Origin of the sequence: Cellulomonas composti (assembly GCF_007990245.1) — a bacterium.
Lineage (GTDB): Bacteria > Actinomycetota > Actinomycetes > Actinomycetales > Cellulomonadaceae > Cellulomonas > Cellulomonas composti.
Genome location: NZ_BJWG01000002.1, coordinates 57672 through 113380, shown reverse-complemented (window position 1 = coordinate 113380; position 55709 = coordinate 57672). Strand labels below are relative to the sequence as shown.

Below are 55709 nucleotides of genomic sequence, written 5' to 3'. Positions count from 1 at the left end.
CGGACGTGACGGACTTCGCGGGCACGACGAGGTTCGCGCTGCCCGTCGCCGGCCACGAGCTCGCCGACCCCGCGTAGGAGGCCGCCAGCGCGAACGTGCCGGGTGCGAGCGCGCGTGACGAGGTCCAGGTCGCGCGACCGGTCGCGTCCGGCGTCAGCGTCTGCGCCGTCCCGCCGTCGAGCGAGACCGTCAGCGCGCCGTACGCGCCGCCTGTCACGCTCGGGTCGTCGATCTGCACCGTCGCGCGGCCGCGCGCCCCCGCCAGAGCAGTGACGGGGGTGACCGTGAGCGCGGGCACGGCCTTGCCCGTGCGTGACCAGCGGCTGCGCGGGGCGTCGCCCGTGCCGCCCGTCGTGATGCGCACCGTCGCCGAGGTGGTGGTCGTCGAGACGACCTGCACCGCCACGCGGCCCTCGTCGTCGACGAACCACTCACCCGCGCGGTAGGTCGCCCAGACCTCGGTGCCGACCACAGGCGTCGCGTGCGTGACCAGTCCGCCGGAGGTCCAGGTCGAGACGTGCACGCCTGCCCCGTGGTACGTGCCGTCCCACTTGGCGTCCTTCGACGACGCGTAGTACGTGCCCGCGTCGTCGCCCGTGCCCGAGCGGAACTCGACGTACCACGGCGTCCCCGTGCCGGGGTCGACGACCTTGACGGCGTTGAGCGTCCCGGCGCCCTGGGCCGTGATCGTGACGGTCTGCGTCGAGCCCCAGGTCAGGTCTTGTCGGTGGGCAGCGGCGTCGGGTAGCGCGAGCTGGTCCCGGTAGCCGGCGTCGAGCTTGCCGGGCAGGTAGGAGTTGATCGACAGTGCCATCGGTCCGTACAGCGCCCAGTACTCGCGCGACGTCCTGCCGTCGTCGAGCCAGGCGTGGTTCAGGCCGAGGTTGTGCCCGACCTCGTGCGCCGTGGCGGAGAGCAGCGTCGTGCCGACCAGCACGTAACCGCCGCCCAACGTGCCGAGGCCGAACGTGCAGCCCGACCCCGCGGGCAGGTACACCAGCAGGTGGTTCGACCAGTTCCACGCGACCCCGGGGAACTTCGCCGCAGCGGCGTTCCACACGTCCCACGCGGAGGCCTCGCAGCTGCCGGGGTAGCTGAGCGTCGTCGCGCCCGCGGTGTCGAACGACTCGATCGCCCCACCGCCCTCGCGCTGCCAGTACGCGGTCATCGCGCTGGTGCTCGCCTGCGCAGCCGCGAGCGAGATGTCGTCGGTGCGGGTGCTGTCGTCGATCGCGACGACGTACGCGTGCATCGGCCCCGGCGTCCTGGTCTGCGCCTCCGCGACGACGCTCGCGCGCACCGCCTGCTCGCCCGCGAACGTCACCGACGCCTGCGCGCCCGGCGTCGCATCGTCCGGCACCGCCGCCGCGTCGAGCTCCTGCAGCGTGCCGTCGTCGCGCTGCAGCAGCCACTGCTCGGGGTGGTCCGCCTCCGCGGGCACCTGCAGCAGGTGCCCGTCGATGGTGCGCACCGGCGCGGCCTGCGCCCCTGCCGTCCCACCGGCGACCAGAACCGCGCTGACCAGCAACGTCACGGCGGTGCGCCGCGTGCGAGCACTCATGGACCCGAAGCGTACGGGCGCCCGCCCCTGACCCTCGTCACACGCGCCTCTCGACCAGGACGACGTCGGGCCAGCCGGCCGCGGCAACTTCATGCCGGTACCGGCAGGATATTGCTGATGACGGCAAGATGATGCCGGAACGGCCACCCTCGACGGGCGGCAGCTCCCGTCTGACTTCTGGTCATGCGTGATCCGCAGCTCCGGCCTTCTTCAGCACGGCGGTTCCGCTGCGGCATCGTGGCCTGGCCTCTCGGAGCGGTTGTTCAGCTCACTCCGAGTAGCCCTTGTACTCGAGGGCCTGAACTGCAACCACAGCTGCAACCACGGCTCGTCGGGCCGGTCGGGAGCGAGAACGACGAAGGGCCCCGAACCTGCGTTCGTGCAGGTCAGGGGCCCTTCGGTGCGCGGAGGATGGGGGATTCGAACCCCCGAGGGTGTTACCCCAACACGCTTTCCAAGCGTGCGCCATAGGCCACTAGGCGAATCCTCCTGGCCGAGAGAGGATACCGGACGCCCGCGACGGCTCCGAATCGGTCGCCGTCGGCCACGCGTGCGGTGGACGGCGGCGTCCGGGCGGGTCGATGCGCTGGGTTAGGCTTGGCGGCAGACCCCTCGTGCGGCGTCATCTCGCTGAACTCCCCCAGGGCCGGAAGGCAGCAAGGGCAGGTGAGCTCTGGCGGGTGTGCGGGGGGTCCTTACGTTCCTCGCAGCGCGAGCCGGGTGAAGGTCTGGGCGGCGCCGGCCGCGCGCTTGAGCCGGCGGACCAGGGCGTCGAGAGCGGCGGGGTCGCGCACCACGGCGTGCAGCAGGTAGTCGTACCCGCCGGTGACGTGCACGGCGTCGAGCACCTCGTCGAACCCCGACGACAGGGCCGCCGTGAACGCCTCGTTCGTCGTGCCGTCCGCGAGGCGGACCTCGACGAAGACCTCCAGACCCGCCGCCGACGAACCGGCCGACGAGCCGCGCACCACGGTGAACCCGCGGATCGTGCCGTCCGACTGCATGCGCCGCACGCGCGCCGCGGCGGCGTTCGCTGACAGCCCGACTCGCTCGCCCAGCTCGCGGAACGGCACACGCGCGTCCGCGGTCAGCTCACGGAGGATTGCGTCGTCGAGGGCGTCCACGACGACGATTCTGGCGGCTCTGATTCGTATCCGCACGTCTCACCGCGGGAATCGCGGCGGCCGGGTCGCTCGACGGCCGCAGCACACGAGCATGGGCGCCATGTCCGACGAGACCGCACGTGCGCTCGTCCTCGGGCTCACGGCCGGGCTCGCGGTCGCGATGCCGCTCGGGCCGGTCGGCGTGCTGCTGCTGCGCGAGGCACTGCTGCGCGGGCGGCTCGTCGCGCTCGCGGCCGGTGCCGGCGTCGCGACCGTCGATGCCGGTTACGCCGTGGTCGCGGTGGCGGCCGGCGTCCCGCTCACGCGGCTGGCGGCCGATCGGCTCGCGGTGCTGCGTGTCGCCGGGGCCGCGGTGCTCGTCGTCGTCGGGCTCGTGCTGCTGGCCGGGTGGTGGCGGACACGTCGCCCGGGTGCGGACGCGCTGTCCGACGAGGGTGCGCCGCAACCAGGCGGCGCGTGGCGGGCGTACGCGCGGTTCGTCGGGCTCACCGCGGTCAACCCGGCGACGGCTCTGGTGTTCGCCACGGTGGCCGTCGGCCTCGTCGCCGGGCTGGGCGACTCGGGTGCGCGGCTGCCGGCGGAGCTTGCAGTCGCGTTCGTCGGGGGCGTGCTGGTCGCCTCGGCGGCGTGGCAGAGCGTGCTCGCGCTGGTCGGGGCGTGGGCGGGCGACCGGCTCGACGCGCGCGTGCGGGCGTGGGTGACGCCGGTGGGCGGGCTGCTCGTCGTCGGGCTCGGGCTGGCGGTCCTTGCAGGCTGAGGACGGGGCTGCCCGCGTGTCGGTGCGGGCGTCTAGGGTTCGGGGGGTGACGACAGCCCTGTACCGGCGCTACCGGCCGGAGACGTTCGCCGAGGTGATCGGTCAGGACCACGTCACGGCCCCGCTGCGCCAGGCGCTGCGCTCCGGGCAGGTCAACCACGCGTACCTGTTCTCCGGTCCGCGCGGCTGCGGCAAGACGACCAGCGCGCGCATCCTCGCGCGCATCCTCAACTGCGCGCAGAACACCGAGGCCTCACCGAGCGACACCCCGTGCGGGGTGTGCGAGTCGTGCGTCGAGCTGGCGCGCGGCGGTCCGGGCAGCCTCGACGTGGTCGAGATCGACGCGGCGAGCCACGGCGGTGTCGACGACGCTCGGGAGCTGCGTGAGCGGGCCACGTTCGCCCCGGCGCGCGACCGGTTCAAGATCTTCATCCTCGACGAGGCACACATGGTCACGACGCAGGGCTTCAACGCCCTGCTCAAGATCGTCGAGGAGCCGCCGCCGCACATCAAGTTCGTGTTCGCGACCACCGAGCCGGACAAGGTGATCGGCACCATCCGGTCGCGCACGCACCACTACCCGTTCCGGCTGGTCCCGCCGGACGTGCTGCTGCCCTACCTGGATCAGCTCTGCGCGGCCGAGAACGTACCCGTCGGCGGCGGTGTGCTGCCGCTCGTCGTGCGCGCGGGTGGCGGTTCGGTGCGCGACACGCTCTCGGTGCTCGACCAGCTCATCGCCGGCTCCGGCGAGGCAGGGATCGAGTACGCGGGCGCCGCGGCGCTGCTCGGCTACACCCAGTCCTCGCTGCTGGACGACCTGGTGGACGCGATCGCCGCGCGCGACGGCGGTGCGGCGTTCCGCGTCGTCGAGCGCGTGATCGCGACCGGTCACGAGCCGCGCCGCTTCGTCGAGGACCTGCTCGAGCGGCTGCGCGACCTCATCGTGATCGACGCCGCGGGTGAGGCCGCCGGAGCCGCGCTGCGCGGACTGCCGGAGGACCAGCTCGCGAGCATGCGCGTGCAGGCGACGCGGTTGGGCCCGGCCGAGCTGTCCCGGTCGGCGGACCTGGCCAACACGGCACTGACCGAGATGATCGGCGCCACCTCGCCGCGGCTGCACCTCGAGCTGCTCATGGCCCGGCTCCTGCTGCCGGCGGCCGACGACTCGCGCACCGGCGTCGCGGCGCGGCTCGACCGGCTCGAGCGGGGGGCGCCCGCACCCGTCGCGGCCAGCGCCCCGCCCGCCCCGGCCGAGCCTGCGCCGACCTCGACTCCTCCCTCGCCGAGCGGAGGCGCCGCAGCGGTGCGCGCGGCGCTCGCCGCCCGGCGCGGGGACGGCGAGCCCGATGCGCCCGCGCAGGGCCGCACGGTTCGTCCCGCGCAGCCGCGGCCCGCCGCCGCGACTACGGTCGCCGCCCCGGTGACTCCCGCCGTCGCACCCGCGGCTCCCGTCGTCTCCGAGGACCTCGCGCCGGCCGAGGCGTCGGGGGTCGTCGCACCCGCGTCCGATGCTGCGGCGGAGCCCGCCGCTCGGACGGATGCATCGCCGGACGGGACCGGGCCGGACGAGTCGTCACCGAGCGCTGCCGCACCCGCCGCCGCTGCACCAGCCCCCGCCACACCCGCCGCCGCCACACCTGCCGTCGCCACACCTGCCCCCGCCGCGACTGGCGCGCCCGCGAGTGCCTCGGGCGAGACCGAGGTGCTGCGTCGACGCTGGCCCGAGGTGCTCGACACCGTTCGCCGCCTGCGCAAGGTGACCGGCGCTCTCGTCGATCCGAGCAACGTGCAGGTGGCGGAGCTCGACGCGACCACGCTCCGGCTGGCGTTCAGCACTCCCGAGCTCGCGAACACGTTCCGCAACGGGCAGCACGCGGACGTCGTCGCCCGCGCCGTGCACGAGACTCTCGGCTTCGACGTGCGGGTGGAGGCCGCCGGCGACGGTGCCTCCCCGTCGCCGCACAGCGGGCCCGCGCGTGGTCCGGCGCCGTCCCAACGGCCCACCGCGGCGCGCTCGGGCGCCGGCCCGGAGGGGCGTACCCCGTCCTCGCGTCCCGGGAGCGCGGCCGGTCGCGAGACCTCCCGGCCGGGCGAGCCCGACGACGAGGAGGGCCACCGGCGGCCGTCGACCGAGGAGCCCGTCGAGCCGGTGACGGCCGCACTCGCGACGTCGAGCGACGAGCCCGCCGAGGTGATCGCCGAGCCCGCGGCGGTGATCGCCGCGTCCGAGGCGCCCTCGGAAGCGGCGGAGTGGGAGCCGCCCGAGGAGCCCGAGGACCCGTGGTCCGTTCCCGGCGTCGTCTCGCCGGCGCAGGCCGCCGCGTCGTGGGGCGATCCGCCGCCGCGCCCGGCACCGGGCGCCTCGACGCCCGCGCGCGCTGCCGAGCCGGGGCGCTCCGGCTCCGCGACGCCCGCACCTGCGCGCTCGACCCCGGCGCCCGCCCGCGCGGCGGCGACGCCCCGCAGCGCAGGCTCGGGCGCAGCCGCAGGCTCTGGCGTGGGCGCAGGCTCGCGCGCTGCTGCCGCGTCGGCACCGAGTGCGACACCGGCGGGCGCTGCGGCGATCGAGCGCGCGCGACGGCTCGCGGGAAACGCGTCGAGACCGTCGACATCGACGGCCACGACCGCGCCGACGAGCGACCCCTACGACGAGCTCTCGCCGGACGACCCGGATGTCGCGTCCTCGGGCCTCGTGGGCGCGCCGCTCGTGGCGCAGCTCCTCGGCGGCACGGTGATCGACGAGCAGCTCGACGACCCGACCGCGAGCTGAGCGCGGCGCCAGCCCGAGCATCGGGTCCTGCGCGGCGCGGCGGGCGCCGTGGGTGCGGGCACGTACGCTGGGCGTCGTGTACGAGGGCGCGGTCCAGGATCTGATCGACGAGCTCGGGCGGTTGCCCGGCGTCGGTCCCAAGAGCGCCCAGCGCATCGCGTTCCACCTGCTGTCGGCGGACCCGGCCGACGTGCGGCGGCTGGCCGACGCGCTCATCGAGGTCAAGGAGCGCGTGCGGTTCTGCGACACCTGCGGCAACGTCGCGCAGGCCGAGCAGTGTCGGATCTGTCTCGACCCGCGTCGGACGCCCACGGCGATCTGCGTCGTCGAGGAGGCCAAGGACGTCGTCGCGATCGAGCGCACGCGCGAGTTCCGTGGGCGCTACCACGTGCTCGGCGGGGCCATCAACCCGATCGCGGGCGTCGGACCGGACGACCTGCGGATCGCGCAGCTCCTGCGCCGGCTCGCGGACGGCGTGGTCACCGAGGTCATCCTCGCGATGGACCCGAACGTCGAGGGTGAGGCCACCGCGACCTATCTCGCGCGGCTCCTGCTCCCGATGGGGCTGACGGTCAGCCGGCTCGCATCCGGCCTGCCGGTGGGCGGCGACCTCGAGTACGCCGACGAGGTCACGCTCGGCCGAGCCTTCGAGGGCCGCCGGCTGCTGTCGGCCTGAGCCGGTCGGCCTGAACCCGTCGGCCTGAACCGGTCGGTCGGCCTGAGTCTGTCGGTCGGCCTGAGCCGGTCAGTTGGCGGCGCGAGCCCGCCGCTGTCTCGTCCGAAACCGTCCGCGGTGCGAGCCCCGGATGACACGCGGCGGCTCGTCCCGGACGATGGGGACATGGCTTCGCACCCCGTCGTCCGACCGCCCGACTCCGACCTGACCGCGATCGCCGAGGCGATGGCCCTCGAGACGCGCGCATACCTCACCACGGTGACCGAGGTCGCCGCGGGGACCAACCCCGAGGCCGCGCTCCCGTTGTTGCTGCTCGCGGTCTCGGACGTGATCGCGGCCGGTGCGCGACTGGGTGCCACGCAGGACGTCGTGCCGCTCGAGCGGTTCGAGCCGGACGTCGGGCCGGACCCGGACGTCGAGCCGCTGCGCGCGGGCCTGGCGAACGCGTTCGAGGGCATCGACGAGTACGTCGAGGTCGTCGACCCGCTGCTCGGTGCCGAGGTCGGTCCTGCGACGGTCTCGGGTGACCTCGTCGCGATCGCGGGTGCGCTCGCGCAGGGGCTGCGGCACCACCAGACCGGTGGCGTGCTCGAGGCCCTGTGGTGGTGGCAGTTCTCCTACCTGTCCGACTGGGGCGAGCGGGCCTCCAGCCTGCTGCGCACCCTCCAGGTGATGCTCGGGCACCTGCGGCTGGACGTCGAGGACGACGTCGCAGCCGAGGCCGAGTACGACGCGCTGCAGCCCTGACGGACCCGCGGGCGGCCCGCCGGTGGGACCGGGCGGGTCGCCGGGCGGTCAGGCGACGCGCGTCCCGCGGGGGAGCGTGCGCCGGGGGACCGTCAGGCGACGGATCGCGACGACGAGGCCGGCGGCGCCGAGCAGCAGGTTGGCGGCCAGGCCCCACGGCCACACCGGCGCCGTCACGGCGTCCTGCGACGGGAAGCTGTCCGGGTCGTTCCAGCATTCGTTTAGCCCTGCGGTCGGCCCGGAACGCACCTGGCGGACCACGTCACGCAACCCGCCGAGCGCGTCGCCGTCCGAGGCGCCCTGCGAACTGCTCGCGGGCGTCCCGGCGCCGTCGGCGGTGATGACGAACGGGTTGATCGCGAGCAGCCACCAGGTGCGCTCGGTGTGGCCGACGCTGCGCTGCTGCGTGGTCCACTCGCAGGTCATGTCACCTTCGCCGGTCCACGAGGCGGGCATCGACCAGACCTGCACCTGTTCGTCGTGCGAGACCGCCGGGTAGGTGAGCCCGAACAGGAGCGGCGCGAGGAACGTCGTGGCGGCCACGACGACGAAGGTGAGCACGGTCGAGCCGGCACCGCGCGCGACGAGCGCGGACATCCCGAGCCCGATCGCGCACACCGACGCCAGCAGCAGCGAGACGATCAGCACGACCCGCAGCAGGGAGACCCACGGGGTGCTGCCGGTCGCGATGGCGAACGCGAGGAACGGCGTGCTCGCGACGAGGAAGGCGCACGCGGCGACCCACGACGCCAGGACCTTGCCGAACGCGATCTCGGCCGGCGTGAGCAGCGTGACCTGCAGCGTCGCGAGCGTGCCCGCGGCGCGGTCGCCGTTGACCGACGTGGAGGACAGCGTGGGCGTCACGAGCAGACCGAGCCCGAGCACCAGGAACACGACCGCCGAGTAGAGCAGCGCGCCGTGCTCGTCGCTCAGCGACGAGTCGGACGTGCCGAAGAGCTGGCCGATCGCGCCCGAGATCAGCACGGTGATCGCGCCGATCACCACGACCCAGACGATCAGCGCCACCACCCAGCGCGTCGAACGCACCCGCTGACGCAGCTCGAGCGCGGCGACGGTCCGCACGCCGTGGGCGGACAGGCCCCACACGTCGCGCGCGCGGGTCGTCTCGGTCGAAGGGCTCTCGTCGAGCGTCGTGGTCATCGCCGTTCCTCCTCGAGGGCCAGGTAGGCACGTTCCAGGGCGCCCGTCGCGGGTGCGATCGAGACGAGCGGCACCCCGGCCGCGACAGCGTCGCGCACGAGAGTGGCCGCACCCTCGTCGCCCGCGACCTCGAGGTGCACACCACCCGCCCCGGGCGGGTCGCCGACGGTCGCGGCGGCCTCGTCGTCGGGACGCCACGCGGCGCCCACCGAGGTGAGCCAGCCGGTGAGCGTCGCGAACGAGAGCGCGCGCACGTGGTAGGTGCGCCGGGAGTCGCCCGGGGCGGACCCGAACCCGCCGGCCGGCGCGTCGATCGTGCGACCGCGCGAGAGGAACACCGCGTCGTCGCACATCTCCTCGAGCTCGGTCAGGACGTGGCTCGAGACCAGTACCGTGCAGCCCTCGTCGGCGAGGCGGCGCAGCAGCAGCCGCAGGTCGACGCGCGAGCGGGGGTCGAGGCCGGACGCCGGCTCGTCGAGGAGCAGCACCTGCGGCTCGTGCACGAGCGCGCGGGCCAGGCCGAGCCGCTGCTTCTGGCCACGCGACAGCACGCTCGCGGGGCGCTGCGCGTACTCGGACAGGTGGACGGTCGCGAGCAGCTCGTCGACCCTCGCCCGGGAGCGTCCACCGGGCATCCGGTAGGCGGCGGCGAACGTCGTGAGCACCTCGCGTGCCGTCAGGGAGTCCCACGTGCCGAAGGCGTCGGGCATCCAGCCGGTGCGGGCGCGGGCCGACGGCCCCTGTGTCACGGGGTCGAGCCCGGCGACGCGCGCCTCGCCCGAGTCCGGCACGAGCAGGCCCGCGAGCACGAGCAGCAGCGTCGTCTTGCCGCAGCCGTTCGGTCCGACGAGGGCGGTGACGGCGCCGGGCCGGGCGTCGAACGTGACCCCGTCCAGCGCCTGCACGGTGCCGAACGCGCGTCGCACGCCCCGCACGCTGATCCCGTGCGCCGACGAGGGCGGTGCAGAGAGTGCCGGGGCAGGTGGCGGCGGCGAGACCGACGTGGCTGCGACGGAGGCGTCCCTGCCGGCCGCGTTGCCGGCCGGTTCGTCGGGTGTTGTCGTCATGCTCGGCACGCTACGAAGTCGCGCGAGCGGGGGCATCCGACCGCGGGATGACTCCGCGGGCCGCGGCGTGCGACCGGACGGGTACGCAGTTGTGGAGGAACGTCAGCGACAAATCGGGCGGGTTGATACGGTGCAGGCGCGACGGCGACGAAGGGGGACACGTGCAGGAGCCGACACGATCGGAGCTCGACCGGCTCGCCGAGGCGACCGCCCGAGCGGCGGCGCCATTCGGGCGGTCCGCGACAGGGCCGTCGAGGGGGCAGGACGGTGCGGGCGTGGTCGAGGTGGGGCTGGACGCCGCCGGCCGGGTGACCACGGTCCGGATCGCGACCGGCTGGGACCAGGAGGTCGAGCCGGCTCTGCTCGGCGCGGCGGTCCTGGAGGCCGTGCAGGCGGCCGGTGTGGCCCGGTTGCAGGCCTGGGGCGAGTCGGTCGTCGAGACGGACGGGCCGCCGCCCACCCCCGCGGCACCGGTGCCTCCCGACACCGCGCCGGTCGACCGCCTCAAGGCCGCTCTGACAGCGGGCGGCGACTCCGTCCCGCCCGACGTCCTGCAGGCACTGGTGGCGACGTTCCGCGAGGTCAACGACTCGGTGCGCGGTCTGCGCGCGCAGCTCGACGCGACGGTCGCCGCGCAGTTCGTCGGACGTAGCCCGGACGGGCACGTCGAGGCGGCGGTCAGCGGCCTCGGCGCGCCGCTCGCGATCCGGTACGACGAGTCGTGGCTTGCGCGGGCGCACGCCGCGAACGTCGCGCACCAGACGCTCGAGGCGCTCCGCGAGGCGGGCCGGGCCGCGGCGGGGCACGACCCCGCCGCGATCGTCGCCGACAGCCCCGTCGGGCGGCTGTCGCGGGCGATGGACGACCCCGAGGCGTTCGTCGCGAGCCTGCGCCGCAACGCGGCGGACACCACGACGGCCGAGCCGGCCGGCACCAGTCGCGCAGGAACCGAGGAGGAGCAGTGGACCTGACGATCGCGCTCGAGGCGCTGACGGAGGACGCCGGCCGCTGGCACGAGCTGTCCGAGGTGCTGGACGCGGCGAGCAAGACCGCCGCGACGCTCACGGCCACGGACGTCCAGCTGTCCTGGGCCGCGGTCGACAGCGGTCTCCTCGACGTGTACTCGCGGGCGGTGTCGACGATCTCGAGCCGTCTCGGTGAGGGCCGCGTCGAGACGGACCTCATCGGGACCACGCTCATCGAGGTCCGCGACGCCTACGCCGCGAGCGACGAGCGCGCGCGGGCGACGTACGCGGGCATGTGGACCCCGCGCGAATGACCACCGGAACGGGATCGACGAGGGGGACGACATGGACGCGAACGCACTCCTGAAGGAGCTCGAGCAGCTCGTGCAGCAGCTCCAGGAGGCGGTGCAGGACCTCTACGAGCAGGTCAGCGAGACGATCGGGCGGATCCCGGACTGGCTCGGCTACCTGCGCGACCGGCTGCTCGACGCCTGGGACTGGCTGTGCGAGAAGCTCACCCCGCTGTGGGACTGGATCGCGCGGTACTTCAGCAGACCCGGCGACCCGGGTGCCCTCCAGGCGCTCGCGGGCCGGTGGACGAACGAGGTCGGCCAGCCTGTGGGCGGTGAGGCCACCGTGGCGGACGCCGGCACGCTGCTCGCCGACGACGTGTGGGTCGGCATCGCGGCGGACCGGTACAAGCAGGCGCTCGGTCCGCAGCGCGCGGCGATCGCCGCGGCGAAGACCAGCCTGGCCGACACGATGAGCAAGGCCCTGGGGGCCGTCGCGACCGCGTTGTGGGTGGAGTTCGTGGCGGTCGGCGTCGCGTTGGTCACGCTGCTCGGGTTGGCGGCGACGGCGATCGCGGCGGCGTGCGGCGTGTTCACGGCGCCGGCGGCCCCGTTCGCGCTCGGGGTCGGCGTCGCGGCGTTCCTCGCGGCGACGACGGCCGCCGGCATCAAGCTGAGTGTCGACTCCGGCAACGCGAAGTCCGACATCGAGCGAGGCCTGGCCGACGCCGCGTTCGGTGGGGGGTCGTGGCCGAAGGCGGTCGTGTCGTGACCGACGAGCGGCGCCTGACGCCCGGTCGCCGTCGCGCGTTCGTCGTCGTGGTGTGGCTGGTCGCCGTGCTGCTGGGCGGGATCGCGCTCGGTGTCCTCGCACTGGCTGCGACGGACTCCATGGGCCCGGGTGCGGGGGCGCTGGCCGTCGTGCTCGTCGTCGCGGCCGCGGTCGCGGTGCTGTGCGCGGTCTCCGTGACGGCACCCCGCGCGGGCGGCAGGTGGCTCGACGACCTGGTCCCGACGGCGTTCGTCGTGGCCGTCGGCGGCATCCTCGCGATCGTCGTCGCGGCCCTCGTCGGGGAGGGTGGGGCGCTCGCGCTGCTCGTCGCCGCGCTGCCCGCGGGCCTGACGGTCGTGGTGCTCGCACTCACGTGCCGGCCGTTCCGACGAGCGCTGCGCGAGGTCGCGACCACATCCTGATATCGCTGGCGTCCGCCACGCGGTCGTGGCTACCATCGCCGCGACCTACAAAGACCCGGCGGGCCGTTGAGACAGACGGCGACCGGCGACAGATGGAGCAGCACGTGGCACTTGTCGTGCAGAAGTACGGCGGTTCGTCCGTAGCGGACGCCGAGAGCATCAAGCGGGTCGCGAAGCGCATCGCAGCGGCCAAGCGCGCCGGGGACGACGTCGTCGTCGTGGTCTCGGCCATGGGAGACACCACCGACGAGCTCATCGATCTCGCCCGGCAGATCAGCCCGGTGCCCCCGCAGCGGGAGATGGACATCCTCCTGACCGCGGGTGAGCGGATCTCGATGTCGCTCCTCGCGATGGCGATCAACAACCTCGGCGTCCGGGCGAAGTCCTTCACCGGACAGCAGGCGGGCGTCATCACCGACGCGGTGCACGGTCGCGCGCGCATCGTCGACGTCGTGCCGACGCGTGTGCGCGAGACGGTCGACAAGGGCCAGGTCGCGATCGTCGCGGGCTTCCAGGGCGTCACGGAGTCGACGAACGACGTCACGACGCTGGGCCGCGGCGGCTCCGACACCACGGCGGTCGCGCTCGCGGCGGGCCTGGGTGCCGACGTCTGCGAGATCTACACCGACGTCGACGGCGTGTTCACCGCCGACCCCCGCATCGTCCCCTCCGCCCGCAAGCTCGACCGCGTCTCCTACGACGAGATGCTCGAGCTCGCGGCCTCCGGCGCCAAGGTGCTCGTGCTCCGCTGCGTCGAGTACGCCCGCCGCTACGGCGTCCCCATCCACGTGCGCTCGTCGTTCTCCAACCACCCCGGCACGCTGGTCACCAACGAGAAGAGCGAGGACCCCACCGTGGAGCAGCCGATCATCGCGGGCGTCGCGCACGACCGCTCGGAGGCCAAGATCACCGTCGTCGGCGTGCCGGACGTCCCGGGCAAGGCGGCCCGGATCTTCCAGGTCGTCGCCGGCGCCGACGTGAACATCGACATGATCGTGCAGAACGTCTCGGTCGCCGCGACGGGGCTCACGGACATCTCGTTCACGCTGCCCGCGGACGACGGGGTGGCCGCGATGTCGGCGCTCACCGAGCGTCAGCCCGACATCGGCTACCACTCGCTGCAGTACGACGACACGATCGGCAAGCTGTCGCTCATCGGCGCCGGCATGAAGAGCCACCCCGGGGTCTCGGCGCGGCTGTTCGCCGCGCTGAGCGATGCGGGCATCAACATCGAGATGATCTCGACCTCGGAGATCCGCATCTCCGTGGTGACCCGGGCGGACGACCTCGACGACGCGGTGCGCGCGGTGCACACGGCGTTCGAGCTCGACTCCGACCAGCAGCAGGCCGTGGTGTACGGAGGGACCGGACGATGAGCGGGCAGGGTGTGCGGGTCGCCGTCGTCGGCGCGACCGGCCAGGTCGGCGCCGTGATGCGCCGCCTCCTCGACGAGCGCGACTTCCCGGTCGCCTCGATCCGGTACTTCGCGTCGGCGCGCTCGGCGGGCACGACGCTGCCGTGGCGCGGTGCGGACGTCGTGGTCGAGGACGTCGCCACCGCCGACCTGTCGGGCATCGACATCGCGTTGTTCTCGGCCGGCGGCGGCACGTCGAAGGAGCACGCCCCGCGGTTCGCTGCCGCGGGCGCGATCGTCGTCGACAACTCGTCGGCCTGGCGGCGCGACCCGCAGGTGCCGCTCGTCGTGTCCGAGGTGAACCCGGACGCGCTCGACGAGATCCCGCTGGGGATCGTCGCGAACCCCAACTGCACGACGATGGCGGCGATGCCCGTGCTGCGCCCGCTGCACGCCGAGGCCGGCCTGCGGCGGCTCGTCGTGTCCACCTATCAGGCGGTCTCCGGCTCGGGCCTGGCCGGCGCCCGGGAGCTCGACGGCCAGATCCGCGCCGCGGTCGAGCAGGACACGCTCGGGCTCGTGCACGACGGCTCGTCGGTCGCGTTCCCCGACCCGGTGAAGTACGTCGCGCCGATCGCCTTCGACGTCATCCCGCTCGCCGGGTCGATCGTCGACGACGGGCTGGGCGAGACCGACGAGGAGCAGAAGCTGCGGCACGAGTCGCGCAAGATCCTCGACGTGCCCGGCCTCCTCGTCTCGGGCACCTGCGTGCGCGTCCCGGTGTTCACCGGGCACTCGCTGTCGATCAACGCCGAGTTCGACCGGCCGATCTCGCCCGAGCGCGCACGCGAGCTGCTCGCGGACGCGCCCGGCGTCCAGCTCGAGGACGTGCCGACGCCGCTCAAGGCCGCGGGCAGCGACCCGTCGCTCGTCGGCCGGCTCCGGGCCGACGAGGGCGCGCCCGAAGGCCACGGCCTGGCGTTGTTCATCTCCAACGACAACCTGCGCAAGGGTGCCGCCCTCAACGCGGTCCAGATCGCCGAGCTCCTGGCTGCCCGCCTGAACCGCTGACGCCGCCGCTCGACCTCGAGTGCGCCAGGCGCGCGCGAGGGCGCCACGTCCTGCCGGCGCCCACGCGTGCGGCCGGCGTCCTCGGGGAGCGGTCCGGCGCGTCGGTAGGGGAGTCCCTACCGGGGACCGGTGGGACGGCGGGATGTCCCCGGGCGAGCCGGGCGCCCTAGGTTCGTCGCATGACCTTGCACCTGGCCCCGGCACCGACGCAGACCGGTCCCGTCGTCGGTCCCTGCCCGTCGACCGCGTACGACCTCGGGACCGTCGCGCCCGCGCTGCGCGGCGGTCGCGAGCTCGCGCTGGCGCCGGTGTCGGGGTCGACCTGGCGGGCCGTCGCGCAGACGATCGTCGGCTGGCCGTGGCTGCTGGCAGTCGGGGTGCTCCTCCTGGCCTGGATCCCGACGAGCGTCTCGCTGGTCCTGGTCCTGGGGCTGGGCCTGCCGATGCTCGTCCTGTCCCAGCTCGTGATGCGGTGGTTCGCACGCGTCGAGATCGCTCGCCTCGCAGCCCAGACCGGCGCGATCGTGCAGCCGCCCGTGCACCCGCGCGGCGGACCGGGCTTCTGGTCGAAGCTCCTCACGCCCCTGCGTGACGGCCGCGCCTGGGCGGCGAGCGGGTACGCGGTGCTCTCGGTCCTCACGAGCTCGTTCGCGTTCGCGCTGGTCGCCGGGTTCGGTGGCGCCGCGGTCGCCGGCATCCTGGCGCCGGCCTACGGCCCGGGTCCGGTGCTCCAGGACTGGTCCGGGCTGTCGCGTGGGGCGTTGTCGCTCGTGCTCGTCGGGGCCGGTGTCGTGGCCCTGTGGCTCGCGGCCCTCGCCGCGCAGGGCGCGTCGCTGCTGCAGGTCCGGATGGCACGCGGCCTGCTCGGCAGCCCAGTCGCCGCGCAGCAGGTGGCGCTGGCCGATGCGGCACGCGAGCGCGCCGAGGAGCGTGCCGCGCACGTCGAGGTCACCCGCGACCTCGTCGTGGGCGCCGCCGACGACGAACGCCGCCGCATCGAGCGCGACCTGCACGACGGCGCGCAGCAGCGGCTCGTCGCGCTCGGGCTCGAGCTCGGCGCGGCCAGGCGGCGCAGCTCGTCGGACCCGGAGGCGGCCGCCGCCCTCGAGTACGCGCACCGCGAGGTGCAGGAGACGCTCGCCGAGCTGCGCGACCTCGTCCGCGGCATCCACCCGGCGGTCCTGACCGACCGTGGACTCGACGCCGCGCTGAGCGCGCTCGCCTCCCGGTGCCCGGTCCCCGTCACGGTCCGCACGCCCGACGACGACACGCTCGCCCGCTGCGGGTCCGCGGCGCAGGCCGCCGCGTACTTCGTCGTCGCCGAGGCCCTGACGAACGTCGCGAAGCACGCCGCCGCCACGCGCGCGGACGTCACCGTGACGTGCGCGGACGGCCGGCTGCGCCTCGTGGTGCACGACGACGGACGAGGCGGTGCCGTCGCAGCACCCGGCTCCGGGCTCGACGGGCTGCGCGCCCGCGTCGCGGCGCTGGACGGCACGTTCGACCTGGCCAGCCCCGCCGGGGCCGGCACGACCCTCACCGTGGAGCTCGGATGCGCATCGTGATCGCGGAGGACTCGGTCCTCCTGCTGGACGGCCTGACCAGACTGCTGACCGCCGAGGGGCACGAGGTGACGGGCTACCGCACGGCCGACGAGCTGGTCGCGGCGCTCGGCCCGGCCGCCGCGACGCCCGACGTGCTGGTCACCGACGTGCGGATGCCGCCGTCGCACACCGACGAGGGGCTGCGGGCGGCGATCCACCTGCGCAGCCTGCACCCCGGGCTGCCGGTGCTCGTGCTCTCGCAGTACGTCGAGCAGCGCTATGCCCGCGAGCTGTTCGCGCGCGACGTGCGCGGCCTGGGCTACGTGCTCAAGGACCGGGTGACCGACGTGGACGAGCTGCTCGACGCGATCGCGCGGGTCGCAGCCGGTGGCACCGTCATCGACCCGGAGGTCGTCGCGCAGATCATGGCCCGCGCGACCCGCACCGGGCTCGAGGACCTCACGCCGCGCGAGCGCGAGGTCATGGCTCTGATGGCCGAGGGTCGCTCCAACTCGGCGATCGCCGACCGGCTCGTCGTCGGGCTGCCGGCTGTCGAGAAGCACGTCACCTCGATCCTCACCAAGCTCGGGCTCCCCCCGGACTCCGACGACCACCGTCGCGTGCTGGCCGTGCTGCGCTGGCTCGAGCACCGACCGAACGGAGAGTCATGACCACCGCCGTGCAGGCCCCCCTGCCCACGACCCCGCCCACGACCCCGCCGCCCGCGGACCCGCGGCGCTCTTCGCTCGGGCGCACGCTCGCCTGGGTCGGCGGCGCGATCGGCGTCGTCGTGATCCTGGACGCCTCGATCAGCTTTGCGAGCCTCGTCGCCCGCCAGGAGGTGTCCGCCCAGGAGACGCTCGCGGCCGCCGCGACCGTCGAGCTCGTCGCCGACGGCGACGTGACCGTCACCGCTGCAGCCCCCGGCTCCGACGAGGTCGTGGTGGACCGCAGCGCGCGCTTCGCGTTCTCCGACCCGACCTGGGTCGTCCAGGAGTCCGCCGACCGTCTCGTCGTCTCCTACCGCTGCACGTGGCGCAACGTGTCCAACTGCGACACCGCGCTGGACGTGACGCTCCCCGCGGACACCGCGGTGGTGGTGCGGACCTCGAACGGCGCCGTGCGCGCCGAGGGCATCGTCGGCGACGTCGACGTGCGCACCAGCAACGGCGCCGTCGAGGCCACGGGACTGGGCGGCGACGCGACGCTCCGCACGAGCAACGGGCGTGTCACGGTCGAGGACGTCGCGGGCGACGTGGTGGCCGAGTCGAGCAACGGCGCGGTCGAGGTCGCGGACGCGCGGGCGAACATCCGGGCCACGACGAGCAACGGCCCCGTGGTGGTGCACGGCACGGGCCTGCCCGTGGCGCTCGACATCGACACCTCGAACGGTCGTGAGGTCGTGGAGGGTCCCACCGACCCCGCCGCCGACATCCACGTCTACATCCGGACGTCCAACGGCCCGGTCAGCTACCTGGGCCCGCGCCGCTGACACCCGAGAACGAGTGAAGGCCCTGGTCCGATGACCAGGGCCTTCACTCTTGTGCGTCGGGGTGGCGGGATTCGAACCCACGACCTCTTCGTCCCGAACGAAGCGCGCTACCAAGCTGCGCCACACCCCGTGGAGCCTCGCAAGGATAGCCGACGAACCCGCGACTCACGAAACCCGGTGCGGGTCAGCCCGGCACGGCCGTGAGCGTCAGGAGCGTGGCCTCCGGCCGGCACGCGAACCGCACCGGGGCGTACGGCGAGGTGCCTAGTCCGGCGCTCACGTGCAGCCAGGTGGAACCCGCTCCGCCGGGGGCGTCGGGCCGCGGACCGGGCCAGCCGTGCAGGCCCTTGGCACGTGCCGGGTCGAGGTCGCAGTTGGTCACGAGCGCGCCCCAGAGCGGTACTGCGAGCTGGCCGCCGTGCGTGTGGCCGGCGATCACGAGGTCGGCGTCGTCGTCGTGCATCGCCTCGAGGATGCGGCGATACGGCGCGTGCGTGACGCCCAGGTGCAAGTCCACGGGCTCGTCGGCGCGCGTGCGGGCGTCGTCGGGGCCGCCGGCGGGCGGCATGCGGTCGCGGTCGAGGTGCGCGTCGTCGGTCCCGACGAACGAGATCCGACGACCGTCGACGTCCAGGACGCCGCGGCGGTTGTCGAGGTCGAGCCAGCCGGCCGAGGTCAGCCGGCGGACCAGCTCGCGCCAGGGCAGCTGGTGCGGCGGGCGCGCGGGCGCACGGCGGGCGTCCGGGAGCAGGTAGCGCGCCGGGTTCTTCGGCTGCGGCGCGACGTAGTCGTTCGAACCGAGCACGAAGACGCCGGGCCGGGCCAGCAACGGCTCGAGCGCGGTCATGAGCGGACCCATCGCGTCGTCGTGCGCCCAGTTGTCACCGGTGTCGACCACGAGGTGCGGGTCGAGCGACGCGAGGTCGCGCACCCAGGCCACCTTGTCGGGCTGCGACGGCGTCAGGTGCAGGTCCGCGACGTGCAGCACACGCAGCGGCGCCTGCCCGGGCGGCAGCACCGGCACGCTCACCTCGCGCAGCGCGTACCACCGAGCCTCGACGAACGACCAGGCCAGTGCGCCGGCGGCCAGGGCCGTCGCCGCGCCCACCAGCCGCGCGGCGCTGGCGGCTGGGCTCACCCGTTGCCCCACCCGCCGTCGCCGGGACCGCCGCGGTGATCGTCGTCGCCACCGTTGTCCGGCGGGCCGCACGAGTCGGGGTTCTCCTGGCACGGGTCCGGCGGCTGGAACTTCGAGCCGTCGGACAGGTACAGGGTGATGACCGAACCCTTGACGGCCCAGCTCGCCGGGTTCTGCTTCGCGACGAGGCCCTCCTGCAGGTCGGACGAGACCTTCGAGCTGGAGACGTACACGCGGAACCCGCGCTCCTCGAGGACGGACCGTGCGTCGGACTCGCTCAGGCCGATGACGCTCGGCACGGAGATCCGGTGCCCGTAGACCTGGTCGTCGTCGGGTGCGGGGAACGAGCCGACGTCCTGGCCCGCGGTCGCGGCGTCCATGAACGCGCGCCAGCTCGGGGCGGCGATCGACGAACCGTACGGACCGGAGTAGTACGTGTGGCCGTTGATCGTCGCGCCGTTCATCGAGTGGAAGCCCTCGGGGTAGCCGACCCAGACGGCCGCGGCGAGCTTCGGGGTGTACCCGACGAACCAGGTGTCCTCGTTGGCCGACGTCGTGCCGGTCTTGCCGGCGGCGGTGTAGTCCGGGTAGCCGAGCGAGCTCGCCGTGCCCTGCCAGACGTGCTCGAGCGCGTAGTTGACCGCGCGGGCGTACTTCGACTCGATCGCCTGGTGGCAGTTCGCGTCCGGGACCGCGAGCGAGTTCCCCTCCGGGTCCGTCACGGACAGGATCGCGACCGGCGTGCAGTACACGCCGTCGGCCGCGAAGGCCGCGAACGCGGCGGACATGGCCAGGGGCGTCACCGAGTCCGAGCCGATGACGTTGGCCGGGAGCGCGGGGATCGGGGTCGTCGCGTTCTCCGTGTCGGCCGAGCGGTACACGCCCAGGTCGGCCGCGTCGGACATGATGTTGCACAGGTCGAGCTGCGCGGCCATCGCGATGTAGCCGGAGTTGACCGAGTTCTCGGTCGCCTCGAGGACCGTCATCGGGCGCCGCGTGCCACCCTCGGAGTTGTTGAACTTGTAGGTCCCGGGCGCGAAGTTCCCGCACGAGGAGTTGAACTCCGTCATCTCGTACGACATCTTGCTGGCGTCGATGGTCTCCTCGAGCGCGTGCCCGGCCTTGAGCCACTCGAGCAGCGTGAACGGCTTGAACGTCGAACCGGGCGCGAAGCCCGTCGAGCTGCCGTAGGTGTACGACGTCGAGTAGTTGACGGAGGTGTCGCGGGGCCCGACCGTCTGCGTGTTGTTGTAGTTGCGGTTCTGGGACATCGCGACGATCTGGCCCGTGCCGGGTTCGACGACGACGATCGCCGTGCCGACACCGGACGGGTCGTTGACGGAGACGCCGGCCTTGACCGCGGTGTCTGCCTGCAGCTGGTTCTCGGGGCGCAGCGTGGTCGTGATCGTCAGACCGCCGCGGTAGAGCCGCTGGAGCCGCTCGTCCCGGGTCTTGCCGAACGCGGGGTCGTCGCGGATGACCTTGGTGACGTAGTCGCAGAAGTAGCCGGACCCGGGCACCGACGTGTAGGTCGACATGCAGCCGCGCTTCGGCTCCTGCGGCACGAGCGTGTCGGCGATCGGGGTCGCCTTGCCCGCCGTGTACTGGGACTTGGTGATGTAGTCCTGCTCGTACATCGTCAGCAGCACGACATTGCGCCGCTCCTGCGCGTTCGCCGGGTTGAGCAGCGGGTCCCAGTGCGACGGGGACTGCGTGATGCCGGCGATCGTCGCCGCCTGCAGGTAGGTCAGATCGGCGGCCGGGACCGAGAAGTAGCGCTCGGCTGCGGCCTCGACGCCCCAGACGGAGGCACCGAACTGCGCGATGTTGAGGTAGCGCTCGAGGATCGCGTCCTTCGTCATGGTCTTCTCGAGCGTGATCGCCAGCTTCGCCTCGCGGAGTTTGCGCGCGATGCCCTCGGTGCCCTCCGCCTCCCGCGCCGCCTCGATCGCGCGCGCCTTGGCCGCGTCGTCCTTCTCGTCATCGGCGGCTTCGATCAGCACGTTCTTCACGTACTGCTGCGTGAGCGTCGAGGCGCCTTCCTGCGAGGTGTTCGCGGCATTCCGCACGGCGGCGCGCAGCATTCCCTGCACGTCGACGCCCGCGTGCTCGTAGAAGCGCTTGTCCTCGACCGCGATCACGGCCTTCTGCATGATCGGCGCGATCTCGGTCAGCGGCACGACGACGCGGTTCTGGTAGAAGACCGTGGCCAGCAGCGTGCCGTCAGCCGCCAGGATGCGCGACTTCTCGGGCAGCTCACCCTGGTCGAGCTCGGTCGGCAGGTCGTCGAACGCCTCGGTCGTCATGTTGGTCACGCCGTTGGCGATCGCGACGCCGGGCAGCACGAGACCGGCGGTGAGGACGCCGCCGACGGCAGCGACGAGGACGAAGGAGAGCAACAGCGCCAACGCCTGGAACACGTTGACCTGTCGCCCCCGCGAACGAGCAGGCTTCGGCATGCCGTCAGGGTAGTCGGCCGACCTCGGCGACCGCTCCGTCGTCGTGCCGAACGAGCGATCCTGCACCGGACCTGCACATCGCTTCCGGGCGGCCGTCGCAGACCGCCAGGACGGGGTTGGTCCGCTCGGTGGAATGACCCGAACGGAGTCTCGTCAAGAGTGCAGGTCAGACGCTACGTTGCCCCAGGGAGTCGTGCGCAGGGGCGGACCGGCCGCGCGCGAGCGCCCACAGGGGAGGGACTGCTGTGGTTTCGGCACGCGACGGCCACTGGACGGCCATGGCGTCCTGCGGCGCGGGCAAGATGCCCCCCGACGACCTGTTCGTCGAGGGCCCTGCGCAGCGGGAGGCACGCGCGGTGTGCATCGGCTGCCCGGTACGGCTGGAGTGCCTGGCGGACGCGCTCGACAACCGGATGGACTTCGGGGTGTGGGGCGGGATGACCGAGCGGGAGCGGCGTGCGCTGCTGCGTCAGCGCCCCGAGGTGCGGTCGTGGCACTCGGAGCTCGTGCTCGACGACGAGCTCGTCTCACCCTGAGGCCCCGCGCCGCCGCGGCCGAGCCGCCCCAGCCGCGCAGCCCCGGCCGCGCCGCCGCTAGGGTGTGCCCATGACCAGGTGGGAGTACGTCACGGTTCCGCTCCTCATCCATGCCACCAAGGCGATCCTCGACCAGTGGGGTGCCGACGGCTGGGAGCTCGTCCAGGTGGTGCCCGGGCCGGGTGACGGCCTCGTCGCCTACCTCAAGCGGCCCAAGGAGTCCTGATGGGGGCCGCGCAGCGGCTCGCCGAGCTGGGGTTGACCCTGCCGACGGTGGCCGCGCCGCTCGCGGCCTACGTCCCTGCCGTGCGCACGGGTTCGTACGTCTACACGTCGGGCCAGCTCCCGTTCGTCGCGGGCGCGCTGCCCGCGACGGGCAAGGTGGGCGCCGAGGTCACGTCCGACGATGCGGCGGGGCTCGCGCGCATCGCGGGGCTCAACGCGCTCGCCGCGGTCGCCGCACTCGTCGAGCGGGAGGGCGGGCCGGCTGGTGCCGACGCGCTCGACACCATCGCGCGCGTGGTCAAGGTCGTCGGGTTCGTCGCGAGCGACCCGGCGTTCACCGGGCAGCCGGCCGTCGTGAACGGCGCGAGCCTGCTGCTGCACGACGTCCTGGGGGACGCGGGCGTGCACGCGCGCTCGGCCGTGGGCGTCGCGGTGCTGCCGATGGACGCGCCCGTCGAGGTCGAGATCGTCGTCGAGCTGCGCTGAGCGGTCGGACGTCCGGGTGCGCTCAGCGCGCGCGGCGCTCCAGCCGGTCGACGTCGAGCAGGACGACCGCGCGGCCCTCGCGACGCACCCAGCCGCGCGCCGCGAAGTCCGCGAGTGCCTTGTTGACGGTCTCGCGCGACGCCCCGACGAGCTGCGCGAGCTCCTCCTGCGTGAGGTCGTGCGCCACGCGGATCCCCTCGTCGACGGGCTCGCCGAAGCGGGTCGACAGGTCGAGCAGCGCCTTGGCGACACGGCCGGGGACGTCGGAGAACACCAGGTCGGCCAGCGCCTCGTTGGTCCGGCGCAGCCGGCGTGCGAGCGCCTGCAGGAGCTGCTGGGCGACCTCGGGGCGGTCCTGCAGCCAGGCGATCAGCTCGCTGTGACCGAGCTCGACGACCACGGCGTCGGCGACGACGGTCGCGGTCGCCGTGCGCGGGCCCGGGTCGAACAGCGACAGCTCACCGAACATCTCGCCCGGGCCGAGCACCGCGAGCAGGTTCTCACGGCCGTCGTTGGAGCGCCGACCGAGCTTGATCTTGCCCTCGCGCACGACGAAGAGGCGGTCGCCGGGGTCACCCTCGTGGAACAGCACGTCGCCGCGCTGGACGGCGATCGCCGTCATGCTCGCGACGAGCGCGAGGGACGGCTCCTCGTCGAGGCCGGCGAACAGGGGAGCCGACAGGACGACGTCGTCAGCCACGATGGGCACCTCTTCCTTCGAACGGGAGCGTCGCTGGTCAGCGGCGTGCTCGACGTCAAGTGTGCCCCATCTCACCCGCCGCGTCGGTGCGATGGCCCGTGTCCGGGCACGCCGGAATACCCGGGGTGCGGGCGGCGGCTCGTCCGTCAGCCTCCGCCGAGCGGTTCGCCTATCCAGTCGGACGTGAGGGCGGGGTCGACCGCGAGCCGTGCGATCAGCCGGTCGGTCGCGCGGCACAGGGCGTCGCTGACGCCCTGCTCGTAGTGCTCGAGACGTGCGTCGAGCTTGCGGAGCGCGTCGAGGTGCTCGAGGTCGTTCGACGACGACGGCAGCACGTCGCACAGCTCGCGGGGCCCGGGCACCGCGAGGCTCACGTCGAGCGGCAGCTGGAACGCGACGTCCTCCCCGAGGTTGCGGGGTCGGGCGGCGCTGGCGACCGCGAGGTCGAGCCGGGCCCGGACCAGCCGCCGCCACCAACCGACCCTGGCCTGCTCCTCGCGCAGCGCGGTGCGGTCCAGCCGCAGGTCGCGCACCCGGGGCTCCACAGGTGTCGTCACGCGTGTCCTCCTCAGGGCGGTGGTGCTCTGCCGGAAGATTCGGACAGAACGACCGCGTACTTGACCCCGAACGCCGAGTGACCTCGGGAATCACCCCACGGGAGCAACGGCGATCCACGTATGGGGTGTGCCCCAGGGCGTCGCGCGGACCTGGACGTACGCTGCCCGGGTGACGCCCCCGCGAACCACGACAGAGCCGGACGCGCACCCCGAGACGCCTCTGGCCCGCACCCGCCGCGCCCGACGGGTCGACCGGCTGCTCGCGCAGCGTTACCCGGATGCCCGGTGCGAGCTCGACTTCCGCAACCCGTTCGAGCTGCTCGTCGCGACCGTGCTGAGCGCGCAGACCACCGACGTGCGGGTCAACGCGACGACGCCGACGCTGTTCGAGCGGTGGCCGGGACCGGCGCAGCTCGCGGCGGCCGACCCCGACGAGCTCGAGGACGTGCTGCGGCCCACGGGCTTCTTCCGCGCCAAGGCGCGCGCGGTCATGGGTCTGTCGCAGGCGATCGTCGAGCGGTACGACGGGCGCGTGCCGAACCGTCTGGCGGATCTGGTGACGCTGCCGGGGGTGGGGCGCAAGACCGCGAACGTCGTGCTCGGCAACGCGTTCGGCGTGCCGGGGATCACGGCGGACACGCACGTCCTGCGCCTGTCCCGTCGGCTCGGCTACACCACCAGCGACGACCCGCTGGTGGTCGAGCGCGAGCTCGGCGCACTGCTCGAGCGGCGCGACTGGACCATGGCGTGCCACCGGCTGATCTTCCACGGCCGGCGCACGTGCCACGCGCGGCGTGCGGCGTGCGGTGCGTGCCCCGTGGCGCGGCTGTGCCCGTCGTTCGGCGTGGGGGAGACCGACCCCGTCAGGGCGGCCGCGCTCGTCAAGCCGTGACGCGCTCGAGCCACTCGAGCAGCACGGCGGTGACGCGTTCGGGCGCCTCCTCGGGCAGGAAGTGGCCCGCGTCGGCGACCAGCTCGAACCGGTGGTCCGGGCCGAGCAGCTCGGCCACCTCGCGCGAGAGCGGGGCGTGCGCGGCGGGTCGCAGCCCGTCGTGCGCGCCGTGCAGCTGCAGCGTGGGCAGGGGCCGGGCGTCCTGCAGCCCGACGACGTAGCGGCGACCGTCGAGCCGCGGCAGCGACCGGCCCAGCCAGCGCAGCTGCTCGAGCTGGCTGTGCGCGGCGAACGGCACGCGCAGCGCGGAGCGGTAGGTCTGCTCGGTCCCGCGGTCGCACCAGGGCCCGGGTCCGCCCCACTCGGAGAACCACCGGCGCGCGAGGTCCCCGTGCGCGAGGGCGCGCTCGGGGAGCGACGGCAGCTGGACGTACGTGAGTCGTCGCAGCGCGGCCGGGCGCACCGTGGACCACGGGTGCGCGCGGGCGTCGAGCGGGTGCGGAGCGGACAGCGCCGCGACCGCACGGGTCACGTCGGGCTGGAGCGAGGCCATGGCCCAGGCGATCTCGCCGCCCGTGCCGGTGCCCACGACGACCGCCTCGGGTGCGCCGAGCGAGCGGATGACGCCGGCGACGTCCGCGGCGAGCGTCGGCACGTCGTAGCCCTGCGGCGGCTTGTCGGACCCGCCCGTGCCGCGCACGTCCATCGCGGCGACGCGGTAGCCCGCAGCGGCCAGCGCGGGCATCTGGTGCCGCCAGGCCCACCAGAACTGCGGCACGCCGTGCAGGAGCACGACGAGCGGCGCGTCGCGTTCGTCGGGACCGCTGACGGCCACGTGGAACCGCGCGCCGTTGGCCGCGACGAACCGGTGCTGCCACGGGCCGTCGAGCAGCAGGGAGGCGGAGTCGACGGCGGTCACGACGACTCGGAGAGGCTGAGATGGTGACGACCGCGCACGCGTAGCAGGATGCCACCGATGACGGCGGCGGTGAGCGACGCCACGAGGATCGCCAGGACGGCGTGCTCCTCGTGCGGCGAGTCGGGCCCGAACGCGAGCTCCGCGACCAGCAGCGACACCGTGAACCCGATGCCGCCGACGGCGCCGACCGCGAGCACGTCGCCCCAGCGGATCCCGGGCGCGAGCGTCGCGCGGGTGAACCGGGCGACGAGCCAGGTCGCGCCGAGGATGCCCAAGGGCTTGCCCACGACGAGCCCGACGGCGACACCCTGGGCGACCGGGTCACCCGCCGCCTCCGCGAGGGCCTTGCCGGAGATCGTCACACCCGCCGCGAACAGCGCGAACAGCGGCACGGCCAGGCCCGCCGACCACGGCCGCCACGCGTGCTCCCAGCGTTCGGCCAGCGAGTCCTCGGGTTCCTCGGTCAGGCGCAAGGCGCGGCGCGTCGCCGCGGGACTGGCCGGGACCGCGAGCCCGAGCGCCACCGCGGCGATCGTGGCGTGCACGCCCGACGCGTGCAGCAGCGCCCAGGCCGCGAACCCGAGCGGGACGAGCAGCCACCCCGTGACGATCCCCCGGCGCAGGAGCACGGCGAACAGCGCGACCGCACCGACCGAGCCGATCAGCGGCCACGGCAGCACGTGCTCGGTGTAGACGGTGCCGATCACGATGATCGCGAGCAGGTCGTCGACCACCGCGAGCGTGAGCAGGAAGGCGCGCAGCGCGGCCGGCAGCCCGCGCCCCACCAGCGCGAACACCGAGACCGCGAACGCGATGTCGGTCGCGGTCGGCACGGCCCAGCCGTGCGGCGTGCCACGCCCGGCGGGCAGGTTGACCGCGAGGTAGAGCGCGGCGGGGACGAGCATGCCGCCGACGGCCGCGACGATCGGCGTGACCGCCGTGGCGGGGCGGCGCAGCTCCCCGACGGTCAGCTCCCGCACGAGCTCGAGCCCGACGACGAAGAAGAAGATCGCGAGCAGCCCGTCGGAGGCCCACTGCGCGAGCGTCAGGTCCAGGTGCAGGGCGGCGGGCCCGACGACGGTCTCGCTGACCGTCTCGTAGGCGGCGGGCCACAGGTTGGCCCACAGCAGGGCCGCGACGGTGCCCGCGAGCAGGAGCACGCCGCCGACGCGCTCCTCGCGCAGCGTGTCGGCGAGGTTGCGCGCGGAACCGGGCGTCAGCCCGGCGAACAGGGACCGCGGCGGGTCGGTTCGGCCGGCCCGCACGTCAGGCTGCTGGCTCGGGAACTGTGTCGCGATCGCTGGCTGCGCGGCGGTCCTTCGGCGGGTCGAACCGGTACCCGACGTTGCGCACGGTGCCGATGAGCTGCTCGTGCTCGGGCCCGAGCTTGGCCCGCAGGCGCCGGACGTGCACGTCGACGGTCCGGGTGCCCCCGTAGTAGTCGTAGCCCCAGACCTCCTGCAGGAGCTGGGCGCGCGTGAACACCCGGCCCGGGTGCTGCACGAGGTACTTGAGCAGCTCGAACTCCTTGTACGTCAGGTCGAGCGGGCGGCCCCGCAGGCGGGCGGTGTAGCCGCCCGCGTCGATCGTCAGCTCGCCCGAGCTGATCTCCTGCGGCGCGTCGTCGTAGCCCGCGACCGCGGCGCGCTCCATCACGAGGCGGAACCGTGTCTCGACCTCGGCCGGACCGGCCGACTCGAGCACGATGTCGTCGACACCCCACTCGGCGGTGACCACGGTCAGGCCGCCCTCGGTGAGCACGAGCACGAGGGGTACCGACAGGCCGGTCGCCCGAAGCAGCCGGCAGGTGGTGCGTGCCGTCACCAGGTCGCGGCGCGCGTCGAGCACGACGATGTCCGCGTCGGGGGCGTCCACCAGCGCGGACGGCTCCACGGGGAGCACCCGCACGCGATGCGACAGCAGTCCGAGCGCCGGCAGCACCTGGGCCGATCCGCCGGACGCCGGAGTCAGGAGCAGAAGGTCTGCCACCGGTCACCTCCCTGCGGCGAGTGAGGCACACGGTACCGCGTGCGGCGACCAGGTCCGGGGCCGTTCCAGGAGCGGCGTGGATTTCTGCGAGACTGCGCGCCATGCCTCTCGCCACACGCGCGACCGTCACTGCGGCGCTCGCCGCCGTCGTCGCGGTCGCGGGCTACCTCGGCGGGCTGCCGGTCACGATCGTCGGGATCCTGCTCGTCGTGGCCTTCGCGCTCGGCTGGCCCGCGTTGGCCGGCCTGCCGTTCCGGCCGGGTTCGTCGGCGGTCGTGGGCCTGGGCGGGGTGGGCGCGGTGCTCGCGGTGCACTTCGTGCCGGACCAGCCCTACCTGCGCAACCTGCCGATCGTGTTCGCCACGTCGATCCTGCTCGCGTTCGTCAACGAGCTGCTGCGCAGGGACGGGCGCGAGCGCATGGTCGAGTCGGTGTCCGGGACGGTCGCGGGCACGCTCGTCGCGGTCGCGACGGCCGGGTGGGTGGCCATCGGCCGCACGCCGGGAGGCGAGCCGATCGTCGTCGTGGGTGCGCTCGCGCTCGCCGTGGGGTCCGCGGTCGTCGCGCTCCCGCTGCACGGCTGGATCGGGGCGCTGGTCACGACGACCGTCGCGGTGCTCGCCGGGGTCGCGACCGGGGCGCTGCTGCCCGACATCGACGTGCGTGCGGGCGTCGCGCTCGGCTTCGCGGTCGGCGTGCTGGTCGCGTCGCTGCACACGCTGTTCGACCGGCTGCCGTCGCTCGAGCGCCGCACGCCCGCGCTCGCGGCGGTCACGCTGCCCGTCGCGGTGACGGGGATCCTCGTGTACGTCGTCGGCCGCGTGCTGGTGGGCTGAGCGTGCCGCCGCGTGCACTCCTGGTCGTCGCCCTGCTCGCCGTCGCGACCCTCGTCGGGTTGTGGTGGCGTTCGCGCAACGGCCGCTACAGCGCGGTCCCGCCGGACGTCGTGCGGGCGGCGGAGGCGTACGACGAGGGTGCCGCGGACGCGCACGACGAGGGTCGCGACGACCGGCTGCGACCCGCCGAGCTCGGGATCGCGCTCGGCTCGGTCGCGACCTTCGTGCAGCTCTCGAGCGAGGTCTGCGCACCGTGCCGCCGCACGCATGCGGTGCTCGCGGAGCTGGCGGCGCACGAGCCCGGCGTCTCGCACGTCGAGCTGGACGTGGCGCAGCACCTGGACCTGGTGCGACGCTTCCATGTCATGCGCACCCCGACGGTGCTCGTGCTCGACCCGTCCGGCGTCGTCGTCGGGCGGATGTCGGGTGCGACCGACCGCCGGCACGCGCACCACGCGCTCGAGCGGCTGGCCCAGGAGACCACGCGATGACCGATCCCCGCCCCGACGCCGACCCGACGACCTCCACCGCGGACCGCCCCGGCCCCGCGGGGATCGACCCGCGCGGGCCGCGGTTCGGTGCGGCGCTGACCGCCGTGCTGCTCGTCGTGGTCCTGCTGCTGGGCATGACGCCGGCCGCGACGGCCGTGCTCGCGCTCGTCGTGGCGAGCTTCGCGCTCGGCGTCGCGCGCGGCGTCGGCGGCACGTGGCAGGGCTGGGTGTTCCGCCGGTTCGTGCGGCCGCGGCTCGCGGCGCCCACGGAGCTCGAGGACCCGCGTCCGCCGCGGTTCGCGCAGCTCGTCGGGCTGGTCGTGACAGGCGTGGGTCTGCTGCTCGGGCTGCTGGGTGTCGAGGCCGCCGTGCCGATCAGCGCCGCGATCGCACTCGTTGCCGCCTTCCTGAACGCCGCGTTCGGGCTGTGCCTCGGCTGCGAGATGTACCTGCTCGGTCTGCGGCTGCGCGCGGCGCGCTGAGGCAGTTCGAGGGGCCGGAACACCGCGGGTGCCGGTGGTCGTTAGGATCGACGGCATGACAGCGCTCGAGGGGCTCTTCATCGGCCTGCTGGTGGCCGCGACGCTCGCCATCGCCTGGACCGCCGGGCTGGTCGTCCTGCGGCTCTTCAAGAGCCAGCGCTGAGGACGCCCGGCGGCCCGCCGACCGCCGGAACGAGGAGGCACCGCCCATGACGTTCGCCCTGCCCGAGGGGCTCGCGCCCGAGGTCTACCCGCTCGCCTGGTTGGTGGGGCGGTGGCACGGCGAGGGTGTCGTCGGCTACCCGGGGGTCGAGGAGTCGACCTTCACGCAGGACGTCGTCTTCGACCACGACGGCGGTCCGTACCTCTCGTACTCGTCGACGATCCGGCTCGTCGTCGCCCCGGACGACGCGTCGGCGCTCGCCGGGACGGGCGACGAGGCCGACGCCGCGGGCGGTGACCTCCCGGAGGGCGAGGGTCCCGTGTGGTCGACCGAGTCCGGCTTCTGGCGCATCCCGCCCGAGCGGCCCGCCGACCTGGAGGACGCCAAGTTCCCGGTCGAGGTGCTGCTCGCGGACCCGTCCGGTCATGTCACCGTGTACGTCGGGGCGGTCGGCAACGGGCGTGTGGACCTGATCAGCGACCTCGTCGCGCGGACCGCGACCGGTGCGGACGTGACCGCGGGCACGCGGCTGTACGGACTGGTCAACGGCGAGCTGATGTGGGCGCACGACCTGGCCGCGTTCGGCCAGCCGCTGCAGACCTACGCCTCCGCGCGCCTCGTGCGCGTCGACGCAGCCTCCGACGAGACAGCCTCCGACGGGACGGCGTCCGACGAGACGGCGTCCGACAGGACAGCGTCCGACGACGCCGCGCCCGAAGGCGAGGGCTGAGCGGTGAGTGACACGCTCGAGCACGACGCCCGGCCGACGCACGGCGAGGCCCCCCGGCACACCAGCCCGCTGCTGGGCCGACGCGGCGCGGTCGCGGGCAGCGGCCCGGACGCGGGCGTCGCCTGGCACTACGGCGACCCGACCGCGGAGCAGCGGGCCCTGGCCCGCGGCCGCGCGGTGGCCGACCAGTCGAACCTGGGCGTGGTCCGCGTCGCCGGCCCGGACCGCCTGACGTGGCTGCACTCGATCACCTCGGCCGAGCTCACGGGACTGACGCCCCGCCGGTCCACCGAGCTGCTGGTCCTGAGCCCGCAGGGACACGTCGAGCACGCCGCGGGCGTCGTCGACGACGGCGAGGCGACCTGGTTGCTCACCGAGACCCCCGCGGCCCTGGCCGCCTGGCTCGACCGGATGCGCTTCACGCTGCGTGTCGAGGTCGTGGACGTCACCGACGACTGGGCAGCGATCGGCGAGCCGGTGCGCGCCGAGGGCACCGCCGACGAGCCCGTCACGTGGAGCGACCCGTGGCCGTTCGTCGCACCCGGCGGCACCCGCTACGGACCGCCCGACGACGAGCACCCGGGTGCGGACCGCGACTGGCGGCTCGTGCTGGTCCCGCGGGCCGAACTGGTGGTGCAGGTGGCGGCGCGCGAGGCGGCCGGCGGCATGCTGGTCGGCACGTGGGCCACCGAGGCTGCGCGCGTCGAGGCCTGGCGCCCGCGCGCGTCCCGTGAGGTCGACCACCGCACGATCCCGCACGAGCTGGACTGGCTGCGCACCGCGGTGCACCTGCACAAGGGCTGCTACCGCGGCCAGGAGACCGTCGCGCGCGTGCACAACCTGGGCCGGCCGCCGCGTCGGCTCGTGCTGCTGCACCTCGACGGTTCGGGCCACGTGCTGCCGGAGCCGGGTGCCGCGGTGCACGACGCCGTGCCGCGCGGTGCGGACGCGCAGGACGGTGCGGGCGACGTCTACGCGGTCGGCCGCGAGGTCGGGCACGTCACGAGCGTCGCGCGGCACCACGAGCTCGGCCCGGTCGCGCTCGCGGTGGTCAAGCGGTCGCTGCCGGCGGACGCGCCGCTCGTCGTGCTCGCGGACGGGACGCACGTGAGCGCGGGGCAGGAGACGGTCGTGCCCGGAGAGGGTGTCTCGACGGACCGGCCCGCGCAGCGAGGTCCACTGACGCGCGGTCTCGGCGTCCACCCCGCGCTCTGAGGGCGGGCTGACGTTGGCCGCGGCCGAGTCCAGACCGACGCTGCACGACACGCGCGTGCTGCTGCGCGCCCGCGCCCGGCAGGGCGTCGCGCGGGTGCGCTCCGCGTGGTTCCCGATCCTGCAGGCGGCGGTCGCCGGTGGGCTCGCGTTCGCGTTCTCGCGGCACGTGCTCGGGCACCCGTACCCGTTCTTCGCGCCCGTCAGCACGTGGATCGCGCTCGGCTTCTCGATGGACCGCTCGGTGCGGCGCGTCGCCGAGCTCGCGGTCGGGGTGGCGCTCGGCGTGGGACTCGGCGACGCGGTCGTGCACGTCATCGGTTCGGGCGTGTGGCAGGTCGCGGTCGTGCTGTTCGTCGCCGCGCTCGTCGCGCGGTTCCTCGACCGCGGCGCGATGCTCACGACCCAGGCCGGCGTGCAGGCCATCGTGATCGTCGGGCTGCCCGCGGTCGGCACGGCGGGCAGCCCGTTCGGGCGCTGGACCGATGCGCTCGTCGGCGGTGCGCTCGCGCTCGGCGTCGCGCTGCTCACCCCGTCCGACCCGCGCCGGCACCCGCGCGCGCTCGGCGGCCGCGCGCTCGACGAGGTCGCGACCGTGCTGCTGGGCCTGAAGGACGGGCTCGCGCAGCGCTCCGCGACGCTCGTCGAGGACGCACTGGTGCGCGGCCGGGCGTCCCAGCCGGTGTTCGACGACTGGACGGACGCCGCGACGAACGCGCGCGACCTGGCGCGGATCTCGCCGGCCGTGCGCCGGCACCGCGACGAGCTCGCGGCCCTCGTCGTCGCCTCCGTGCACGCCGAACGCGCGATGCGCAACACCCGCGTGCTCGTGCGGCGTGCGCTGCCGGTCGTCGACGCGCCGGCGACGCACGACCTCGACGGGCTCGCCGCGACGGTGCTCGACCTCGCGATCGCCGCACAGGACCTGTCGGCCGCGACGAGCGGCGGGGTGCGTCCCGACCGGGCCTGCAGCGAGCTGCTCGCCGCCGCGGCGTCGCTCGACCCGTTCGTGCTCGCGCCCGACGACTGGCACGTGCAGAGCCTCGTGCTGCTCGCCCGCTCGCTCGTCGTCGACCTGCTCGAGGCGGCCGACGTCGACCCGGCGGCCGCGCGCGCCGCGCTTCCGGAGATCTGAGCCGTCCGCCGACCGGGACGTCGCGGCACCCGGCGGACGCCGCGGCGCCGGCCGCGGTACGGTCGGCGCGTGGAGGTCGCGGTCAGCGCGTTGCGCGCAGAGCTCAGGCAGTGGATCGAGACGGCGCGCGCGGGGCAGGACGTCGTCATCACCGAACGCGGCATCCCCGTCGCCCGGCTGACGGGCATCGAGGCGTCCGACCTGCTGATGCGGCTCGAGCGCGACGGCCTGCTGGCGCCCGCGAGCGCGGAGCGCGAACCCGCCGCCCCGGTCACGACCGCCCGGCCCGCGAACGCCGTGTCCGGCCTGGTCCGCCGGCTGCGTCGCTGAGGCCTGGCCGACGTGGCGATCTGCTACCTGGACACCAGCGCGCTGGTGAAGCTGTGCGTGCAGGAGCCGGGCTCCGAGCTCGCGGCCGCGCTGTGGGAAGGCGCCGACCTCGTCGCGACCTCGCGGCTGGCCGACACCGAGGTGCGTGCGGTCCTGGCGGCCGGGCACCGCGCGGGCCTGCTGACCGACGACGACGCGCAGGCGGCGCTCGATGCGTGGGAACCGCTGTGGGCGGCGCTGCATGTCGTCGAGCTGCAGGACGTGGTGACGGCGGGGGCCGCGACGCTCGTCGGGTACCACCCGCTGCGGGCCGCCGACGCGCTGCACCTGGCCTCCGCGCTCGCGCTGCGCTCGCCGGACCTCGTCGTCGTCGCGTGGGACGAGCACCTGGCCGCCGCGGCACGCGCGGAGGGCCTTCGCGTCGTGCCGTGACGCGCCGCGGGGTGCATGCACCGTAGGCTCACCGCGTGGGTCTCGTCGGAACTCTCCAGTGGTTCGTGTTCCTCGCCTTCATGCTGGTGATCTTCGCGCTGTGCGTGTGGGCACTGGTCGACTGCGCGCGCCGTCCCGCGGCCGCGTTCGTCTCGGCGGGCAAGCGCACCAAGAACCTGTGGCTCACGGTCACGGGCATCGCGACGGTCGTCTCGTTCCTCACGCTGCCGCCGCTGAGCCTGTCGTTCTTCCTCGGCATCGTCTCGGCGGTCGCCGCGATCGTGTACCTCGTGGACGTCAAGCCCGCCGTCGAGCCGTACTCGCGCCGCGGCGGCGGCGGCGGCCCGCGGGGGCCGTCGGGCGGCTGGTGAGGCACCCGTCGTGAGCTCCGTGGAGCCGGTCGGTCCGGCAGGTCCGGCCGTTCCGATCGAGGGTCCGGACGTCGGCGCGACGGCCGTCCCGCTCGCGCGCGTGCTGCGCGGCGACCTCGTCGAGTCCGTGCACGCGGGGCACCTCGTCGTGCTCGCGCCCGACGGCTCGCTGCGGCTCGCGCTCGGCGACCCGTTCGCCACGTTCTGGGCGCGGTCCTCGCTCAAGCCGCTGCAGGCGGTCGGGATGCTCCGGCAGGGCCTCGACGTCGACGACGAGGCGCTCGCGCTGGTGTGCGCGAGCCACAACGGCGAGCCCCGGCACCTCGCGGTCGTCCGGCGCATCCTCGCCGACGCGGGGCTGACCGAGGCCGATCTGGACAACACGCCGGACCGCCCGCTCGACGCCGACGCGGCCTGGCAGTGGCGCGCCGACGGGCACGGACCCGCGTCGCTCACGCAGAACTGCTCCGGCAAGCACGCGGGCATGCTCGCGACCTGCGTCGCCGCGGGCTGGCCGACCGGGGGCTATCGCGACGCGCAGCACCCGTTGCAGGTCGCGCTGCGCGGCGTCGTCGGGGAGCTCACCGGCGAGCACGTGACGCACGTGACGGTCGACGGGTGCGGTGCCCCGTTGTTCTCGACGAGCCTCGTCGGGCTCGCGCGGGCGTTCGGACGGATCGCGCAGGACGACGGGTCCGACGAGGGTGCGGGCACGGGCCTGGGCGACGGCCGCCCGTCGGCCGCTGCGGGCCCGCCTGCGACGCCCGAACGGCGTGTGGCGCGGGCCATGAGCACGCACCCATGGCTCGTCGCGGGGACGGGTCGCGACGCGACCGCGTTCATGACCGCGCTGCCCGGGCTGGTGGCCAAGGACGGCGCCGAGAGCGTGTACGCCGCGGGTCTGCCGGACGGGGGTGCGGTGGCGCTCAAGATCGCCGACGGTTCGGCGCGGCCGCGCGCGGTCGTGCTCGCGGCGGCGCTCGCGGTCGCCGGGGTGGATCCGGCGGTCGTCGGGCCGGTCGGCGCGACGCCGGTGCTGGGCCACGGCGAGCCGGTCGGCGCGGTCGTCGCGACGTTCGGGGGCTGAGCGGTGCGGGCGGTGGTGCAGCGCGTGACGCGCGCGGCGGTGACGGTGGACGGCGCGGTGGTCGGCCGGATCGACCGGCCGGGCCTGCTCGCGCTCGTCGGCGTCACGCCCGGTGACGGGCCGGCTCAGGTCGAGCTGATCGCGCGCAAGATCGCGGAGCTGCGGATCCTGCGCGACGAGCAGTGCGCCGTCGACGTCGGGGCGCCCGTGCTCGTCGTCAGCCAGTTCACGCTGTACGCGGACACGCGCAAGGGCCGCCGGCCGACGTGGAACGCCGCCGCACCGGGTGCCGTCGCGGAGCCGCTCGTCGCGGACGTCGTCGCGGCGCTGCGCGAGCGAGGGCTCGAGGTGGCGACCGGGGCGTTCGGCGCCGACATGGCCGTCGAGCTCGTCAACGACGGGCCCGTGACGATCCTGCTGGAGTCGGTCCCCGAGTGATCCGTCGGGACGCCGCGGCCGGCTGATGCCGCCCGAGCACACTGCCCGTTGCACTGCCGGAGCGCACTGTCCGGAGACACAGGAAGGCCCCTCGGAGTAAGCGTCCGAGGGGCCTTCCCGGTTGACCACAGGCAGAGAAACCGCCGGCGAACCGACCATTCCTCGCCACCCGGCGAACCGGATGGCCAGCGCCGCTCTGACGGTGCGGCTCCCGCTCGCCTTCTCGGCACCCCGGCGAACCGGTGCCCCTCGAAGGAGAGCTGGACTGCGATCGACCGTCCGGTCCGTAGCAACCTCCGCGGCGTCATCCGCGGCCCCCTAGGTCGCCCCAGGAGAGTGGTCGCCCGTTTTCCGGCCGGCCCGACCCCGCCCGATCGATGTCCGCCGGTGCCCAGGTCCCCGAGGGGCCCCTTCGTCCTGCGGTCTCGAACCGTTGAGGTCGATGTGAGATTTCTAGTCCTCCCCACGGGACCGCTGCAAGGGGTTCCTGAAGGTTTCTTTATCCACATTTTGCTGCACAGGGATGTCCACAGGCCGACCTGCACGAACGCGAGATGAGCACAGGCCTGTGGACGGAATTTGTGGACGGTTCGCGTGTCGTTCACTCGTCCGGACCAGCACGCGACCTACCGTGTGAACCGGCGAGGGCCCCTCGGAGTAAGCGTCCGAGGGGCCCTGTCGCGTCCCCGGCCGGGTCGCCCCCGGACAGGCGATGATGACGGCATGCGCATCGAGGCCGTGCTCGGCGACATCACCACGCAGGACGTCGACGTCGTCGTGAACGCGGCGAACAGCTCGCTGCTCGGGGGTGGGGGCGTCGACGGCGCTATCCACGCCGCCGCGGGGCCGGGGCTGCTGGACGCGTGCCGCGCGCTGCGACGCACGGAGCTGCCCGCGGGTCTGCCCGTCGGCCACGCGGTCGCGACGCCGGGGTTCGACCTGCCCGCGCGCTGGGTGGTGCACACCGTCGGACCCAACTGGCACGCGGGCGAGCGCGACCGAGGCATGCTCGTCTCCTGCTTTACGGCCTCGCTCGAGGTCGCGGTGGGCCTCGACGCCGCGACGATCGCGTTCCCCGCGATCAGCGCGGGCGTCTACGGCTGGGACGTCGACGAGGTCGCGCGGCTCGCGGTCGGCGCGGTGCGGGCCTGGTCGTCGGGCACCGCGCAGGACGTTCCCGACGAGTCCGCGCCGCTCGCGCACGGCATCGAGCTCGTGCGGTTCGTGCTCTTCGGCCCGGCCACGCTCGCCGCGTTCACCGCTGCGCTGGCCTGATTTCTGCACAGGTCGAGCCAGGTGGCCGGGCCTGAGAGCGGGGGAGCTACTTGCTCCCTGTCGAGGAGCCGGCGGTGCCGGGCGGAGGCGTCGTGGGGGCGCTCGACACGGGCACCCGCGACGCGACCGGCGCAGCACCGCGTTGGCCCTCCTGCACCAGCACACGCGCTGTCGGCCGCGGCGCGAGGCCGGCGGTCTCCCGCCGCCCGCTTCCGTCGTTCGCCATCGTCAGCTCCTCTGTGCTCCCGCGTCACGGTCTGCGGCTTCTGGGTCGATCCAGTCGATGATGTCACCCGGCTGACGCTGGGAATGATCAGTGCGAGCCGAGCCAGGTGCGTACGGCGGCGATCACCGGCGCGTCGGCCGGGTCGTGCGGGCCGGTCACCAGCTCGAGGTGCCACGGGCCGCCGAGCGCCGCGAGCTCGCGCGCCAGCTCGTCGGGTGTACCGAAGGGGTCCGTGCGACCCGAGACGGCCAGCACCGGGACGTCGATGTCCGGTAGGTGCGCGATGCGCAGGTTCTCGGGCTTGCCGGGTGGGTGCAGCGGGTAGGACAGCAGCACGAGACCCGCGACGGGCAGGCCGTCGGCGACGGCCATCGAGCACATCCGCCCGCCGTAGGACCGCCCGCCGACGACGATGCGGTCGGTGCCGACCCCGAGCTCGGCGGCGAACGCCTCGACCTGCTCGCGCAGGAACGGCACCGCGACGGTCGGGCGGTCGGGCATGCGCGAGCCGCGCTGCCGGTACGGGAAGTCGACGCGACGCACCGGCAGCGGCGCGAGGGCGTCCTCGAGCGCGACGAGCGTGCGGTGGTCCCGCCCGGCACCCGCGCCCGGCGTGAGCAGCAGCCCGGCGACGTCGCGCGGTCCGGTCCTCGTCGGGATGGCGGTCACGCTCCGAGGCTAGTCACCGGACCGACGGGCCGATCCGACGAGGGCGCCCGCGTCCGCCAGCGCGTCGGCCGCGAGCTCGACGTCGTCGGCGTCGTTCCACACGTGGAACGCGAGCCGCACGCCGCCGCCGCGTCCCGCGACCCGGCAGCCGGCGGCCTCGAGCCGCGCCCGGAGCGTGCCGTGCTCGTCGTCGGGAAGAGTGACGACCGCACGCCCCGCGGGCGGCAGGTCGAGACGGGCGCGCAGCGCATCGGCCAGACCCACGTCGTGCGCGCGCACCTCGTGCGGGTCGGCGGCCGCGAACAGCTCGAGCGCGGGGGCGGCCCCCGCCCAGCACAGCCAGGCGGGGGACACGTCGAAGCGGCGGGCGTCGTCGGCGAGCCTCATCGTCGGGCCGTACACCGACCGCCAGACGTCGGCGCCCGCGTACCAGCCGGCCGCCACCGGCCGCAGGCGCTCGCGGGCGGCCGGGCCCACGGTGAGGAACGCGACTCCCCGAGGTGCGGCGAGCCACTTGTAGGCCGCGCACACGGTGACGTCCGCGAGCGTCGCGTCCACGGGCATCCACCCGGTCGCCTGGGTCACGTCGCAGACCGTGAGCGCACCCACGGACCGGGCGGCCGCCGCGACCTCGGCCAGGTCCGTGACGCGGCCGTCGCGCGACTGGGCGAGCGAGAACGCCACGACGTCGGTGCCGGGCACGATCTCGTCGACCAGGCGTTCGGCCGGGACGTGCCGGACCTGCACACCGCGGTCGGCCTGCACGAGGAACGGGTAGACGACCGACGTGAAGTCGCCGTCCACCGTGAGCACGCGCGCGCCGTCGGGAAGCGACGCCGCGACGGTCCCGACGAGTGCGGAGGCCTGTGACCCGATCGCCACGTCCGTGACCGGCGTCCCGACGATCGTCGCGTAGGCCGCCCGCGCACGGGCGACGGCCACGTCGTAGCCGGCGGTCGTCGCGGTGCCGGCGGACCACTCGTCGAGCGCGTCGCGCAGCGCGGCGACCGTCGCGCGCGCGGGAAGGCCGTTGGTCGCGGCGTCGAGGTAGCCGGGCACGCGGTCGAACGCGGCGCGCAGGGCGGGGAGCGTCGTCATGCCACCAGTCTCGGCACCGTGGGAGCATCACACAACGACCAGATCATGCTCAATGGCATCACTCGCGGTGATGCATGGATGGGGAACCGATGTCCGACGAGGGTGTGCTCGACAGGGCCCCGCTCGGCGTCGTCGACGTCGGCGGGCTGCGGACCCTGCGGGCGATCGCCGACGCGGGCTCGATCACGGGTGCGGCGGCGCTGCTCGGCGTCGGGCAGCCGGCGGTCAGCCAGCACGTGCGGCGGCTCGAGCGTCGGCTCGGCACCGCGCTGCTGGACCGCAGCGGCCGGTCCGTGCGCCTCACCGAGGCCGGCGCGGTGCTCGCCCGGCACGGTGCGGCGGTCGGTGCCGCGCTGCGCGCCGCGGACGCCGACGTCGCCGCGCTCACGGGCCTGCAGCGGGGGCGGGTCCGGCTGGCCGCGTTCCCGTCGTCGTCGGCGACGATCGTGCCGCGCGCGCTCGCGGCGCTGCGCGAACGGCACCCCGGGCTGTCCGTGACGCTCGACGAGGTCGAGCCGCCCGACTCGCTGCGCCTCCTGCGCGAGGGCGCGTGCGACGTGGTGCTGGCGTTCGCCTACCCCGGCGTCGAGCTCGGCCGGGGGCAGGACGACCTCGTCGGGCTGGTCACGCGTCACCTGCTCGACGACGCGACGACCGTCGCGCTGCCCGCCGGCCACCGTCTCGCCGCGCACGAGCAGGTGGACCTCGGCGCACTCGCGGACGAGGAGTGGATCGCGGGCTGCCCGCGCTGCCGGGGCCACCTGCTGGCCGCGGCCGCCGAGCGCGGCTTCACGCCCACGATCGGCTACGCCACGGACGACTACGTCGCCGTGCTCGCGCTGGTCGCCGCCGGGCTCGGCGTCGCGTTGCTGCCCGACCTCGTCAGGCCCGTCGCCCGTCGCCACCCCGGCGTCGTCGTGCGCCCCGCCGCCGGGACGGCCGCCCGTCAGGTGCACGCCGTCACGACGCCCGACCTGCTGCGCGTGCCCGCGGTCGCCGCGACGCTCGCCGCTCTCACGGCCGCCGCCCGCACGCCTGCGGGCTGACGACCCGCTCGCGGCCCGGCCTCAGGCGATGTCGAGGACGGCCCTGATGGTCCGCACCACTCCGTCGTCGTTGTTGGACGGCGCGACATGGGCCGCCGCGGCGAGGACGTCCGGGTGCGCGTTCGCCATCGCGTAGGACCACGCCGCTACCGCGAGCATGCCTAGGTCGTTGAGGTAGTCGCCGAACGCCATCGTCTGCTCGGGCGTGATCCCCAGGGTCCGCTGCACGACCTGCAGCGCAACACCCTTGTCGACGCCGCGCGCCATCACGTCGACCCAGTGCAGCCCGGACACGACGACCCGGTCGGCGGGGTCGAACGGCGCGAGCAGCGGCCCGGCGCCGCGCTCGGCGGAGCCGAAGTCGTACACGGCGACCTTGAGCACGTCGTCGTCGACCGCGAGCACGTCGGGGACGGTCTCGAGCAGCGCGTAGTACGGCCGGGCGTGCGCGAGGAACGCCTCGTCGGCGCGCTCGACGTACGCGGACCGTTTGCCGCACAGCACGACGCCCAGGTCCAGGTACGTCGCGGCGCGCACGGTCTCGACGACGGCGCGGGCGGTGTCCGACGAGAGCGTCGTCGACGTCAGCTCGACCCCGTCGCGCACCACGTACGCGCCGTTCTCCGCGACGTAGACGAGGTCGTCGCGGCCGAACTGGGCTCGCAGGGTCGCGTACTGCCGGCCCGACGCGGGCGCGACGGTGATGCCGCGCGCCAGCAGCTCGTCGAGCAGCGGCCAGAAGCCCGGCGGGACGTTCTTGTCGTCGTCGAGCAACGACCCGTCCATGTCGAGGGCCACCAGCCGGACGTCCGCGCGCTCGCTCACCCGGACCATCCTGCCCTGCCGCCAGGCCGCGACCGTCCGGGCGGTCAGGAGCCGGTGGTCGCCAGCGCCTCGTCGATCGTGGGGGACGGCTCGTCGTCGACCGCGGGCCGGCGCGACGTCAAGGCGTCCCAGAACGCCTTGTAGGACGCGGGGATCTCCCGCAGCCGCCACATCAGCGCCTGCTTGGGCTGCACGCTCGCGGCGGAGACCCCGACGCCCGTCACGTCGATCCCCGCGGCCTGGCACGAGAACAGCGCCCGCCGCAGGTGGTAGCTCTGCGTGAGCACCACCGCCTGGTCGACACCGAAGACGTCGTGCGCCCGCACGCACGAGTCGTGCGTGTCCAGACCGGCACCGTCGAGCACCACGTGGTCGACCGGGACCCCGCGCTCGACGAGGTAGTCGCGCATCGCCGCGGGCTCGTCGTGGTACGGCGTGCTGTTGTCGCCCGAGACGAGCACGACGTCGATCCGGCCCTGCTCGTACAGGCTCTGCGCGGCGTTGAGGCGGCGGCGCAGGTAGGTGGACGGCGATCCGTCGGGGCGCAGCCCCGCGCCGAGCACGAGCGCGACGGGTGCAGGTCCGGCTGACTCGAGGCTGCGGACCCGGGTCTGACCGACGCCCTGCACCCACGCCAGCGGGAGCACGAGCACCACGACGACGACGAGCACGACGAACAAGGCGCGGCGTCGCCTGCGCCGGCGTCGCGGCGCCGCGTGCCGGTCCGCGGCGGGGACGGTCGCCGGGTCGGTCGCGGGGTCGGTCGTCGGGTCGGTCGTCGGGTCGGTCGGCCCCGGGACGTCGGGCGCGGGTGGCGTCGCGGCGGTCGGGGCGGTCATCCCGCGAGCGTAGGCGTTCGGGCTGTCGGGCGGGCGCGGACACGGGAACGGTCGGTGAAGGTCGCGTGCGGGTCTGCGGGGGCCGACCTCCCGCGTGATGAGAGAGCTCTCATCCGCGTCTCCCGTCGACCTCATGCGCGGCCGCGAACCTCGTGGCATCGGCCCGGGCAGTCCGCGCCGGAGAACCTCAGGAGGAACCATGTTCCAGCTGTCGCGTCCCGTCTGGGTCGTCGCCGGTGCGCTCGGCGCGCTCACGCTCGTCGGAGGTGCCGCCGTCGCGGCGTCCGACTCGCCCTCGTCGACCCCCAGCAGCCCTGCCACGTCCGTGAGCGCGTCTCCCTCGCACCGGGCGTCCGACGACCCGACGCCGTCGAGCTCGCCCGAGCCGACCGACCCGGCCAGCCCGAGCCCCTCCGCCTCGCCGACGAGCGAGCCGGACGACTCGGGCCATCACCGCGGCTCCGACGACTCCGGTCACCACGGCGACGACGACGCCCCCGACGACTCCGGTCACCACGACGGGACCGACGACTCGGGTCACCCCGACGGGACCGACGACTCGGGTCACCACGGTGACGATGACGGCTCCGACGACTCGGGTCACCAAGGTGACGACGACGGCTCCGATGACTCGGGTCACCACGGCGGCGACGACGGCTCCGACGACTCGGGTCACCACGGTGACGATGACGGGACCGACGACTCGGGTCACCACGGTGACGACGACTCTGGCCACCACGGCGGCGACGACGACTCCGGCCACCACGGCGGCTCGGACGACTGACGGGCCCCTGCTCACGCCGCCGGCGAGGTCACCTTCGTGGCCGAGCCGGCGGCGTCGTGCTGCCCGCCGTCAGCCTTCGAACGTCAGCCTTCGAACGTCAGCTTTCGAACCGGTAGCCGACGCCGCGCACCGTCGTGATGAACTCGGCCCCGAGCTTGCCGCGCAGGTAGCGCACGTACACGTCGACGACGTTCGACGACGGGTCGAAGTCGTACCCCCACACGCGCGAGAGCAGCTGCTCGCGCGACAGCGCGGTCCCCGCGTTGCGCAGGAACGTCTCCGCGAGGGCGAACTCGCGCGCCGACAGGTCGACCACCTTGCCGTCGACGGTCGCCCGCCGGGAGCGCAGGTCGAGCGTGACGGCACCGCGGCGCAGGATCGTCGTGTCGTCACGCGCGTCCGACTCGGACCGCAGCCGCAGCCGGACCCGCGCGAGCAGCTCCTCGAACCGGAACGGCTTGGCCATGTAGTCGTCCGCGCCGCCCTCGAGCCCGGCGACCGTGTCCTCGATCGAGCCGCGCGCGGTCAGGATGATCACGGGCAGGCGCGAGCCCGCCGCGCGCAGCCGGCGCAGGACGTCGAAGCCGTCGCCGTCGGGCAGGCCGAGGTCCAGCACCATGAGGTCGACCTCGCCGCTCACCGCGAGGTCGTACGCCTCGCGGGCCGTCCCGACGACGGTCGGCGCGTACCCCGCGGCCCGCAGACCCTTCGCGACGAACGACGCGATCCGCTCCTCGTCCTCGACCACCAGCACGCCGCTCACGCGTGGGCCCCCTTCTCGTCGGACGTCCCGCCAGGCATCCCGCCAGGCATCTCGTCGGGTACCTCGTCGGGTACCTCGTCGGGCAGGTCGCCGCGCAGCTCGTCGGACGTCTCGTCGGGCACGACGAACGCGGGGACGGCGACGACGAACGTCGAGCCGACCCCCGGCGTCGAGGCGACCTCGACCGTCCCGCCGTGCGCGTGCGCGATCGCCGCGACGATCGCCAGCCCGAGCCCGGCGCCGTCGGTGCCCGCCGCGGCGTCGCCGCGCTCGAAGCGCTCGAAGACCCGGCCGAGCTCGTCGGGCGGGATGCCGACGCCCTCGTCGCGCACCCACAGGCGCAGCGTGCCGTCAGCGACGGCCGAGCCGAGCGTGATCGTCGAGCCCGGTGCGGAGAACTTCACCGCGTTCGACGCGAGCTGCAGCCAGGCCTGCGTGAGGCGGCGCGCGTCGAGCACGCAGATCGCGTCCGCGCGCTTGTCGACGCGCCACGCCCGCTCGCCGAGCCCGCTCGCCTTGTCCAGGGCGTCGTCGGTGAGCACGCCGACGTCCGTCGGCGCGGGCCGCACGAAGCCCTCGCGGTCCGCGACCGCGAGCACCAGCAGGTCGTCGACGAGCAGCCGCATGCGGTCGACCTCGTCGAGCGCGAGCTCACGCGTCGCGCGCACGTCCGTGGCGTCGTCGACGTCCATGAGCTCGAGGTGCCCGCCGATGATCGTCAGGGGTGTGCGCAGCTCGTGGCCGACGTCGTCGAGCAGCCGCCGTTGCGCCGTGAGGCTGGCCTGCAGACGGTCGAGCATCGCGTTGACGGACTGGCCCACGTCGCCGACGTCGTCGTCGGTGGTCACCGGCACGCGCGCGTCGAGCGAGCCCTCGTCGACCCGCGCGGCGGTCTCGCGCAGCGCGCGCAGAGGCCCGAGCACGCGTCCGAGCAGCAGCCACGCCGCGAGCCCGGCGACGAGCAGCGCCCCGGCCGCGACGACGAGGTAGGTGCGCCACGCCTCGTCGAGCGCCGCGATCTCCCGGTCCCGCACCGATGCGACGACGTACAGGCCGGTCGTCCCGCCCGCCGTGCCGTCGACGACCAGCGGGACCGTCACCAGCCGGTAGCTCGCGAGGTCGGTCGTCACCGTGCGCAGCCTGGTGCCGTCCTCGGGCGCCAGCCCCCGCAGCACGTCGACGAGCTGCGGGTCGTCCTCGAGGCGCACCCCGACCGTCGTCGGGGCGTACCAGGCCGGCTCGCCGTCGACGAGCGCGATGCTGCCCTCCGTCGGCGCCGGCAGCGTCTCCTCCATCGCCTGCCGCAGGATCCCGCCCACCGGCAGGTCGGCGTTGGCCTCCGCCACGCGCGCGACCCGCTCCGCGGCGCGTGCCAGCCCGTCGTCGACCCGCTCGTCGAGGCTCTGCCGCTGGATCGCGTACGTCGCCAGTCCCGCGCCCGCCAACCCGAGCGCGACGATCGCGACGGTCGCCGCGACGACCTTGGCCCGGACCGTGCGCCACGGGCGCCGGCGGGGCGGTTCGGCGTCAGTCATCGTCGCCCGAGTCGTCCCCGCCGCCGCGGCCACGGTTGCCGCCGTGGTCGTCCGAGCCCCCGTCGTCGTCGGACGTCGCGTCGTCGTCCGGGGTGCGCGGGGGCGCCGGATCGACCGGCGTCGGGCTGCTCGGCGACGAGGACGGCGTGCTCGAGGGCGTGGACGTCGGTGTGCTCGACGCCGTCGGGGTCGTCGTGGGCGTGCTCGTCGGGCTCGTCGGGCTCGCCGGGCTGACGACGACCGGCCCGTCCAGCGTGCGGTCGGCCGGCGCGGCGAGCGCGGACGCGACCGCCAACGAACCCCCGACCACCGCGAGCGCGGCGACCAGCACCACCAGCACCGTGCGCGCGCTCCTGCTCATACGCCCATAGTGCTCCCCCCGCATGAGACACCGATGAGAGCGGCGAAGTGTTCTGTCGCGATGCTCCGGGCCATGAGCACAAGCCACGTCGGCGTCAGGACGCCAGCGTGCGCGCTCGCATCCCACGGCAGATCTCGACGAGGTGCTCGCTGTCTCCGGGGACGAGTTCCTTGCTCCGGTCGCTCATCCGCAGGTCGACGATGGTCCCGTCGTACAGCGTCAGCATCAGGACAGCCGGTCTGACGTTCCAGATTCCAGCGTTCACGACCTCCTCCCAGGGCAGGAAGGTGAACTCGTCCTCGAGCCCCTCCGGGGGCACCTTGGCGATCTCACGGAGTCGCTGCTGCCCATGCCGCGGTTGCCCGGGACTCGGCACGAAGACGAGACCCGTGGTCAGGACGAGGACGTCGTGGTCGGCACCAAGGGCACGAACGTTGGAGATGCCGCCGACCGTACGGGCGCCCTCTGCGCTCGCCGGACCGCTCGCGCCGACCGCGTAGGGGTCGACGCCGCGGAGCGTGAGCAGAGCCCGCAGCTCGCGGATGCCGTCGGCGCCACGAACTCCCGTGGCAATGAGGTCGTGCAGCTCGAGTGGCGCGCCGTCCGGGCCGAGAAGGTGGTCGCCGTCGCGCCAGAAGCTCTCCCAGTGCGCGGCCCCCGTCTCCACGAGTGCGACGACCAGCACGGCCACTAGCAGTCGGGCCGTCTGGGACTTACGCATCGAGCTCTCGTCCGGCGGAGCGTCGTCCGCGTCGACGTCGCTGTCCGCTTCCTCGCCGACGTGCTCCTCGTCCTCGTCGTCGTCGCCGTAGTCCTCGTCGTCGTAGTCCTCGCAGTCCTCGTCGTCGTCGCCGTACTCGTAGTCGTCGCCGTAGTCCTCGTACCTCGCCGCGGTCTGCGTCGTGGGGAGGCCGACCGCGAAGAAGAGGTCGTCGAACCGCTCCGCCTCGCCGAGGTCGAGCACGGTTGCGAGCGAGCCGCGCTCGACGTCAGCCACACGCGCAGCGGCGCGGAACACCACGTCAGCGCCGAGTCGGGCCTCCGCCTGCGCCACGTGCGGTGCAAGCTCGTCCCAGGCCATGGGCTCCAGGGTGTCGTCCAGGACGAGGTCGGCGAGCTGCTCGGCGATGTGTTGGAGAGCGCCGACCAGTGCCTGTGCCGGGCGCCGGTCGCGAGCGACCCCGCGCGTTGTGGGGAGCTTCCCGATCGCTTCGAGCCTCGCGGCGGTCGACGGATGGCTGTCCCAGCGAGAGTGCGTGTCGTCCGGCGCGAGACTGCGAAGCTCGGCCAGCTCGTGCGCGCGATCGGCGAGGAGCGCCTCGAACCCGCCGAAGAGTGCCGGAGCCGTCGGTGCAGCACCGACCCGCGCCGCCCTCTCGATGTAGTTCGAGACGTAGAAGTCCCAGGCGGAGCTGAGAACGGCGATGTGCCGCAGCGCGTCCATCGCGGCTTCGTTACCGGCCCCCTGGGCGGCGGACACGTCGGCGTCGAGCTCCTGCCGGCGGCTCGTCGCGGCAGTCGTGAGCAGCACGAGTCGGGCGTATCCGTCGAGCAACCAGCCAACCGGTCCCGCGATCTCGTCGGCGGTCGTCATCGCCACCCTCCGCAAGGCGTACACCAGAGGCGCGAGTCGATCGTGACCGCGTGAGAAGTGGCCGAGCTCGTGCGCGAGAACGGCGCGCAGCTCGGAGACGTCGAGCCCGTAGACCAGGGGGAGTCCGACGTGGAGCGCTCGTCGTGACCCGAACAAGCGGGGGCGCCACTCGACATGCGCGTTTGCGCGGGCCGTGACGGCGATCCGGTCGGGTGTGCGGCTCTCGGTGAGCGCCGCGAGCTCGTCCACGACGCCCCACAGCTCGGGCGCATCCGCTCGGGTGAGCGGAACCCCGAGAGTTCGCGGGGCCCTGGTCCGGGCGAGCTTCACGTGGGCTGTGACTGCGCCGTAGATGGTGAAGAGCGCCACCGTCATCGGCACGATGGTGCCCATGACGTCCTCGTCCACCATGACGAAGACGAGCGCGAGCATCGCCACCACGATCCCGAGGAGGAAGACGTACACGCCGGCGACGAGCGCGATCACGGTGACGCTGCGCGCGGTGGTCCTCACGTCGGAGTTCTTCGGTGCGGCGGGGCCGGTGCTTGAGGTTCCGCCGCACGACTCTGCGAGCGGGCTGTGGTGCTCGTCGTGCCGGGCGATGCGAAGCACGCTGCGACGCGAGCCCGGCGACGTGGCGGCGCGGACGGCGAGGTCTGGGCGTCGGCGAGGGTGACGACCTGTCGAGCTTCGGCTCCTCCCTCGCGATGCGGCACGGCGGGGGCATCGTGCTCGACGCCGATGTGAACCCGCGACGTCACGCCTCGTCGAGCAACGTGACCCGCAGCCGTGGCAGCTCGCGCGCGAGCACGTTCCAGAGCAGGCTCTTGTCGATGCGCACGTAGTGATGCGAGAGCCGGTCGCGCATGCGCTTCAGCTCGCGCCAGGGGACGTCGGGGTGCGCCTGCCTGAACTCGACGCTGAGTGACTCCACAGCGGTCTGGAGGTCGATGAGCAGCGCCTTCGTCGCGAGGTAGGGGATCTCGTCGTCAGGGTCGGCGAACGCTGCAGGGCCGCGTGCCGCGATCTGGTCGGCTGTGCGGAGCATGTGCCCGATGTCCGCGAGCGCCCTCGCCTCTCGCGCCGGGTCGTCGCTCACAGTGCGCGAGCGGTCGCCCGGGCATGCTCCACGACCGGGCCTTGCCCGTCGTCGTGCACGACGTCGACCGGGACGCCGAGGAGGTCTTCGAGCCCGATCTCCATCCGCATGATGTCGATCAGCGATGTCTCTGGAGCGGCGTCGACGAGCAGGTCCAGATCGGACTCCGGGGTGTCGGTCCCGGTCGCCGTGGAACCGAACACGCGGACGTTGCTGCCGCCGAGTCGCCCGACGATCGCCAGCACCTCGTCGCGGTGGGTGGAGAGTGCGCGCGACGGTCGCGGGCGAAGCGCGGCCTCCACGCGACTCAGTTGCACGGGTCCGAGCGGTCGCCGGCCGGTCTCGTGCGCCGAGATGTTCGGCTGCGGCACACCGCTCAGGCGCGCGAGTTCTGCCTGGGTCAGGTCGAGCTCGCGCCGCTGCCGTGAGATGTCCACAGGCCGACGATAGCGGGCTGCTATCTCACGCGGAATCTCTCGGCCATGTCTGGGTGCGGGGCGGCCGTGTTCGACGATCTCGTGAGGCAAGGCGTGCGTGGGAGGCTTCACGCACCCGGTGTCGTACGTTCGCGCCCGGAGCTCAGTCCACGGCGTCGAGGCGGGCTGCGACCTCGGCGGGGAAGCCGCCGGTCGCGATCGGGCCCCAGCGCTGGGGCGTGATGCGCAGCAGGCTCTTGCCCTGCAGCCGCATCGCCGCGCGGTACTCGTCCCAGTCGGGGTGCTCGCCCGCGATGCAGCGGAAGTAGTCGACGAGCGCGTCCTCCGCCGCCGGCATGTGCAGCACCTCGGCGGTGCCGTCGACCTGCACCCACGGGCCGTCCCACTCGTCGGAGAGCACGCACACGCTGACGCGCGGGTCGCGTTCGGCGTTGCGCGTCTTGGCGCGGCCGGGGTACGTGGAGACGACGATGCGGCCCTCGTCGTCCACGCCGCCCGAGACGGGGGACACCTGCGGGCGACCGTCGCCGCGCGTGGTGACGAGCAGCAGATGGTGCCGGGGCCGGACGAAGTCGAGCAGCTCGTCGTGCGTGGCACTGGTGACGGTCGCGATGGTGCGAGGCATGGGACGACGGTACGACGGGCGCGACGACGGGACGACGAGCCCCCCGCGCTCGTCGTCCCGTCGTCGCGCCCGGTCCGTCAGACCGGCGCGGGCACCCGCTCGACGACGCGGGCAGGCTCGGTCTCGATCGGCGGGTCGGACCGCCGGGCGAGGGCGCTGGGCCACCACATGCGCGGGCCGATGTCGAGGTTGAGCGCCGTGACGAGGACGGACCGCACGACGAGCGTGTCCAGCAGCACGCCGAACGCCACGGCGAACCCGATCTCCGCGAACGACACCGCGGGCAGCGTGCCGAGCACCAGGAACGTGCCGGCGAGCACGAGCCCGGCCGAGGTGATGACACCGCCGGTGGCGGCGAGCCCGACGAGCGACCCGCGCCTGTGCCCGATCCGCGCGGCCTCCTCGCGGACACGCGTCATGAGGAAGATGTTGTAGTCGATCCCCAGCGCGACGAGGAACACGAAGACGAACAGCGGGAACGACGAGTCGGCGCCGGCGAAGCCGAACACGTGCCGGAACACGAGGGCCGAGACGCCGATCGCGGCACCGAACGAGAGCACGACCGTCCCCATGAGAACGAGCGGCGCGACGATCGCGCGCAGCAGCATCACGAGGATGAGCAGCACGGCCAGCAGGATGATCGGGATGATCACCGCGTTGTCGCGTGCGGACGCTCGCTGGACGTCGAGGTTGGTCGCGGTCTCGCCGCCGACGATCGCGTCGGCGGCCGGCAGGGCGTGCACGGCGTCCCTCACGCGGTCGACCGTGTCGAAGGCGGCGTCGGAGTCCGGTTCGTCGGTGAGCGTGCCCTCGAGGTAGGCGATGCCGCCGACGACCGCGGGGTCGGTGACCGACGCGGCGTCGATCCCCTCGACCGCGGCGAGCGTCGAGCGGACCTCGTCGGCCGCGGAGGCGTCCGCGAGGACCACCACGGGAGACCCGGCGCCACCCGGGAAGTGCGCGGACAGCACCTTCTCCCCGACGATCGACGGCTGCTCGCCGCGGAACGACTCCTCGGTCGACAGGCCCGTGGCGCCCAGCTGCAGCACGCCGAGGGCCGCGACCGCGAGGACGACGGCCGTCCCGAGCCAGGTCCCGCGGGGATGCACGGCGATCCGCTCGCCGGCGCGCGCCCAGAAGCCGTGCTCGGTCGGCTCCGCGTCACCTGCGTGCGGCACGCGCGGCCAGAACACCCAGCGCCCGGCGACGACGAGCAGGGCCGGCAGGAGCGTGAGCATGACGAGCAGGCACACGACGATCCCGGCGGCGGCCACCGGCCCGAGGCCCGCGGTCGAGCTCATGGTCGCGAACAGCAGGCACAGCATCCCGGCGGTCACGGTGGCGCCGCTCGCGACGATCGCGGGGCTGGCGCGGTGCAACGCGACAGCCATCGCCTCGTGCCGGTCGGTGTGCTTGCGCAGCTCCTCGCGGTAGCGCGCGGTGAGCAGCAGCGCGTAGTCCGTGCCGGCCCCGAAGACGAGCACCGTGAGGATGCCGGCGCTCTGCGCGTTGACCGTGAGGTCGGCGTACTCGGCCAAGAGGTAGACCACGGCCTGCGCGACGGTCAGCGCGATGCCCGCCGAGATGACGGGCAGCAGCCACAGCACCGGGCTGCGGTACGTCAGCAGCAGGATGACGATCACGACGAGGGCCGCCGCGTAGAGCAGGGTCGAGTCGATGCCCTCGAACGCCTTCGCGGAGTCCGCGGCACCCCCGACCGGTCCCGTGACGTACAGATGCAGGCCGTCGGGGTCGTCGTCGCCGGTGGCCTTCAGTGCCTCGACGACGCCGATCGACTCGTCCCAGTCGGTCAGCGTGATCGGGACGATCACCTGGACCGCCTCGCCGTCGGCGGACGGCACGGGCCCGACGATGTCGCCCGCGAGGTGCTCGAGCGCGCCCCACTCCTCGATGTCGGAGGCGATCGCCGCCTCGTCGTCGGGCGTGAGCCCTCCGGGACGCTCCAGGACGACGACCGCGGGTGCCGTGTCGGCCGGGACGAACGCCTCGGCCCGCTCGAGGACCTGCGTGGACTCAGCGTCCTTCGGGAGCCAGCTCGCCGCCTCGTTGTCCTGCGCGGCGGTGAGCTTGCCCGCGAGCGGGCCGAGCAGCGCGACCACGCCGAGCCAGAAGGCGATGACGACGTACTTCACGTAGCGGTGGGTGATCCACCCGGCGACCTTGGCCATGACACGTCCCCTGACAGGTGTCTGTGGTGTGGGTTGGGAGGGCGCGCGGCGCGCCGAGCACCAGACTGTCGAACCAGGAGCAATCGGGACCATCGGGGATACCCCCGGTTCTTCCCTGGGGCTCCCCTGAGTCCGCTGGGGGACGGCGCAGGGGTTCAGCGGCGGTGGCCTGCTGGTGCCGGGCGCCCGGCTCGGGCTTTTCACGCCTGCGGCGAACACGGCCATGTGGGGACACATCGCGCCGTTAGCATCGAACAACGCCGCCTCGTCGTCGGCCCCGTGGTGAACCCGCGGGAGCGCGACGAGCACGCCGCTCGTGAGGAGTGCACATGTTCGAGAGATTCACGGACCGAGCCCGTCGCGTGGTCGTCCTCGCCCAGGAAGAGGCGCGGATGCTCAACCACAACTACATCGGCACGGAGCACATCCTCCTGGGTCTGATCCACGAGGGTGAGGGCGTCGCCGCCAAGGCGCTGGAGTCGCTCGGCATCAGCCTCGAGGCCGTGCGCGCGCAGGTGCAGGAGATCATCGGCGAGGGCCAGCAGGCGCCGAGCGGGCACATCCCGTTCACGCCGCGCGCCAAGAAGGTGCTGGAGCTGAGCCTGCGCGAGGCGCTGCAGCTGGGCCACAACTACATCGGTACCGAGCACATCCTGCTGGGCCTGATCCGCGAGGGCGAGGGGGTCGCGGCGCAGGTGCTGAACAAGCTGGGCGCGGACCTCAACCGCGTGCGCCAGCAGGTGATCCAGCTCGTCTCCGGCTACCAGGGCAAGGAGCCGGTCGCGGCCGGCGGGCCGCAGGAGGGCCAGCCCTCGGGCAGTGCCGTGCTCGACCAGTTCGGGCGCAACCTCACGCAGGCCGCGCGCGACAACAAGCTCGACCCGGTGATCGGGCGCGAGAAGGAGATCGAGCGGGTCATGCAGGTGCTGTCCCGCCGCACCAAGAACAACCCGGTGCTGATCGGCGAGCCCGGCGTCGGCAAGACGGCGGTCGTCGAGGGTCTGGCGCAGGACATCGTGCGCGGCGACGTGCCCGAGACGCTCAAGGACAAGCAGCTCTACACGCTCGACCTGGGCGCGCTGGTGGCCGGCTCCCGGTACCGCGGTGACTTCGAGGAACGCCTGAAGAAGGTGCTCAAGGAGATCCGCACGCGCGGCGACATCATCCTGTTCATCGACGAGATCCACACGCTCGTCGGGGCGGGTGCCGCGGAGGGTGCGATCGACGCGGCGAGCATCCTCAAGCCGATGCTCGCGCGCGGCGAGCTGCAGACCATCGGCGCCACCACGCTCGACGAGTACCGCAAGTACGTCGAGAAGGACCCGGCCCTGGAGCGGCGTTTCCAGCCGATCCAGGTCGCGGAGCCGAACCTGCAGCACGCGATCGAGATCCTCAAGGGTCTGCGCGACCGGTACGAGGCGCACCACCGCGTGTCGATCACGGACGCTGCCCTGGTCGCCGCCGCCACGCTGGCGGACCGGTACGTCAACGACCGCTACCTGCCGGACAAGGCGATCGACCTGGTCGACGAGGCCGGCGCCCGCCTGCGCATCCGCCGCATGACGGCCCCGCCGGAGCTGCGCGAGCTCGACGAGCAGATCGCGACGACCCGCCGCGACAAGGAGTCGGCGATCGACGAGCAGGACTTCGAGAAGGCGGCGCGCCTGCGCGACCAGGAGAAGCAGCTCGGCATCAAGCGCGTCGAGAAGGAGAAGGCCTGGAAGTCGGGCGACCTCGACGCGATCGCCGAGGTCGACGAGGAGCTCATCGCCGAGGTGCTGGCGAACGCCACGGGCATCCCGGTGTTCAAGCTCACCGAGGAGGAGTCCAGCCGCCTGCTCAACATGGAGGAGAACCTGCACAAGCGGGTCGTCGGCCAGAACGCGGCGATCAAGGCGCTCTCGCAGGCCATCCGCCGCACGCGGGCCGGCCTCAAGGACCCGAAGCGCCCCGGTGGTTCGTTCATCTTCGCCGGCCCCACGGGTGTCGGGAAGACCGAGCTCGCCAAGGCGCTCGCGGAGTTCCTGTTCGGCGACGAGGACGCGCTCATCCAGCTCGACATGTCCGAGTTCTCGGAGAAGCACACGGTCTCGCGGCTGTTCGGCTCGCCCCCCGGGTACGTCGGGTACGACGAGGGTGGTCAGCTCACCGAGAAGGTGCGGCGCCGGCCGTTCTCCGTCGTCCTGTTCGACGAGGTCGAGAAGGCGCACGCGGACATCTTCAACTCGCTGCTGCAGATCCTCGAGGACGGTCGTCTGACCGACTCGCAGGGCCGCGTGGTGGACTTCAAGAACACCGTCATCATCATGACGACGAACCTCGGCACGCGGGACATCGCCAAGGGCCTCATGACGGGCTTCCAGGCCGGCGGCGATCTGTCCACCGACTACGAGCGCATGAAGTCGAAGGTCAACGACGAGCTCAAGACGCACTTCCGTCCCGAGTTCCTCAACCGCGTCGACGACGTGGTGGTCTTCCCGCAGCTGTCGCAGTCGGAGATCTTCTCGATCGTCGACCTCATGGTGGCCAAGCTCGACAAGCGCCTGAAGGACAAGGACATGGCCATCGAGATCACCCCGGCGGCCAAGAAGCTGCTCTCCGAGAAGGGCTACGACCCGGTGCTCGGCGCGCGTCCGCTGCGTCGTGCGATCCAGCGGGACATCGAGGACGCGCTGTCAGAGAAGATCCTGTTCGGCGAGCTCAAGTCCGGTCAGCTGGTCATCGTGGACGCGGAGGGTGAGGCGCCGCTCGGCGAGTTCACGTTCCGCGGCGTGCCCAAGGGCACGAGCGACCGCGAGCCGGCGCCGGTGGGCGCGTCGGTCGGCACCCGGGGCTCCGGCACCGACCTGCCGGCCGCACCGCCGATCGTCTCGACCGGCGACGGCGGCTCGGGCCTCATGCCCGCCTGACGCAGCACCCCGCACGACGAAGGCCCGGTCCCCACGGACCGGGCCTTCGCCGTCGTCACCCAGCCCTGACGGCCTTCGCCGTCGTCACCCAGCCTCGGCAACGGTGATCGTGCGAGGAATAGGCCACGAATCGTGGCCGATCCTTCGCACGATCGGGGGTCAGTCTCTGGGGTGCGGCTGGTCGGGCGACTGGCGCAGCGAGGCGATCGACGACGACGCCCACTGGGCCTGGGCGCGGGCGCCGGCCTCGCCCGCGGCGATCGTGAGCAGGAAGTAGTCGCGGTCGGGGGAGTTCTCCGCCTCGACCTCGGCGCGGATCGCGGCGAGCGTCGCCAGCGACTCGCCCGCCTCGCGGACGGCGTCCTGCAGGAGCTCGATGCACTGCTCGCGACCGAGGGTGCGGCCGAAGAACAGCCGCAGCAGCAGGCCGTTGCGCGCGGGGCTGCGCTCGATCGGCTCCGCCAGCAGCTCGCGCAGCCGGACCCGTCCGGGGTCGGTGAGCGTGAACCGACGTTCCTCGTCGCGCCCGACGAGCCCCGCCTCCTCGAGCCGCGCGAGCGCCGGGTAGATCTGGCCGAAGCTCTCGCTCCAGAAGTGCCCGAGCGTCGAGGTGATCGCGGCGCGCAGCGCGTAGCCGGTCATCGGCTCGACGGACAGTGCGCCGAGAACGGCGAGGTCGGTCTGTGGTCGTCTGCTCACCTCTCGACTATATCTGCCAGATATGTTTCGATGCCACCATGACACCGCAGGCACCCACCCCGTCCGCCACGCTCTCGTCCGACACCCCCTCGTCCGCCACCCCCTCGTCCGCCACCCCCTCGTCGACGCCTGTTCCCGGCGAGAGCCGCACGGCTCGTCGTGTCGCGGTCACGCTGATGCTCGGCACGACCGCGTTCCAGGCGGCGCTTGCCGCCGGCGCACCGTGGGGAGCCGCCGCGTGGGGCGGCGCGACGTCCGGCGTCCTGCCCGCCGACCAGCGCGTGGCAAGCGCCGTGGCGGTCCCGGTCTACGGCCTGCTGGCCGCGTTCGCCGCGGGCAAGATCGGTTCGCCGACGCTGCAGCGCCGCGTCCTGCGGGTCGCGTCGGTCGTGATCGGCGCGGGCGCGGTGCTCAACCTCGCGTCGCCGTCACTCGTCGAGCGCATCATCTGGGTCCCGGTGACGGTCGCGGCGTCGTGGGCGCTGTGGCGCAGCGCCCCCAACCGCCCGGCCGCGCTCCCGGCATCGAACCCGGCGACCGCCTGACCCCACCCCGATCGCCTGCACTCCCACGGACCCCGTCGACATCTGCGGACCCCGCCGGTGTCTGCGGACGTCGTGGATGTCTGCGGACCCCGCGATGGCAGGGTCCGCAGACGCGCCAGCGGTCCGTAGGCGTTGCGGGGGTCCGTGGATGGGCGGCCGACGGGGCGCCGGCGTGACACGATGCGCCGAAGTGACACGATGCGCCGACGGAGGTGAGCGTGGGCTTCACGGGATGGGTGCGCACGGTCGGGCGGCAGCGGTGGTTCGCGCGCCTCGGCCGCGCGATGACCCGCGTGGACCGGCGGCTGCAGAAGGCGACCGGCGGACGCTGGAGCGTGCTCGGCCGCAGCTGCCTGCCGCAGCTCATCCTGACCACCACGGGCCGGCGCAGCGGTGAGCCCCGCGAGTCGGTGCTGCTGTTCGCCCGCGACGACGCGAGCTGGGTGGTGATGGGCTCCAACTGGGGTCAGGAGCACCACCCGGCGTGGTCGTACAACCTGCTGGCCGAACCGCGCGCGACGGTCACGGTCGGCGGCCGCACCACCGCGGTGTCGGCGCACCTCGCCACGGACGACGAACGCGCCCGGCTGCTGCCGGCCCTGCTCGAGGTCTGGCCCGGCTACGAGCAGTACGCGCAGCGCGCCGGCCGCGAGCTCCGGGTGTTCGTCCTGACCCCTGAGGCGTGAGGAGCCAGCCGTGCGCCGGGTGGTCACGACGTTCGTCGGGATGCTCGTCGGGACGGGAGCCGTCGCCCTCGGCGCGTGCAGCGGCGCCGACCCGCCGACCCCGGCGGTTGCCCATGAACGTGTG

At 73.8% G+C, this 55709-nt stretch carries 58 protein-coding genes, 2 tRNA genes and 1 other RNA gene (1 of these 61 only partly in view); 35 read left to right on the top strand and 26 right to left on the bottom strand.

Going from position 1 to position 55709, the window contains the following annotated elements; translation table 11 throughout:
- Together CCO02nite_RS03110 and CCO02nite_RS03105 are read right to left on the bottom strand one after the other, a co-directional pair.
- Positions 1-1561, bottom strand: partial view of an Ig-like domain-containing protein gene (locus tag CCO02nite_RS03110; protein ID WP_146841587.1) — the 5' portion only. 596 nt of this gene lie to the left of the window's left edge; 1561 of the gene's 2157 nt are visible here — the first part of the coding sequence; it begins with the start codon at positions 1559-1561; its stop codon lies beyond the left edge, outside the window.
- 405 nt (positions 1562-1966) lie between these two features.
- A tRNA-Ser gene (locus CCO02nite_RS03105) sits at positions 1967-2051 on the bottom strand.
- Positions 2052-2164: 113 nt separating this feature from the next.
- On the opposite strand from CCO02nite_RS03105, the gene ffs reads away from it, so the two are divergent.
- Positions 2165-2261: signal recognition particle sRNA small type (gene ffs, locus CCO02nite_RS03100), an RNA gene on the top strand.
- On the opposite strand, the gene CCO02nite_RS03095 is transcribed toward ffs, so the two are convergent.
- Positions 2257-2685, bottom strand: coding sequence for an Lrp/AsnC family transcriptional regulator (locus CCO02nite_RS03095; RefSeq protein WP_146841586.1), 429 nt, complete (start codon positions 2683-2685; stop codon positions 2257-2259). The two genes, ffs and CCO02nite_RS03095, sit on opposite strands and share 5 nt — an antisense overlap.
- Positions 2686-2785: 100 nt before the next feature.
- On the opposite strand from CCO02nite_RS03095, the gene CCO02nite_RS03090 reads away from it, so the two are divergent.
- The 4 genes from CCO02nite_RS03090 to CCO02nite_RS03075 all read left to right on the top strand — a co-directional run bounded on the left by CCO02nite_RS03090 (position 2786) and on the right by CCO02nite_RS03075 (position 7635).
- Positions 2786-3442 carry a LysE family transporter gene (locus CCO02nite_RS03090; protein ID WP_186812560.1) on the top strand — a complete coding sequence of 219 codons (657 nt, stop codon included), beginning with the start codon at positions 2786-2788 and terminating at the stop codon, positions 3440-3442.
- Between the two features lie 46 nt (positions 3443-3488).
- Positions 3489-6212: a DNA polymerase III subunit gamma and tau gene (locus CCO02nite_RS03085; protein ID WP_146841584.1), complete on the top strand. Its 2724-nt coding sequence runs from the start codon at positions 3489-3491 to the stop codon at positions 6210-6212.
- A gap of 76 nt (positions 6213-6288) precedes the next feature.
- Positions 6289-6888 carry a recombination mediator RecR gene (gene recR, locus CCO02nite_RS03080; protein WP_146841583.1) on the top strand — a complete coding sequence of 200 codons (600 nt, stop codon included), beginning with the start codon at positions 6289-6291 and terminating at the stop codon, positions 6886-6888.
- A 165-nt stretch (positions 6889-7053) separates the two neighbouring features.
- Positions 7054-7635, top strand: a complete 582-nt coding sequence (locus tag CCO02nite_RS03075; protein ID WP_146841582.1) for a DUF5063 domain-containing protein — start codon at positions 7054-7056, stop codon at positions 7633-7635.
- A 48-nt stretch (positions 7636-7683) separates the two neighbouring features.
- On the opposite strand, the gene CCO02nite_RS03070 is transcribed toward CCO02nite_RS03075, so the two are convergent.
- Together CCO02nite_RS03070 and CCO02nite_RS03065 are read right to left on the bottom strand one after the other, a co-directional pair.
- A complete protein-coding gene (locus tag CCO02nite_RS03070; RefSeq protein ID WP_146841581.1) occupies positions 7684-8796 on the bottom strand; it encodes an ABC transporter permease in 1113 nt (370 codons plus the stop codon).
- A complete protein-coding gene (locus CCO02nite_RS03065; RefSeq protein WP_371862471.1) occupies positions 8793-9872 on the bottom strand; it encodes an ABC transporter ATP-binding protein in 1080 nt (359 codons plus the stop codon). The genes CCO02nite_RS03070 and CCO02nite_RS03065 overlap by 4 nt, the downstream gene beginning before the upstream one ends.
- Positions 9873-10138: 266 nt before the next feature.
- Here CCO02nite_RS03065 and CCO02nite_RS03060 point away from each other — a divergent pair, with 266 nt between their 5' ends.
- From CCO02nite_RS03060 to CCO02nite_RS03020, 9 genes are all read left to right on the top strand, one after another.
- Entirely contained in the window at positions 10139-10834 is a 696-nt protein-coding gene (locus tag CCO02nite_RS03060) for a hypothetical protein (protein ID WP_146841579.1), read from the top strand.
- Entirely contained in the window at positions 10825-11142 is a 318-nt protein-coding gene (locus tag CCO02nite_RS03055; RefSeq protein WP_146841578.1) for a hypothetical protein, read from the top strand. The genes CCO02nite_RS03060 and CCO02nite_RS03055 overlap by 10 nt, the downstream gene beginning before the upstream one ends.
- A gap of 31 nt (positions 11143-11173) precedes the next feature.
- A complete protein-coding gene (locus tag CCO02nite_RS03050; protein WP_146841577.1) occupies positions 11174-11890 on the top strand; it encodes a hypothetical protein in 717 nt (238 codons plus the stop codon).
- The gene (locus tag CCO02nite_RS03045; RefSeq protein WP_146841576.1) at positions 11887-12312 is read left to right on the top strand and encodes a hypothetical protein; all 426 of its coding nucleotides are present in this window, start codon (positions 11887-11889) and stop codon (positions 12310-12312) included. Before CCO02nite_RS03050 ends, CCO02nite_RS03045 begins: the two co-directional genes overlap by 4 nt.
- 104 nt (positions 12313-12416) lie before the next feature.
- A complete protein-coding gene (locus CCO02nite_RS03040; RefSeq protein ID WP_146841575.1) occupies positions 12417-13688 on the top strand; it encodes an aspartate kinase in 1272 nt (423 codons plus the stop codon).
- A complete protein-coding gene (locus CCO02nite_RS03035) occupies positions 13685-14737 on the top strand; it encodes an aspartate-semialdehyde dehydrogenase (protein WP_146841574.1) in 1053 nt (350 codons plus the stop codon). Before CCO02nite_RS03040 ends, CCO02nite_RS03035 begins: the two co-directional genes overlap by 4 nt.
- Before the next feature lie 179 nt (positions 14738-14916).
- The gene (locus tag CCO02nite_RS03030; RefSeq protein WP_146841573.1) at positions 14917-16302 is read left to right on the top strand and encodes a sensor histidine kinase; all 1386 of its coding nucleotides are present in this window, start codon (positions 14917-14919) and stop codon (positions 16300-16302) included.
- Entirely contained in the window at positions 16290-16952 is a 663-nt protein-coding gene (locus tag CCO02nite_RS03025; protein WP_146841572.1) for a response regulator transcription factor, read from the top strand. The genes CCO02nite_RS03030 and CCO02nite_RS03025 overlap by 13 nt, the downstream gene beginning before the upstream one ends.
- The gene (locus tag CCO02nite_RS03020; protein WP_146841571.1) at positions 16949-17773 is read left to right on the top strand and encodes a DUF4097 family beta strand repeat-containing protein; all 825 of its coding nucleotides are present in this window, start codon (positions 16949-16951) and stop codon (positions 17771-17773) included. The genes CCO02nite_RS03025 and CCO02nite_RS03020 overlap by 4 nt, the downstream gene beginning before the upstream one ends.
- A gap of 56 nt (positions 17774-17829) precedes the next feature.
- Here the strand turns inward: CCO02nite_RS03020 and CCO02nite_RS03015 are convergent.
- The 3 genes from CCO02nite_RS03015 to CCO02nite_RS03005 all read right to left on the bottom strand — a co-directional run bounded on the left by CCO02nite_RS03015 (position 17830) and on the right by CCO02nite_RS03005 (position 21370).
- Positions 17830-17903, bottom strand: a tRNA-Pro gene (locus CCO02nite_RS03015).
- Positions 17904-17957: 54 nt separating this feature from the next.
- Positions 17958-18911 carry a metallophosphoesterase gene (locus tag CCO02nite_RS03010; protein ID WP_246117308.1) on the bottom strand — a complete coding sequence of 318 codons (954 nt, stop codon included), beginning with the start codon at positions 18909-18911 and terminating at the stop codon, positions 17958-17960.
- Entirely contained in the window at positions 18908-21370 is a 2463-nt protein-coding gene (locus tag CCO02nite_RS03005; protein WP_146841570.1) for a penicillin-binding protein, read from the bottom strand. Before CCO02nite_RS03005 ends, CCO02nite_RS03010 begins: the two co-directional genes overlap by 4 nt.
- A gap of 278 nt (positions 21371-21648) precedes the next feature.
- Between CCO02nite_RS03005 and CCO02nite_RS03000 the strand changes: the two genes are divergently transcribed.
- From CCO02nite_RS03000 to CCO02nite_RS02990, 3 genes are all read left to right on the top strand, one after another.
- Complete coding sequence (locus CCO02nite_RS03000) at positions 21649-21906, top strand: WhiB family transcriptional regulator (RefSeq protein WP_146841787.1); 258 nt, start codon at positions 21649-21651, stop codon at positions 21904-21906.
- A gap of 70 nt (positions 21907-21976) precedes the next feature.
- Positions 21977-22132 (top strand): Sp36 family protein, encoded by a 156-nt coding sequence (gene sp36, locus CCO02nite_RS02995; protein ID WP_146841569.1) that lies wholly within the window; start codon positions 21977-21979, stop codon positions 22130-22132.
- Positions 22132-22617 carry a RidA family protein gene (locus CCO02nite_RS02990; protein ID WP_146841568.1) on the top strand — a complete coding sequence of 162 codons (486 nt, stop codon included), beginning with the start codon at positions 22132-22134 and terminating at the stop codon, positions 22615-22617. Before sp36 ends, CCO02nite_RS02990 begins: the two co-directional genes overlap by 1 nt.
- A gap of 22 nt (positions 22618-22639) precedes the next feature.
- Here the strand turns inward: CCO02nite_RS02990 and CCO02nite_RS02985 are convergent, their stop codons facing one another.
- Both CCO02nite_RS02985 and CCO02nite_RS02980 read right to left on the bottom strand, forming a co-directional pair.
- A complete protein-coding gene (locus tag CCO02nite_RS02985; RefSeq protein ID WP_146841567.1) occupies positions 22640-23317 on the bottom strand; it encodes a Crp/Fnr family transcriptional regulator in 678 nt (225 codons plus the stop codon).
- Between the two features lie 146 nt (positions 23318-23463).
- Positions 23464-23874 carry a hypothetical protein gene (locus CCO02nite_RS02980; protein WP_146841566.1) on the bottom strand — a complete coding sequence of 137 codons (411 nt, stop codon included), beginning with the start codon at positions 23872-23874 and terminating at the stop codon, positions 23464-23466.
- A gap of 169 nt (positions 23875-24043) precedes the next feature.
- On the opposite strand from CCO02nite_RS02980, the gene nth reads away from it, so the two are divergent.
- Positions 24044-24766: an endonuclease III gene (nth, locus tag CCO02nite_RS02975; protein WP_146841565.1), complete on the top strand. Its 723-nt coding sequence runs from the start codon at positions 24044-24046 to the stop codon at positions 24764-24766.
- Here the strand turns inward: nth and CCO02nite_RS02970 are convergent.
- Genes CCO02nite_RS02970 through CCO02nite_RS02960 form a run of 3 tightly spaced genes read right to left on the bottom strand, consistent with a single transcriptional unit; the run spans position 24756 to position 27674 of the window.
- The gene (locus CCO02nite_RS02970) at positions 24756-25685 is read right to left on the bottom strand and encodes an alpha/beta fold hydrolase (protein WP_146841564.1); all 930 of its coding nucleotides are present in this window, start codon (positions 25683-25685) and stop codon (positions 24756-24758) included. The two genes, nth and CCO02nite_RS02970, sit on opposite strands and share 11 nt — an antisense overlap.
- Positions 25682-26950, bottom strand: a complete 1269-nt coding sequence (nhaA, locus tag CCO02nite_RS02965; RefSeq protein ID WP_146841563.1) for a Na+/H+ antiporter NhaA — start codon at positions 26948-26950, stop codon at positions 25682-25684. Before nhaA ends, CCO02nite_RS02970 begins: the two co-directional genes overlap by 4 nt.
- A 1-nt stretch (position 26951) precedes the next feature.
- Positions 26952-27674, bottom strand: coding sequence for a winged helix-turn-helix transcriptional regulator (locus CCO02nite_RS02960; RefSeq protein ID WP_146841562.1), 723 nt, complete (start codon positions 27672-27674; stop codon positions 26952-26954).
- A gap of 101 nt (positions 27675-27775) precedes the next feature.
- Here CCO02nite_RS02960 and CCO02nite_RS02955 point away from each other — a divergent pair, with 101 nt between their 5' ends.
- The 12 genes from CCO02nite_RS02955 (at position 27776) to CCO02nite_RS02900 (ending at position 36656) form a co-directional block, all read left to right on the top strand.
- Positions 27776-28510 carry a hypothetical protein gene (locus tag CCO02nite_RS02955; RefSeq protein ID WP_146841561.1) on the top strand — a complete coding sequence of 245 codons (735 nt, stop codon included), beginning with the start codon at positions 27776-27778 and terminating at the stop codon, positions 28508-28510.
- Between the two features lie 2 nt (positions 28511-28512).
- A complete protein-coding gene (locus tag CCO02nite_RS02950) occupies positions 28513-29001 on the top strand; it encodes a thioredoxin family protein (protein WP_186812559.1) in 489 nt (162 codons plus the stop codon).
- Positions 28998-29483, top strand: a complete 486-nt coding sequence (locus tag CCO02nite_RS02945) for a DUF4395 domain-containing protein (RefSeq protein ID WP_146841560.1) — start codon at positions 28998-29000, stop codon at positions 29481-29483. The genes CCO02nite_RS02950 and CCO02nite_RS02945 overlap by 4 nt, the downstream gene beginning before the upstream one ends.
- A gap of 209 nt (positions 29484-29692) precedes the next feature.
- Entirely contained in the window at positions 29693-30376 is a 684-nt protein-coding gene (locus CCO02nite_RS02940) for a heme-binding beta-barrel domain-containing protein (protein ID WP_146841559.1), read from the top strand.
- Between the two features lie 3 nt (positions 30377-30379).
- Positions 30380-31591 (top strand): CAF17-like 4Fe-4S cluster assembly/insertion protein YgfZ, encoded by a 1212-nt coding sequence (gene ygfZ, locus CCO02nite_RS02935; RefSeq protein WP_146841558.1) that lies wholly within the window; start codon positions 30380-30382, stop codon positions 31589-31591.
- Positions 31592-31646: 55 nt separating this feature from the next.
- Positions 31647-32723 carry an FUSC family protein gene (locus tag CCO02nite_RS02930; RefSeq protein ID WP_246117307.1) on the top strand — a complete coding sequence of 359 codons (1077 nt, stop codon included), beginning with the start codon at positions 31647-31649 and terminating at the stop codon, positions 32721-32723.
- Between the two features lie 69 nt (positions 32724-32792).
- Positions 32793-33053 carry a type II toxin-antitoxin system prevent-host-death family antitoxin gene (locus CCO02nite_RS02925; protein WP_146841556.1) on the top strand — a complete coding sequence of 87 codons (261 nt, stop codon included), beginning with the start codon at positions 32793-32795 and terminating at the stop codon, positions 33051-33053.
- Between the two features lie 12 nt (positions 33054-33065).
- Positions 33066-33485, top strand: a complete 420-nt coding sequence (locus CCO02nite_RS02920; RefSeq protein ID WP_146841555.1) for a type II toxin-antitoxin system VapC family toxin — start codon at positions 33066-33068, stop codon at positions 33483-33485.
- 35 nt (positions 33486-33520) lie between these two features.
- Complete coding sequence (locus CCO02nite_RS02915; protein ID WP_146841554.1) at positions 33521-33856, top strand: DUF2516 family protein; 336 nt, start codon at positions 33521-33523, stop codon at positions 33854-33856.
- 10 nt (positions 33857-33866) lie between these two features.
- Positions 33867-34943 carry an asparaginase gene (locus CCO02nite_RS02910; RefSeq protein WP_371862470.1) on the top strand — a complete coding sequence of 359 codons (1077 nt, stop codon included), beginning with the start codon at positions 33867-33869 and terminating at the stop codon, positions 34941-34943.
- A 3-nt stretch (positions 34944-34946) separates the two neighbouring features.
- A complete protein-coding gene (dtd, locus tag CCO02nite_RS02905; protein WP_146841553.1) occupies positions 34947-35381 on the top strand; it encodes a D-aminoacyl-tRNA deacylase in 435 nt (144 codons plus the stop codon).
- Between the two features lie 723 nt (positions 35382-36104).
- Entirely contained in the window at positions 36105-36656 is a 552-nt protein-coding gene (locus CCO02nite_RS02900; protein WP_146841552.1) for an O-acetyl-ADP-ribose deacetylase, read from the top strand.
- Between the two features lie 313 nt (positions 36657-36969).
- Here CCO02nite_RS02900 and CCO02nite_RS02895 read toward each other — a convergent pair whose 3' ends face one another.
- Together CCO02nite_RS02895 and CCO02nite_RS02890 are read right to left on the bottom strand one after the other, a co-directional pair.
- Positions 36970-37551, bottom strand: a complete 582-nt coding sequence (locus CCO02nite_RS02895; RefSeq protein ID WP_246117306.1) for an alpha/beta hydrolase family protein — start codon at positions 37549-37551, stop codon at positions 36970-36972.
- A gap of 9 nt (positions 37552-37560) precedes the next feature.
- Positions 37561-38649: an aminotransferase class V-fold PLP-dependent enzyme gene (locus tag CCO02nite_RS02890; RefSeq protein ID WP_146841551.1), complete on the bottom strand. Its 1089-nt coding sequence runs from the start codon at positions 38647-38649 to the stop codon at positions 37561-37563.
- An 89-nt stretch (positions 38650-38738) separates the two neighbouring features.
- Between CCO02nite_RS02890 and CCO02nite_RS02885 the strand changes: the two genes are divergently transcribed.
- Complete coding sequence (locus CCO02nite_RS02885; protein ID WP_146841550.1) at positions 38739-39695, top strand: LysR family transcriptional regulator; 957 nt, start codon at positions 38739-38741, stop codon at positions 39693-39695.
- Between the two features lie 21 nt (positions 39696-39716).
- Here the strand turns inward: CCO02nite_RS02885 and CCO02nite_RS02880 are convergent, their stop codons facing one another.
- On the bottom strand, positions 39717-40529 hold the full coding sequence (locus CCO02nite_RS02880) for a Cof-type HAD-IIB family hydrolase (protein WP_146841549.1): 813 nt from the start codon (positions 40527-40529) through the stop codon (positions 39717-39719).
- 35 nt (positions 40530-40564) lie between these two features.
- Entirely contained in the window at positions 40565-41359 is a 795-nt protein-coding gene (locus tag CCO02nite_RS02875) for a SanA/YdcF family protein (protein ID WP_146841548.1), read from the bottom strand.
- Between the two features lie 199 nt (positions 41360-41558).
- On the opposite strand from CCO02nite_RS02875, the gene CCO02nite_RS02870 reads away from it, so the two are divergent.
- Positions 41559-42143, top strand: a complete 585-nt coding sequence (locus CCO02nite_RS02870) for a hypothetical protein (RefSeq protein ID WP_146841547.1) — start codon at positions 41559-41561, stop codon at positions 42141-42143.
- A 97-nt stretch (positions 42144-42240) separates the two neighbouring features.
- On the opposite strand, the gene CCO02nite_RS02865 is transcribed toward CCO02nite_RS02870, so the two are convergent.
- From CCO02nite_RS02865 to CCO02nite_RS02830, 8 genes are all read right to left on the bottom strand, one after another.
- Positions 42241-42906, bottom strand: coding sequence for a response regulator transcription factor (locus tag CCO02nite_RS02865; RefSeq protein ID WP_146841546.1), 666 nt, complete (start codon positions 42904-42906; stop codon positions 42241-42243).
- Positions 42903-44441, bottom strand: a complete 1539-nt coding sequence (locus CCO02nite_RS02860) for a sensor histidine kinase (protein ID WP_146841545.1) — start codon at positions 44439-44441, stop codon at positions 42903-42905. The genes CCO02nite_RS02865 and CCO02nite_RS02860 overlap by 4 nt, the downstream gene beginning before the upstream one ends.
- Positions 44434-44802 (bottom strand): hypothetical protein, encoded by a 369-nt coding sequence (locus tag CCO02nite_RS02855; RefSeq protein WP_146841544.1) that lies wholly within the window; start codon positions 44800-44802, stop codon positions 44434-44436. The genes CCO02nite_RS02860 and CCO02nite_RS02855 overlap by 8 nt, the downstream gene beginning before the upstream one ends.
- 94 nt (positions 44803-44896) lie before the next feature.
- Positions 44897-46909, bottom strand: coding sequence for a M48 family metallopeptidase (locus CCO02nite_RS02850; protein WP_146841543.1), 2013 nt, complete (start codon positions 46907-46909; stop codon positions 44897-44899).
- A 244-nt stretch (positions 46910-47153) separates the two neighbouring features.
- Positions 47154-47444, bottom strand: coding sequence for a HepT-like ribonuclease domain-containing protein (locus CCO02nite_RS02845; RefSeq protein WP_146841542.1), 291 nt, complete (start codon positions 47442-47444; stop codon positions 47154-47156).
- Positions 47445-47491: 47 nt separating this feature from the next.
- On the bottom strand, positions 47492-48043 hold the full coding sequence (locus CCO02nite_RS02840) for a nucleotidyltransferase domain-containing protein (protein ID WP_246117305.1): 552 nt from the start codon (positions 48041-48043) through the stop codon (positions 47492-47494).
- A gap of 31 nt (positions 48044-48074) precedes the next feature.
- Entirely contained in the window at positions 48075-48557 is a 483-nt protein-coding gene (locus CCO02nite_RS02835; protein WP_146841541.1) for a PPOX class F420-dependent oxidoreductase, read from the bottom strand.
- Between the two features lie 77 nt (positions 48558-48634).
- Positions 48635-50746, bottom strand: a complete 2112-nt coding sequence (locus tag CCO02nite_RS02830; RefSeq protein WP_146841540.1) for an MMPL family transporter — start codon at positions 50744-50746, stop codon at positions 48635-48637.
- A 329-nt stretch (positions 50747-51075) separates the two neighbouring features.
- Between CCO02nite_RS02830 and CCO02nite_RS02825 the strand changes: the two genes are divergently transcribed.
- Positions 51076-53655: an ATP-dependent Clp protease ATP-binding subunit gene (locus CCO02nite_RS02825; protein WP_146841539.1), complete on the top strand. Its 2580-nt coding sequence runs from the start codon at positions 51076-51078 to the stop codon at positions 53653-53655.
- 159 nt (positions 53656-53814) lie between these two features.
- Here CCO02nite_RS02825 and CCO02nite_RS02820 read toward each other — a convergent pair whose 3' ends face one another.
- A complete protein-coding gene (locus CCO02nite_RS02820; protein ID WP_146841538.1) occupies positions 53815-54354 on the bottom strand; it encodes a PadR family transcriptional regulator in 540 nt (179 codons plus the stop codon).
- Positions 54355-54392: 38 nt separating this feature from the next.
- On the opposite strand from CCO02nite_RS02820, the gene CCO02nite_RS02815 reads away from it, so the two are divergent.
- Together CCO02nite_RS02815 and CCO02nite_RS02810 are read left to right on the top strand one after the other, a co-directional pair.
- A complete protein-coding gene (locus CCO02nite_RS02815) occupies positions 54393-54899 on the top strand; it encodes a hypothetical protein (protein WP_146841537.1) in 507 nt (168 codons plus the stop codon).
- A gap of 218 nt (positions 54900-55117) precedes the next feature.
- A complete protein-coding gene (locus CCO02nite_RS02810) occupies positions 55118-55585 on the top strand; it encodes a nitroreductase/quinone reductase family protein (RefSeq protein WP_246117304.1) in 468 nt (155 codons plus the stop codon).
- The last annotated feature ends 124 nt before the right edge of the window (positions 55586-55709 follow it).

Excerpts from the sequence above, each read along its gene's own strand:
- CCO02nite_RS03090 (WP_186812560.1), top strand. The coding sequence starts at position 2,786 with ATGTCCGACGAGACCGCACGTGCGCTCGTCCTCGGGCTCACGGCCGGG.
- CCO02nite_RS03075 (WP_146841582.1), top strand. The coding sequence starts at position 7,054 with ATGGCTTCGCACCCCGTCGTCCGACCGCCCGACTCCGACCTGACCGCG.
- CCO02nite_RS03070 (WP_146841581.1), bottom strand. The coding sequence starts at position 8,796 with ATGACCACGACGCTCGACGAGAGCCCTTCGACCGAGACGACCCGCGCG.
- CCO02nite_RS03050 (WP_146841577.1), top strand. The coding sequence starts at position 11,174 with ATGGACGCGAACGCACTCCTGAAGGAGCTCGAGCAGCTCGTGCAGCAG.
- CCO02nite_RS03035 (WP_146841574.1), top strand. The coding sequence starts at position 13,685 with ATGAGCGGGCAGGGTGTGCGGGTCGCCGTCGTCGGCGCGACCGGCCAG.
- CCO02nite_RS03030 (WP_146841573.1), top strand. The coding sequence starts at position 14,917 with ATGACCTTGCACCTGGCCCCGGCACCGACGCAGACCGGTCCCGTCGTC.
- CCO02nite_RS03025 (WP_146841572.1), top strand. The coding sequence starts at position 16,290 with ATGCGCATCGTGATCGCGGAGGACTCGGTCCTCCTGCTGGACGGCCTG.
- CCO02nite_RS03020 (WP_146841571.1), top strand. The coding sequence starts at position 16,949 with ATGACCACCGCCGTGCAGGCCCCCCTGCCCACGACCCCGCCCACGACC.
- CCO02nite_RS03005 (WP_146841570.1), bottom strand. The coding sequence starts at position 21,370 with ATGCCGAAGCCTGCTCGTTCGCGGGGGCGACAGGTCAACGTGTTCCAG.
- CCO02nite_RS03000 (WP_146841787.1), top strand. The coding sequence starts at position 21,649 with ATGGCGTCCTGCGGCGCGGGCAAGATGCCCCCCGACGACCTGTTCGTC.
- sp36 (WP_146841569.1), top strand. The coding sequence starts at position 21,977 with ATGACCAGGTGGGAGTACGTCACGGTTCCGCTCCTCATCCATGCCACC.
- CCO02nite_RS02990 (WP_146841568.1), top strand. The coding sequence starts at position 22,132 with ATGGGGGCCGCGCAGCGGCTCGCCGAGCTGGGGTTGACCCTGCCGACG.
- CCO02nite_RS02955 (WP_146841561.1), top strand. The coding sequence starts at position 27,776 with ATGCCTCTCGCCACACGCGCGACCGTCACTGCGGCGCTCGCCGCCGTC.
- CCO02nite_RS02945 (WP_146841560.1), top strand. The coding sequence starts at position 28,998 with ATGACCGATCCCCGCCCCGACGCCGACCCGACGACCTCCACCGCGGAC.
- CCO02nite_RS02940 (WP_146841559.1), top strand. The coding sequence starts at position 29,693 with ATGACGTTCGCCCTGCCCGAGGGGCTCGCGCCCGAGGTCTACCCGCTC.
- CCO02nite_RS02900 (WP_146841552.1), top strand. The coding sequence starts at position 36,105 with ATGCGCATCGAGGCCGTGCTCGGCGACATCACCACGCAGGACGTCGAC.
- CCO02nite_RS02890 (WP_146841551.1), bottom strand. The coding sequence starts at position 38,649 with ATGACGACGCTCCCCGCCCTGCGCGCCGCGTTCGACCGCGTGCCCGGC.
- CCO02nite_RS02885 (WP_146841550.1), top strand. The coding sequence starts at position 38,739 with ATGTCCGACGAGGGTGTGCTCGACAGGGCCCCGCTCGGCGTCGTCGAC.
- CCO02nite_RS02880 (WP_146841549.1), bottom strand. The coding sequence starts at position 40,529 with ATGGTCCGGGTGAGCGAGCGCGCGGACGTCCGGCTGGTGGCCCTCGAC.
- CCO02nite_RS02875 (WP_146841548.1), bottom strand. The coding sequence starts at position 41,359 with ATGACCGCCCCGACCGCCGCGACGCCACCCGCGCCCGACGTCCCGGGG.
- CCO02nite_RS02870 (WP_146841547.1), top strand. The coding sequence starts at position 41,559 with ATGTTCCAGCTGTCGCGTCCCGTCTGGGTCGTCGCCGGTGCGCTCGGC.
- CCO02nite_RS02860 (WP_146841545.1), bottom strand. The coding sequence starts at position 44,441 with ATGACTGACGCCGAACCGCCCCGCCGGCGCCCGTGGCGCACGGTCCGG.
- CCO02nite_RS02855 (WP_146841544.1), bottom strand. The coding sequence starts at position 44,802 with ATGAGCAGGAGCGCGCGCACGGTGCTGGTGGTGCTGGTCGCCGCGCTC.
- CCO02nite_RS02845 (WP_146841542.1), bottom strand. The coding sequence starts at position 47,444 with ATGCTCCGCACAGCCGACCAGATCGCGGCACGCGGCCCTGCAGCGTTC.
- CCO02nite_RS02835 (WP_146841541.1), bottom strand. The coding sequence starts at position 48,557 with ATGCCTCGCACCATCGCGACCGTCACCAGTGCCACGCACGACGAGCTG.
- CCO02nite_RS02830 (WP_146841540.1), bottom strand. The coding sequence starts at position 50,746 with ATGGCCAAGGTCGCCGGGTGGATCACCCACCGCTACGTGAAGTACGTC.
- CCO02nite_RS02825 (WP_146841539.1), top strand. The coding sequence starts at position 51,076 with ATGTTCGAGAGATTCACGGACCGAGCCCGTCGCGTGGTCGTCCTCGCC.
- CCO02nite_RS02815 (WP_146841537.1), top strand. The coding sequence starts at position 54,393 with ATGACACCGCAGGCACCCACCCCGTCCGCCACGCTCTCGTCCGACACC.